41 protein-coding genes and 3 pseudogenes are annotated in these 48,657 nt (G+C 56.0%); 38 read left to right on the top strand and 6 right to left on the bottom strand.

Annotated features, from left to right (window positions below; translation table 11 throughout):
• Nucleotides 1-218: 218 nt before the first annotated feature.
• Nucleotides 219-1,214 carry a LysR family transcriptional regulator gene (locus tag HF027_RS14245; protein WP_168016770.1) on the bottom strand — a complete coding sequence of 332 codons (996 nt, stop codon included), beginning with the start codon at nt 1,212-1,214 and terminating at the stop codon, nt 219-221.
• Nucleotides 1,215-1,444: 230 nt separating this feature from the next.
• Between HF027_RS14245 and HF027_RS14240 the strand changes: the two genes are divergently transcribed.
• The 3 genes from HF027_RS14240 (at nt 1,445) to HF027_RS14230 (ending at nt 7,569) form a co-directional block, all read left to right on the top strand.
• A complete protein-coding gene (locus HF027_RS14240; RefSeq protein ID WP_168016768.1) occupies nt 1,445-2,860 on the top strand; it encodes an acetyl-CoA carboxylase biotin carboxylase subunit in 1,416 nt (471 codons plus the stop codon).
• A gap of 10 nt (nt 2,861-2,870) precedes the next feature.
• A complete protein-coding gene (gene oadA / locus HF027_RS14235) occupies nt 2,871-4,703 on the top strand; it encodes a sodium-extruding oxaloacetate decarboxylase subunit alpha (protein WP_168016766.1) in 1,833 nt (610 codons plus the stop codon).
• 271 nt (nt 4,704-4,974) lie between these two features.
• Nucleotides 4,975-7,569: a DUF3141 domain-containing protein gene (locus HF027_RS14230; protein WP_168016764.1), complete on the top strand. Its 2,595-nt coding sequence runs from the start codon at nt 4,975-4,977 to the stop codon at nt 7,567-7,569.
• A gap of 132 nt (nt 7,570-7,701) precedes the next feature.
• On the opposite strand, the gene HF027_RS14225 is transcribed toward HF027_RS14230, so the two are convergent.
• Both HF027_RS14225 and pyk read right to left on the bottom strand, forming a co-directional pair.
• Nucleotides 7,702-8,175 (bottom strand): methylglyoxal synthase, encoded by a 474-nt coding sequence (locus HF027_RS14225; protein ID WP_168016762.1) that lies wholly within the window; start codon nt 8,173-8,175, stop codon nt 7,702-7,704.
• A 43-nt stretch (nt 8,176-8,218) separates the two neighbouring features.
• Nucleotides 8,219-9,676, bottom strand: a complete 1,458-nt coding sequence (gene pyk / locus HF027_RS14220) for a pyruvate kinase (RefSeq protein WP_168016760.1) — start codon at nt 9,674-9,676, stop codon at nt 8,219-8,221.
• Nucleotides 9,677-10,084: 408 nt separating this feature from the next.
• On the opposite strand from pyk, the gene topA reads away from it, so the two are divergent.
• The 4 genes from topA to HF027_RS14200 all read left to right on the top strand — a co-directional run bounded on the left by topA (nt 10,085) and on the right by HF027_RS14200 (nt 14,093).
• A complete protein-coding gene (topA, locus tag HF027_RS14215; RefSeq protein ID WP_168016758.1) occupies nt 10,085-12,727 on the top strand; it encodes a type I DNA topoisomerase in 2,643 nt (880 codons plus the stop codon).
• Nucleotides 12,724-13,185, top strand: coding sequence for a DUF6586 family protein (locus tag HF027_RS14210; protein WP_168016756.1), 462 nt, complete (start codon nt 12,724-12,726; stop codon nt 13,183-13,185). Before topA ends, HF027_RS14210 begins: the two co-directional genes overlap by 4 nt.
• A 143-nt stretch (nt 13,186-13,328) precedes the next feature.
• On the top strand, nt 13,329-13,565 hold the full coding sequence (locus tag HF027_RS14205; protein WP_136254399.1) for a hypothetical protein: 237 nt from the start codon (nt 13,329-13,331) through the stop codon (nt 13,563-13,565).
• A 9-nt stretch (nt 13,566-13,574) separates the two neighbouring features.
• The gene (locus tag HF027_RS14200; protein WP_168016754.1) at nt 13,575-14,093 is read left to right on the top strand and encodes an NYN domain-containing protein; all 519 of its coding nucleotides are present in this window, start codon (nt 13,575-13,577) and stop codon (nt 14,091-14,093) included.
• A gap of 162 nt (nt 14,094-14,255) precedes the next feature.
• On the opposite strand, the gene HF027_RS14195 is transcribed toward HF027_RS14200, so the two are convergent.
• Nucleotides 14,256-14,738: a potassium channel family protein gene (locus HF027_RS14195; protein WP_168016752.1), complete on the bottom strand. Its 483-nt coding sequence runs from the start codon at nt 14,736-14,738 to the stop codon at nt 14,256-14,258.
• A 219-nt stretch (nt 14,739-14,957) separates the two neighbouring features.
• On the opposite strand from HF027_RS14195, the gene HF027_RS14190 reads away from it, so the two are divergent.
• Together HF027_RS14190 and HF027_RS14185 are read left to right on the top strand one after the other, a co-directional pair.
• The gene (locus HF027_RS14190; RefSeq protein WP_245184860.1) at nt 14,958-15,545 is read left to right on the top strand and encodes a L,D-transpeptidase family protein; all 588 of its coding nucleotides are present in this window, start codon (nt 14,958-14,960) and stop codon (nt 15,543-15,545) included.
• 197 nt (nt 15,546-15,742) lie between these two features.
• Complete coding sequence (locus tag HF027_RS14185; RefSeq protein ID WP_136254402.1) at nt 15,743-16,009, top strand: Lpp/OprI family alanine-zipper lipoprotein; 267 nt, start codon at nt 15,743-15,745, stop codon at nt 16,007-16,009.
• Nucleotides 16,010-16,262: 253 nt separating this feature from the next.
• Here the strand turns inward: HF027_RS14185 and HF027_RS14180 are convergent, their stop codons facing one another.
• Together HF027_RS14180 and mfd are read right to left on the bottom strand one after the other, a co-directional pair.
• The gene (locus HF027_RS14180) at nt 16,263-17,432 is read right to left on the bottom strand and encodes a L,D-transpeptidase family protein (protein WP_168016750.1); all 1,170 of its coding nucleotides are present in this window, start codon (nt 17,430-17,432) and stop codon (nt 16,263-16,265) included.
• A gap of 40 nt (nt 17,433-17,472) precedes the next feature.
• The gene (mfd, locus tag HF027_RS14175; RefSeq protein WP_168016748.1) at nt 17,473-20,919 is read right to left on the bottom strand and encodes a transcription-repair coupling factor; all 3,447 of its coding nucleotides are present in this window, start codon (nt 20,917-20,919) and stop codon (nt 17,473-17,475) included.
• A gap of 349 nt (nt 20,920-21,268) precedes the next feature.
• Here mfd and HF027_RS14170 point away from each other — a divergent pair, with 349 nt between their 5' ends.
• From HF027_RS14170 to HF027_RS14025, 29 genes and pseudogenes are all read left to right on the top strand, one after another.
• Nucleotides 21,269-22,732 (top strand): glyceraldehyde-3-phosphate dehydrogenase, encoded by a 1,464-nt coding sequence (locus HF027_RS14170; protein ID WP_168016746.1) that lies wholly within the window; start codon nt 21,269-21,271, stop codon nt 22,730-22,732.
• Between the two features lie 451 nt (nt 22,733-23,183).
• Nucleotides 23,184-24,536 carry a Na(+)-translocating NADH-quinone reductase subunit A gene (locus HF027_RS14165; protein WP_168016744.1) on the top strand — a complete coding sequence of 451 codons (1,353 nt, stop codon included), beginning with the start codon at nt 23,184-23,186 and terminating at the stop codon, nt 24,534-24,536.
• Nucleotides 24,536-25,762 carry an NADH:ubiquinone reductase (Na(+)-transporting) subunit B gene (locus HF027_RS14160; RefSeq protein ID WP_168016742.1) on the top strand — a complete coding sequence of 409 codons (1,227 nt, stop codon included), beginning with the start codon at nt 24,536-24,538 and terminating at the stop codon, nt 25,760-25,762. The genes HF027_RS14165 and HF027_RS14160 overlap by 1 nt, the downstream gene beginning before the upstream one ends.
• Nucleotides 25,762-26,538 (top strand): Na(+)-translocating NADH-quinone reductase subunit C, encoded by a 777-nt coding sequence (locus tag HF027_RS14155; RefSeq protein WP_425338677.1) that lies wholly within the window; start codon nt 25,762-25,764, stop codon nt 26,536-26,538. The genes HF027_RS14160 and HF027_RS14155 overlap by 1 nt, the downstream gene beginning before the upstream one ends.
• A 3-nt stretch (nt 26,539-26,541) precedes the next feature.
• Entirely contained in the window at nt 26,542-27,210 is a 669-nt protein-coding gene (locus HF027_RS14150) for an NADH:ubiquinone reductase (Na(+)-transporting) subunit D (RefSeq protein ID WP_168016740.1), read from the top strand.
• Nucleotides 27,211-27,831, top strand: coding sequence for an NADH:ubiquinone reductase (Na(+)-transporting) subunit E (gene nqrE / locus HF027_RS14145; RefSeq protein ID WP_168016738.1), 621 nt, complete (start codon nt 27,211-27,213; stop codon nt 27,829-27,831).
• Between the two features lie 72 nt (nt 27,832-27,903).
• A complete protein-coding gene (gene nqrF, locus HF027_RS14140; protein ID WP_168016736.1) occupies nt 27,904-29,136 on the top strand; it encodes an NADH:ubiquinone reductase (Na(+)-transporting) subunit F in 1,233 nt (410 codons plus the stop codon).
• A gap of 293 nt (nt 29,137-29,429) precedes the next feature.
• The gene (gene nqrM / locus HF027_RS14135; protein WP_168016734.1) at nt 29,430-29,684 is read left to right on the top strand and encodes a (Na+)-NQR maturation NqrM; all 255 of its coding nucleotides are present in this window, start codon (nt 29,430-29,432) and stop codon (nt 29,682-29,684) included.
• 60 nt (nt 29,685-29,744) lie between these two features.
• Nucleotides 29,745-31,136: a Si-specific NAD(P)(+) transhydrogenase gene (gene sthA / locus HF027_RS14130; RefSeq protein WP_168016732.1), complete on the top strand. Its 1,392-nt coding sequence runs from the start codon at nt 29,745-29,747 to the stop codon at nt 31,134-31,136.
• A 433-nt stretch (nt 31,137-31,569) separates the two neighbouring features.
• Nucleotides 31,570-32,358: a Wzz/FepE/Etk N-terminal domain-containing protein gene (locus tag HF027_RS14125; RefSeq protein ID WP_168016730.1), complete on the top strand. Its 789-nt coding sequence runs from the start codon at nt 31,570-31,572 to the stop codon at nt 32,356-32,358.
• Nucleotides 32,359-32,938: 580 nt separating this feature from the next.
• A complete protein-coding gene (locus HF027_RS14120) occupies nt 32,939-34,168 on the top strand; it encodes an oligosaccharide flippase family protein (protein WP_168016729.1) in 1,230 nt (409 codons plus the stop codon).
• Nucleotides 34,169-34,249: 81 nt separating this feature from the next.
• A complete protein-coding gene (locus tag HF027_RS14115) occupies nt 34,250-34,453 on the top strand; it encodes a DUF1153 domain-containing protein (RefSeq protein ID WP_209316454.1) in 204 nt (67 codons plus the stop codon).
• A gap of 434 nt (nt 34,454-34,887) precedes the next feature.
• Nucleotides 34,888-35,001, top strand: coding sequence for an integrase core domain-containing protein (locus HF027_RS15890; protein ID WP_168016727.1), 114 nt, complete (start codon nt 34,888-34,890; stop codon nt 34,999-35,001).
• Nucleotides 35,002-35,062: 61 nt separating this feature from the next.
• Nucleotides 35,063-36,319 carry an O-antigen ligase family protein gene (locus tag HF027_RS14105; RefSeq protein ID WP_168016725.1) on the top strand — a complete coding sequence of 419 codons (1,257 nt, stop codon included), beginning with the start codon at nt 35,063-35,065 and terminating at the stop codon, nt 36,317-36,319.
• Between the two features lies 1 nt (nt 36,320).
• Complete coding sequence (locus HF027_RS14100; protein WP_168016723.1) at nt 36,321-36,632, top strand: DUF1153 domain-containing protein; 312 nt, start codon at nt 36,321-36,323, stop codon at nt 36,630-36,632.
• Between the two features lie 126 nt (nt 36,633-36,758).
• A pseudogene (locus HF027_RS15885) lies at nt 36,759-38,063 on the top strand (IS3 family transposase).
• Nucleotides 38,064-38,094: 31 nt separating this feature from the next.
• On the top strand, nt 38,095-38,622 hold the full coding sequence (locus HF027_RS15660) for a DDE-type integrase/transposase/recombinase (protein ID WP_245184859.1): 528 nt from the start codon (nt 38,095-38,097) through the stop codon (nt 38,620-38,622).
• Between the two features lie 44 nt (nt 38,623-38,666).
• Nucleotides 38,667-38,840: an integrase core domain-containing protein gene (locus HF027_RS15880; protein ID WP_425338676.1), complete on the top strand. Its 174-nt coding sequence runs from the start codon at nt 38,667-38,669 to the stop codon at nt 38,838-38,840.
• A gap of 141 nt (nt 38,841-38,981) precedes the next feature.
• Nucleotides 38,982-39,749: a glycosyltransferase family 2 protein gene (locus HF027_RS14080; protein ID WP_168016719.1), complete on the top strand. Its 768-nt coding sequence runs from the start codon at nt 38,982-38,984 to the stop codon at nt 39,747-39,749.
• Entirely contained in the window at nt 39,739-40,626 is an 888-nt protein-coding gene (locus tag HF027_RS14075) for a glycosyltransferase family 2 protein (protein ID WP_168016717.1), read from the top strand. Before HF027_RS14080 ends, HF027_RS14075 begins: the two co-directional genes overlap by 11 nt.
• Before the next feature lie 2 nt (nt 40,627-40,628).
• Nucleotides 40,629-41,747 carry a GDP-mannose 4,6-dehydratase gene (gene gmd / locus HF027_RS14070; RefSeq protein ID WP_168016715.1) on the top strand — a complete coding sequence of 373 codons (1,119 nt, stop codon included), beginning with the start codon at nt 40,629-40,631 and terminating at the stop codon, nt 41,745-41,747.
• 2 nt (nt 41,748-41,749) lie between these two features.
• Complete coding sequence (gene fcl / locus HF027_RS14065) at nt 41,750-42,724, top strand: GDP-L-fucose synthase (RefSeq protein ID WP_280730188.1); 975 nt, start codon at nt 41,750-41,752, stop codon at nt 42,722-42,724.
• A gap of 5 nt (nt 42,725-42,729) precedes the next feature.
• On the top strand, nt 42,730-43,230 hold the full coding sequence (locus HF027_RS14060; protein WP_209316453.1) for a GDP-mannose mannosyl hydrolase: 501 nt from the start codon (nt 42,730-42,732) through the stop codon (nt 43,228-43,230).
• A 25-nt stretch (nt 43,231-43,255) separates the two neighbouring features.
• Complete coding sequence (locus tag HF027_RS14055; protein WP_168016713.1) at nt 43,256-44,662, top strand: mannose-1-phosphate guanylyltransferase/mannose-6-phosphate isomerase; 1,407 nt, start codon at nt 43,256-43,258, stop codon at nt 44,660-44,662.
• Nucleotides 44,662-45,447, top strand: coding sequence for a glycosyltransferase family 2 protein (locus HF027_RS14050; protein ID WP_209316452.1), 786 nt, complete (start codon nt 44,662-44,664; stop codon nt 45,445-45,447). The genes HF027_RS14055 and HF027_RS14050 overlap by 1 nt, the downstream gene beginning before the upstream one ends.
• Entirely contained in the window at nt 45,444-46,463 is a 1,020-nt protein-coding gene (gene galE / locus HF027_RS14045) for a UDP-glucose 4-epimerase GalE (protein WP_168016711.1), read from the top strand. Before HF027_RS14050 ends, galE begins: the two co-directional genes overlap by 4 nt.
• Nucleotides 46,464-46,524: 61 nt before the next feature.
• A pseudogene (locus HF027_RS14040) lies at nt 46,525-47,268 on the top strand (IS30 family transposase); the annotation flags it as partial.
• A 109-nt stretch (nt 47,269-47,377) separates the two neighbouring features.
• A pseudogene (locus HF027_RS15655) lies at nt 47,378-47,988 on the top strand (ISAs1 family transposase); the annotation flags it as partial.
• A gap of 165 nt (nt 47,989-48,153) precedes the next feature.
• Nucleotides 48,154-48,465 carry a hypothetical protein gene (locus HF027_RS14025; RefSeq protein ID WP_168016705.1) on the top strand — a complete coding sequence of 104 codons (312 nt, stop codon included), beginning with the start codon at nt 48,154-48,156 and terminating at the stop codon, nt 48,463-48,465.
• Nucleotides 48,466-48,657 lie beyond the last annotated feature (192 nt).

Here is a 48,657-nt window from a genome sequence, read left to right as displayed (position 1 = left end):
AGGCGGCCAGGTCACGCGCACGCGGCTACCGGAACGAGGCCAACTTCATCGCCATGATCTACCTGATTGGTAGCCCCGTGGGCCGCCTGCTGGATCAGGCCAAATCCACATGAAACGTCGAAGAACCGATTGTTGCCTTGTCTATCCTTCGGTCGTCGACTTTTCAGACAAAGCCTAGCCATGCATGAACGATCACGGCAGTAGTTACGACTGTAGTACTAGGATTGCGTGCTGTCTGCCGCCGGCAGGCAGACCACGCTGTGGCCTTGCATGGGTTCGAGCGGCCCACTGAAGTGGCGGTTGAGCTCGGGCAGCAGCTCTCGCACGCAGCGCAGGAACAGCTCGGTGACCGGCGAAGGCGGCCGGTCCTTGGGGTAGACCGTGCACCAGGAACGTTTGAGCGGAAAGCCAGGCAGCTTCGGCGAAGCCAGCAGGCCGGAGGCGATTTCCAACTGCACGGAGAGTCGCGGCAATACCGCAACGCCCAGGTGCGCCATGATGCCCTGCTTGATCGCCTCGTTGGTGCCAAGCTCGATGGTATGCGGCAGCGATACCCGCTCTCTCGCGGCGAACTCTTCGAAGGCGGTACGCGTCCCGGAGCCGGGTTCGCGCATCAGCACATAGTGGCGGGCGAAGTCCTCGAGGCTTGGTTTCTCGGCCGTCAGCAACGGGTGACCGGGCCAGACCACCGGAATCATTTCATTATCGAGGATGGGCATGAAGGCCAGTTGGGCATCCTGAGGCACCATGCCCATGATCACCAGGTCATCGCGCCGCTCAGCCAGGCGCTCGAGGGCCTGGCTGCGGTTGCACACCCGCAAGCGGATGGTGACTTCCGGATAGCGGGCACGAAAGCGCGCCAGAATATGGGGGACGACATACTGAGCGGTGGAAACGGCCGCCAGGTTGAGCTCGCCACGAATGGTGCCGGCGATCTCGGATAGCTCCATCTGAAGACTTGAGACCTGGCCGAAGATCGAGGTCACCGAGGCGGCCAGCGCGTCGGCGGCAGGCAGTACATGGAGGGTCTTGCCGGCATACTTGAACAGCGGCTGCTCCAGTGCCTGCTCGAGCTGTCGGATCTGGGCGCTTACCGCGGGTTGGGTGAGGCCTAGCTGCTCGGCTGCTCGGGAGTACGACTGCTGGCGATACACGGCCTGAAAGACCTGCAACTGACGAAATGTCAGGCGATTGAGCAGACTGGGTCGAGTCATCGGTGTTCCCGCAAAAATCTAGCTATAAGTTATAGCTTATAGGTTGGCAAAAAAATATCAATTTTTCTATTGGTTCAACACCCGGTAGCGTGAAAAACGTCCTGCAGCGGGGTTGGCTGGATACCCGTGAGCCGCTGGAAAAGGAAGGCTGAATCATCGTCCTTCCGGGGGCTCTCGAGTGTTTCGCAGGCCCGCTCAGGACGCAACCCGCCACCCTGGAGATTCGAACCGTGTTCCAGAAGCTGTTGATTGCCAATCGCGGCGAGATCGCCGTGCGCATCGAGCGAGCCTGTGCTGAGCTTGGCATCCGCTCGGTGGCTATCTATACCGACCCCGACCGCTTTGCCCTGCACGTCAAACGCGCCGATGAGGCGTACCAGGTCGGCGATGATCCCCTCGAGGGCTATCTTGATCCACGCCGCCTTGTCGATCTTGCCCGTGAAACCGGCTGCGATGCCATCCACCCCGGCTACGGTTTTCTGTCCGAGAATGAGGAGTTTGCCCGCATCTGCAAAGATGCCGGTATCGCCTTCGTCGGCCCCAGCGCCGACGTGATCGCCCGTATGGGCGACAAGACAGCGGCCCGACGAGCGATGCGTGACGCGGGTGTGCCGGTCACCCCGGGGTCGGAGGGCAATCTCGACAACTGTGCCGACGCGTTGGCCGAGGCCGCGCGCATCGGTTATCCGGTCATGCTCAAGGCGACCTCTGGCGGCGGAGGTCGCGGCATCCGTCGCTGCGACAATGCCGAGCAACTCGAGCAGGCCTGGGGACGCGTGATATCCGAGGCCACCAAGGCGTTCGGCTCTGCTGATGTCTTTATCGAGAAATGCGTGGTCGATCCTCATCATATCGAGGTTCAGATCCTTGCCGATCAACATGGCAGCGTGATCCATCTCTTCGAGCGTGATTGCTCCATTCAGCGTCGAAATCAGAAACTGATCGAAATTGCCCCCAGCCCCCAGTTGACGCCTGAACAGCGCGCTTATGTCGGCGAACTCGGCGTGCGCGCGGCCAAGGCAGTGGGCTACGAAAACGCCGGCACCGTGGAGTTCCTGGTCAAGGGTAACGAGATCTACTTCATGGAGATGAACACCCGGGTACAGGTCGAGCACACCATTACCGAGGCCATCACCGGGGTCGATATCGTCCGCGAACAGCTGCGCATCGCCAGCGGCCACAAGTTGTCCTTTCGCCAGGAAGATATTCATCACCACGGCTATGCCGTCCAGTTTCGCATCAACGCCGAAGATCCCAAGAACGATTTCTTGCCGTCTTTCGGGCGTATCACCCGCTACTACGCCCCCGGCGGACCGGGGGTGCGTACCGATACCGCCATCTATACCGGCTACCAGATCCCCCCTTACTTCGACTCGCTGTGCCTGAAATTGGTGGTCTGGGGGCTGACCTGGGAAGAAACCCTCGACCGAGGCATCCGGGCGCTCAATGACATGCGCCTGCAAGGCGTCAAGACCACCGCCCCCTACTACGAAGAGATCCTGCGCCACGCAGACTTCCGTAACGGTCATTTCGATACCGGCTTCGTGCCGGCGCACCCTGAACTATTGCAGTACTCGGTCAAGCGCAACCCCGAAGAGGCGGCCCTGGTGATTGCCGCCGCCATTGCCGCCCACGCTGGCCTGTAAGGAGAACCCCATGACAAAGACAACAGCTTCCTCTGCCGCCGATGCCGTCAGTATCACCGATGTCGTGTTACGCGACGGTCATCAGTCGCTGATCGCCACCCGCCTGCGTACCGAAGACATGCTGCCGGTATGTCCTGCGCTGGATGCCATCGGCTTTCATTCTCTGGAAGTCTGGGGTGGGGCAACCTTCGATGCGTGTGTGCGCTTTCTCAAGGAAGATCCCTGGCAGCGACTGGTACAGCTAAAGCAAGCCTTGCCCAATACGCCGCTGCAGATGCTGCTGCGAGGCCAGAACCTGCTCGGCTACCGTCACTATGCCGACGACGTGGTGGAACGCTTCGTGGCCAAGTCGGCCGACAATGGCATCGATATCTTCCGCGTCTTCGATGCTCTCAATGACCTGCGTAACCTGGAAACGGCCATGCGTGCGGTCAAGGCCAGCGGCAAGCACGCTCAGGGCACGCTGTGTTATACGGTCAGTCCCGTCCACACCCTTGAGCGCTATGTGGCAGATGCTCATCGCCTGGTCGACATGGGAGCCGACTCCATCGCCATCAAGGACATGGCCGGCCTGCTGACGCCTTACGCGACCCAGGAACTGGTTGGGGCGCTCGTCGAGGCCGTCGAGGTGCCGGTGCATCTTCATGCCCACGCCACGTCCGGCCTGGCATCGCAGTGCCACCTCAAGGCCGTTGAAGCTGGCTGCCGCCATATCGATACCTGCAACTCGGCCTTTGCCGGGGGCACTAGTCATCCGTCCACCGAGGCGATGGTGGCGGCCTTCAAGGGCACATCCTTTGATACTGGCCTCGATCTGGAATCTATCAAGGCGGCGGGGGATCAGCTGCGTGAGGTGCGCAAGAAGTACGCCGGCTACGAGAGTGAATACACTCGCGAAGACGTGGCGGTGCAGATCAACCAAGTGCCCGGCGGCATGATGTCCAATCTGGCCAATCAGCTCAAGGAGCAGAATGCCCTGTCGAAGATCCGCGAGGTGTTCGACGAGATTCCACGGGTACGTGCCGACCTGGGTTACCCGCCGCTGGTCACTCCGACCTCACAGATCGTGGGCACACAGGCGGTGATGAACGTGCTCACCGGAAGCCGCTACAAATCGATCACCAACGAGGTCAAACGCTACTTGCTGGGAGGCTACGGTCAGCCACCAGCGGCGGTCGAGGAGGGGCTCAAGAAACGGGCGATCGGCAACCAGCAGGTCGAGGAAGGGCGTCCGGCCGATCAGCTGAGCCCCGAGATGACACGCCTGACCGCGGACATCGGTGAGCTCGCCGAGGGCGAAGAGGATGTGCTGACCTATGCCATGTTCCCGGATATAGGGCGTGACTATCTCCAGAGCCGTCGTGACGGCACTCTGGTGCCCGAGCCGATGCCGTCGTCGGTGGCGAGCGATGCACAGCGTCCGGTCACCGAGGCCACGCCGACCGAATTCGTGATCGATGTCCACGGCGAGTCCTACGAGGTGCAGATCACCGGCGTCGGTAGCGATATGAGTGGCAAGCGCCAGGTCTACCTGACCCTCGACGGCATGCCGGAGTCGGTGGTGTTCGAGGCTCGCGACAGCTATGACGCCGGGTCGGCCAGTGCGGGCGGTCGTGCCCGTGCGACCGGCAAGGGTCACGTGACCACGGCCATGCCGGGTAATATCGTCGATGTGCTGGTGGCCGTCGGTGACACGGTCGAGGCCGGTCAGGCGGTACTGATCAGCGAGGCCATGAAGATGGAGACCGAGGTGCATGCCCGCCAGGCCGGCAGCGTGGTAGCGATCCACGTGGCCAAGGGCGACCGCGTCACGCCGGGCGAGGTATTGATCGAGATCGAGTGAACCAAACTGGCCAGATGATGCTATCGACTGGAGCATCGTCAGGCAGCGTCTGGGAGAAAGCTTATGGGGCTTGGCTTATATAGAGGCAACGATTAGCGGAAAACGGCTAAGCGACTAGAGGGGGCAATGGCAATTGACCCTCTAGTCGAGGGCCAGTAACAAGCATACGGATCGTCAGTCAGTGACAGGAAGCCGGCTTTCGCGATAGGCTATATTGCATCGCAGCATGGCCTTGAACGGCCTGCATCCCACCGACTATCGGGAGAATTGTATGCTTGCTGCTTATAACGCCATGACGAACACGGCTTTATCGTTTTTCGATCCGCTGGGGTTCGGGCGTAGTGCCATGGATTATTGGCGCGATACCGTCGAACGCCAGGTGCTGTTTCTGGATGTAATGCGTGAACGAGGTAATCAGTACCTCGAGCATATGGAACAGACCAAACCCAATGTGCTGGGCTTCGAGTCTGAGTTGATCATGGACGGTCGCGATTTGCCGCGGCCGGTCAATTATGAACTGATGCGCATCCTTCCGCCGGCAGGCGTCGAGGTCGATCCGGACATGCGACCCTTCGTGGTCGTCGATCCTCGCGCGGGCCATGGCCCCGGCATCGGTGGCTTCAAGCCGGATAGTGAGCTGGGTGTGGCGCTGCGCGCCGGCCATCCCTGCTATTTCATTGGCTTTTTGCCGTTCCCGGTGCCGGGCCAGACGGTCGAAGATGTGGTGGACGCCGAGATTGCTTTCCTTTGGGAGGTCATCGCCCGCCATGATCATCTGTCCGAAAAGCCCATGGTTGTCGGCAACTGTCAGGCGGGTTGGCAAATCATGATGGCTGCGGCACTGGAGCCCGATTGCTTCGGTCCGATCCTGATTGCCGGGGCACCGCTGTCCTATTGGGCCGGCGAGCGCGGCAAGGCCCCCATGCGCTATGCCGGTGGCATGAACGGCGGCAGTTGGACCACAGCGCTTGCCGGTGATCTGGGCGCCGGGCTTTTCGATGGCGCTCTGCTCGTGCAGAACTTCGAGAAGCTCAATCCGGCCAATACGCTCTGGACCAAGCAGTACCGCCTGTATGCCAACGTCGACAGCGAAGCGGAACGCTATCTGCAGTTTGAGCGTTGGTGGGGCGGTCACGTGGTCCTCGGTGCCGAGGAAATCCAATATATCGTCGACAACCTGTTCGTGGGTAACAAGCTGAGTAATGCGCGGCTGACCACGCGGGATGGCCGTCGGATCGATCTGCGCAATGTGCGCTCACCCATCGTGGTGTTTTGCTCGAAGGGCGATGACATCACGCCGCCCCCACAGGCGCTTGGCTGGATCAGCGATCTGTATGGCGATGTCGACGATATCGTCGCCAACGGACAAACCATCGTCTACTGTCAGCACGATACGACGGGGCACCTGGGTATCTTTGTGTCGGGCAGCGTGTCGCGTAAGGAGCACGCCGAGTTCACCGCCAACATGGATTATATCGATGTGCTGCCACCGGGGCTTTACGAGACCACGGTGACGGAAAAGGCCTCGAGTGGTGCTGCCGAGGCGGTGCATGTAGATGGTGATTACCTGCTGGAGTTTTCTCCGCGGGGTATCGACGACATCAATGCGATCGTCCAGCCCCATGCCGAGGACGAGCGCCGTTTCGCAACCGTCGCACGGGTGTCCGAGATCAACCGGGGTATCTATCAGATGCTCGTGCAGCCTTGGTTGAAAGCCGTCATGACACCCGAGGCGGCGCGCTGGATCCGTCGTATGCATCCGATACGCCTGGGCTACAAGCTGTTCTCTGACCGCAATCCCTTGATGGTGCCGGTTCCGGTGCTTGCCGAGCGTATTCGCGCCGACCGGCATCAGGTCGGACCCGATAACGCCTTTCGCCAGATGGAGTTCACCCTGTCCGACCAGGTTGAATCTTCTCTCGAAGGCTATCAGCAGGTGCGTGACCAAGCGACAGAACGCCTCTTCCAGGAGCTCTATGGCCAGCCTTGGTTGCAGACCATGGTGGGCTTGGGTGTTGACGGAGAGCCGGTGAGGCGTCGTCCGGGCATCGAGCCCGAGCACCAGCGCTTCGTGGCCAACCGGAAGGCCGAGTTGCATGCGCGTGTTGACCAGGGCGGCCCGCACGCTGCCGTGATGCGCTCGCTGATTTTTGTGCTGGGCGGCGCGCCGTCCACTGACGAGCGCAACTTCAAGCGCCTTCGTGCGACTCGCGAAGAGCTCGGGCCAAACCTCAAGATTGAAGATTTCAAGGCCTTGGTGCGAGAGCAATTCTTCATTCTCAAGCTGGATCGGCATGAGGCACTGAATGCGCTTCCGGTCATGCTGGAAGGTGCCAGTAACCAGGAAATCGACGATCACCTGGAACATATCGAGCATGTTCTCGCTGCCAGTGGCGAGCCGGGCGAGCGAGCAGCCAAGCGCCTGGAGACGATTCGCCACTGCTTTGATCAAGCCCGTCCGGCGATGTCACCGACAAGCAATGGTACCCCCGAGACGTCTGGGGCCTCTGCTGACGCGCTTGATACTACGCGTGAGCAGCAAGACACGCCGGGACTGCCGGCTGATTCACAGCCTGAGCAAGAGCAGCCTGAGCAAGAGCCCAAGGCAACGCAGGTGGGTGATGCGGCGTCAGATGAAGCTCAACAGCTAGGCGAAGAGAAGGCTGAGACTCCGCTTGAAACGGGTGTCAGTGAACCTCAGGCCGAGCAGGATAAGGCCTCAGAGGCTTCTGCAGGTACTGATGCTTCCACTGCATCCGCTGATGCCCCCAAGGGGAGCGGTGAGGCCCCCAAGGGCAATAGAGCCCAGCGCCGTCGCGCCGCTCGCAAGTCCAAGGGGAATACACCGCCTTCCGGTGATGCCTGATTCTCTATCTGAGATGTTGATAACCTGAGACGCTGATAAAGCAGACCTCAAAAAAGCGCCGCCCCTAAGGGCGGCGCTTTTGTTTATGCTGACGCTGTCGCGTCTCCTGCGTCGTCGAACTGCCTCATGCCGTTAGACCCGCGCAGACACCCAACGCCCCGCATCGGGAATGCCGATCTCAAACTCTTCCCCCACATAGGGAGAGCTGATCAGGAAGTCGGCACTGGCCGCGTTGCAGGCCACGGGGATATTCCACAGCGCTGCCAGGCGCAGCAGTGCCTTGACGTCAGGATCATGGGGCATCGGCGCGAAGGGGTCCCAGAAGAAAATCAAGAGATCCAGGCGTTGTTCGGTGATGCGGGCGCCAATCTGTTGATCGCCGCCCAATGGGCCGCTCATCAGTCCCTCAACCTCAAGCCCCAATTCCTTGGAGACCCGAGTGGCGGTGGTGCCCGTGCCCACCAGTTGGTGAGTCGCCAGGGTATCCTGCCAGCGCCTTGCCCAGTCGAGTAGCTCACCTTTCTTGCCATCGTGAGCGATCAAGGCGATGCGTTTACGACCGGGCAGGGTGCGGGTCGTCTGCTGTCCAGGGCGTTGCTCACTCATGAATCATGTTCCTCGCTGGGCTGTGTCTACGATCGGTTAGCCGTTATTGGACCGACAGGATTTGCATGGTATTGGTGCCGCCATGAGCGTTCATGTGCTCGCCGCGGGTCAGGATGATGTAATCACCGCTCTCGGCGATGCCTCGATCAGTCAGTTCCTTGATGGTTGCCTCATTCAGATCACCGGGATTCATGTCCCCGGAGTTGAAGTAGAGAGACACCACACCGCGATATAGTGCCATACGCCGTTGGGCGATGGGGCTGTGGGCGAAGCCGATGATCGGCAGCCCCGAGCGAATGCGCGAAGCGATCAGCGGGGTATAGCCGGTGGCTGTCATGCAGGCAATGGCGGCCACCCCCTTGAGGTGGTTGGCGGCATACATCGCTGACAGCGCAACGGTCTCATCGGTCTTGCTGAAGCCTTCATGAATGCGGTGGCCGGATTCCTGAGCGCTGCGTTCGCGCTCTGCCCCCAGGCACAGGCGATTCATCGCCTCAATGGTTTCGACCGGGTAGTCGCCGGCGGCGGTTTCCGCCGAGAGCATGACCGCATCGGTGCCGTCGAGCACGGCATTGGCCACGTCGAAGACCTCGGCGCGTGTCGGCAGCGGCGACTCGATCATCGATTCCATCATCTGGGTCGCGGTGATCACGGCGCGGTTGAGGCTGCGCGCGCGCTGGATCATGCGCTTCTGCACACCGATTAGCTGGGCGTCGCCGATCTCGACGCCGAGATCGCCGCGGGCCACCATCACCGCTTCACTGGCCAGGATGATGCCATCCAGGGTCTCGTCGTCGGCGACCGCTTCGGCCCGCTCGACCTTGGCGACCAGGCCAATTTCCTTGCCGGCCTCGCCCAGCAGCTCGCGGGCCTCCAGCATGTCGGCCGCCGAGCGCGGGAAGGAGACCGCCAGATAGTCGACGCCGATATCGATGGCGGTCTTGAGGTCGGCCTTGTCCTTGTCGGTCAGTGCCGCCGCGGAGAGCCCGCCGCCCTGTTTATTGATGCCCTTGTTGTTGGAGAGCTTGCCGCCCACCACCACCCTGGTGTGAACCTCGGGGGCGTTGACTTTCTCAACCTCAAGCACCAGGCGGCCATCATCCAGTAGCAGCATGTCGCCGGCAGTAACGTCGTCGGCCAGTGACTTGTAGTCACAGCCCACACGCTTGGCATCGCCAGCGTTGCTGTCCAGGGATACGTCCAGCACGAAGGACTGGCCTTCTTCCAAAGTGACAGCACCATCGGCAAAGCGGGCGATGCGAATCTTGGGTCCCTGCAGGTCGCCAAGGGCCGCCACGCTTCTGCCGAGTCGGTCCGCAATCTCGCGAACGCGACTCAGGCGCTGGCGGTGGTCATCCGCTGAACCGTGAGAAAAGTTCAGTCGTACGACGTCGACACCGGCAGCGATCATCTCCTCGAGCACGCCCTCGCGGTCACTGGCGGGGCCTAGCGTGGCAACGATTTTGGTGCGGCGGATCGGGCCGTTAAGGGCATTCGACATGCGTCTCTCCTGACGAGTTAGCTTGGCTTTCGGTGCATGATGGCGACCGAAAATCGGGGCTGAATACGGGTGGCGAATCGCCATGTAGTGATTTTACTACATCATAGTACACCACGCTCCCGGCTAGCTGAAAAGCCCGATGCCTCTTGGGGACGTGACACTGTTGACTACAGATATAACGAGCTTAACTCGCCAAGTTGACAGTTGAAGTGACCTTAATAAAGGTGGTGACAGCCTTGCCGAGGCCTGGCAGCGCGGTCTAGGGTCAGATAACGAGTCACGTCGATGACTGGCGCCGCACCAATCGCTGGGGTAGGGTAGGCGAATTTTTCAGCCGCTAATGGTTGTTGGCACAACGAGATCGTCTCGGGGCATGCTGCCCGGGCTGACACTATTATTTGGAGTTCTATGGGCAAGTCACTGGTCATCGTCGAGTCGCCGGCCAAGGCAAAGACGATCAATAAATATCTCGGCAACGATTACATCGTGAAGTCGAGCGTGGGTCATATTCGCGACCTGCCGACCAGCGGCTCGGGTAAGGCATCCAGCGATCCCAAGGAGCGTGCCCGCCAGGCGGCCGCGACCCGCAAGATGTCTCCGGACGAGAAGGCGGTCTACAAGAAGCGCAAGTCCTGGGATCAGCTGGTGCGGCGGATGGGGATCGACCCCGAGCACGGTTGGGAGGCGGAATACGAGATCCTTCCCGGTAAGGAGAAGGTAGTCGCAGACCTCAAGAAACATGCCGAAAAGGCCGATGCCGTCTATCTCGCGACCGACTTGGACCGCGAGGGTGAGGCCATCGCCTGGCATCTGCAGGAAACCATTGGGGGCGAGCCGGAACGCTACAAGCGCGTGGTCTTCAACGAGATCACCAAGAATGCCATCCAGGAAGCCTTTCAGGATCCGGGGCAGCTCAATATTCCGCGGGTCGAAGCGCAGCAGGCACGGCGCTTCCTCGACCGGGTCGTGGGCTTCATGCTCTCGCCCCTGCTGTGGAGCAAGGTGGCAAGGGGCCTCTCCGCGGGTCGGGTTCAGTCGGTGGCCGTTCGCCTGATCGTCGAGCGCGAGCGTGAGATTCGTGCCTTCGTCCCCGAAGAGTTCTGGGACGTGCACGCGGATCTGATGGTGGGCAACGCGAAGGATGACGCCGAGCCGATTCGCTTCGAGTTGGTGCGTCAGGACGGCAAGGCATTTCGCCCGACCAGCGAAGCCGAAACCCTTGAGCGGATTGCGGACCTGCGCAAGGCATCCCTTGCCGTGACGGCCCGCGAAGACAAGCCGACCCGTTCCAAGCCAAATGCGCCCTTTATCACCTCGACGCTGCAACAGGCCGCCAGTGGCCGGCTGGGGTACTCCGTCAAGAAGACCATGACCATGGCGCAGCGCCTCTACGAGGCGGGTTACATCACCTACATGCGTACCGACTCGACCAACCTGTCGAAGGATGCGATCGAGGCGGTGCGTAGCCATATCGACGACGAATACGGTGCGCGCTATCTGCCCGAGACGCCCAATCACTATTCGAGCAAGGAAGGGGCACAGGAAGCGCACGAAGCCATTCGCCCCTCGAATGTGGCGTTCAAGGCGACCGATCTGGTGGGCATGGAGCGCGATGCCGAGCGTCTCTACGAACTGATCTGGCGTCAGTTCGTGGCCTGCCAGATGACACCGGCGGAGTACCTGTCCAGCACACTGACCGTCGAGGTCGACGGCTACGAGCTCAGGGCCAAGGGCCGGGTACTCAAGTTCGACGGTTACACCCGCGTGATGAAGCCCGCCGGCAAGAAGGAAGAGGATCAGTCGCTTCCCGATCTTGCTGAAGGCACGCCGATGCGTCTCGAAGCGCTCCATCCGCAGCAGCACTTCACCAAACCGTCCGCGCGTTTCACCGAGGCGAGTCTGGTCAAGGAACTCGAGAAGCGGGGGATTGGTCGGCCCTCGACCTATGCCGCGATCATCTCGACCATTCAGGACCGTGGCTACGTCAAGCTCGAGAGCCGGCGCTTCTACGCCGAGAAGCTCGGTGACATCGTCACCGAGCGACTCGGCGAGTCCTTCCCCGACCTGATGGACTTTTCCTTCACGGCGCGCATGGAGGATAACCTCGATGAGGTGGCCGAGGGTGAACGTGACTGGCGCGAGCTGCTCGATGCCTTCTACAGCGAGTTCCGCAAGGAGCTCGAGGTGGCCGAGAGCGAGGATGGTATGCGGCCCAATCAGCCGGTGCCGACCGATATCGACTGCCCGACCTGTGGGCGCAAGATGCAGATCCGCACCGCCTCGACGGGGGTCTTTCTGGGCTGCTCGGGCTATAACCTGCCGCCCAAGGAGCGTTGCAAGACCACCATCGATCTTATCCCGGGTGAGGAAGCCGTGGCCGCTGACGCCGGCGAAGAGGCAGAGACCGATGCGCTGCGCGCCAAACACCGCTGTGGTATCTGCGGTACGGCCATGGACAACTACCTGATCGATGAGACCCGCAAGCTGCATATCTGCGGCAACAGCCCTGATTGCGAGGGGTATGAGATCGAGGAAGGGCACTTCAAGATCAAGGGCTATGAAGGCCCGGTCATCGAGTGCGACAAGTGCGGTGCCGAAATGCAGCTCAAGAGCGGCCGGTTCGGCAAGTACTTTGGTTGTACCAGCGAGACCTGCAAGAACACCCGCAAGCTGCTGCGCAGCGGTGAGGTGGCACCGCCCAAGATGGACCCCATTCCGATGCCGGAGCTGGCCTGCCAGAAGGTCGAGGACCACTATGTGCTGCGCGATGGCGCCAGTGGGCTCTTCCTGGCCGCCAGTCAGTTCCCCAAGAATCGTGAGACCCGTCCGCCGCTGGTGCGTGAACTCAAGGCGCATGCCGAGGAATTACCCGAGAAATATCACTTCCTGCTCAAGGCGCCCAGTAAGGATCCGGATGGTCGCCCGGCCCAGATTCGGTTTTCACGCAAGACCAAGACACAGTTTGTGATGACCGACGAGGAAGGCAAGGCCACTGGCTGGAAGGCGACCTTTGATGGCAGCAAGTGGCAGGTGGAGGACAAGCGGAAATGACGCAAAGTGGCCGCACCAATCAATTGCTCTACCAGGCTGAGCTTGTGCTGGCGGTGCCGGCAGGTGACGATGAACACGCCGTGGCGCGGCGCATGGCCAGTGAAGAGGGGGCGCTGGCGCTGTTGGAGCTTGCGCTTAACTCGGCGCTGCGTGAGCTGACCGAGCATGCGCGGCTTCCCCGCCATGATTGGCGAGAGCTGCTGATCCGTGATGCGCCCCCTGTCGCAGAATTGACCCAGCTTCGTGAATTGGCGGGACAGCCAGACAGCTGGCTCGGCTGGTTGCTGTCTCGCCTCAACGGGCTGCATGGCGTCGATGGCGTGGCGCGGCGTGAGGTGGCTAGCCCGATGACCATCGCTGTCGCGGGCCAGCGTTCATTGGGCGATGAACTCGCTGGCTGTCTCAGCGAGTTCAAGACCACGCTGTCGCAGCTAAGGGAAACCAGTGTCGAATGGTAGCGACGTTTGAAGCCTTTGGCGCGGCTCGCAATCTCAGATGACGTCTCGGCCCGTCTGATGGTAATCTAGAGATATCGACAACGACCATGGATGATCGCCGTGGTCGTTTTTTATTGCCCCATCAGCTGGAGGGTTCATCCAGAATGTCAGAAACCGCTGTTCTGGAAATCGTCGAACTCAACGACGGTGAAATCGTGCTGCGCCACGCCGAGGGTGAAGGCGAGCCGCTGTTGCGCATCAACTTCTCAGAGGAGGCCGGCGATCTGTTGCGTCAGAGCCGCTTCGAAGTGGCGCGCGAGATGATTGACCACGCCATTACGCGCAGTAAGCTGTGGCAGGAAGAAAGTGAAGAACCGGAAATTCCTTCCACCGTGCACTGAGGGCCTCTGATGGCCGCATCCGCATCGCCAGGCGACGTTCCCCGCGTCGCCGTCTTTGTCGACGTGCAAAACGTCTATTACACCACCCGCCAGGCCTTTGGCCGTCATTTCGACTATCATGCGTTCTGGGCGCGACTTACCGACATCGGCAATATCGTGGTTGCCAACGCCTATGCGGTGGATCGCGGTGATCCACGCCAGCGTCAGTTTCAGGCCATCCTGCGTGGCATCGGCTTTGACGTGAAGCTCAAACCCTTCATTCAGCGCCGTGATGGCTCCGCCAAGGGCGATTGGGATGTAGGCATAGCCCTCGATGCATTCGAGGCGGCGGCCGATGTCGAGCGTGTCGTGCTGGTGTCCGGCGACGGCGATTTCGATCTTCTGGTGAGTCGTATGCGCGAGCGCTATGGGGTGCAGGTGGATGTCTACGGCGTGAAGGCGCTGACGGCAGAGGCGCTGATTCAGGCCTCTTCTACCTACGTGCCCATCGAAAATGGTTTGCTGCTAGGCCAATCAGGTACAAGCTGAGCCGACCCGTCCGGTAGGCTCCTCTCTGGTGTTCCGCCCATATCCCGGTCATGCTCCACTCAGCTATCTGCTTTTCCGCGCCGGGTAATCGTGAATGAAGAGGCCCCGATGCCCCTGAGCCTAGGTGAGTGGCGAAGGGGGGGGCTGCTCATGCGCCATGTCCTAATTATCCTGATCAGGGTGATGGGTCCGCCAGTGCTTCTGCATTTCAAGGAAAGTCAGCGAGGCCGACCAGGTAATCAACATGAAGCCGGTCAAGGCCTCGGTGCCCATCACGAAGCGGATGGGGCCGTCGGGTACAATGTCGCCATACCCCAGGGTGGTGAAGTTGATCGCCGACAGGTAGACGAAATCCAGGAATCGCGGTGCCGTGATACCCACCACCTCGCCTGTGCCGGGCATGTCCAGTAGCAGGCTCATGGTGGCCGCGAAGGCCCATATCTGGGCAATATGGCTTCCCAGTAGTCCAAAGATGAGCGTCAAGAAGCGCTGGCGCTGTGAGCGGGTGGATCGCTCCATGCGTCGGCTCAGGATCATCGATACTTCGTAATGCAGCAACACGCATAGGGCGACGGTGAGCAGTGATGCCAACACCACTAGCAGACTGCCAGAATCAAGCAATGCGTCCAGCAAGATGAGCTCCATTGACGTTCTTTAGTCGAGTGATGCGAGACAGGCGATAGCCTACGCCGCAGCCGTTCCTGTACGACCGGTCCCGCAGTATTATCGGGCGCCTCATGATTGGCTGTCAGCAACCCATGGACGGATAGTGAGTCCTTGGAGAGGCTCACGTTGTCATTGATTCAAGAATCCGGTAGAAACCTGTGAGCCTAACCTACAGCCATTCCGATAACGAGCCTGACCATGCTCCGACTGATTATTCTGCTTGTTGTGACCTTGTTACCGCTCGGCGCTGCCGTGGGCGCCATGTCGTCCGATACACAAAGGGTGTCGTTGAATCCTGGCCCACAAGAATTATGGCTGCTGATTGATCAATCCTCGTCAAGCCTTGAGATCTATCGCGGCGACAAGGTGGTTGAGCGCTTCTTCCCGGTATCGTTAGGGCGGGGCGGTGTGAAGCGTCTTCGCCATGAGGGCGACAAGTCGACGCCTTCCGGGGTTTTTCACATCAATCGCGTCAAACTTGACAGTGATTTCCATATTTTTCTGGGGATTGATTTTCCCACCGCCGATCATGCTCGAGAAGCCTGGGAGGCCGGCATGATGTCGGGTCGCGAATATGGCGATTTCATGAGCCATCTTCGGCGAACAGGCCAGCCTCCGCAGGATACGGTGCTGGGTGGCTACATCGGTATCCATGGCCTCGGAGAGGCCGATCCCGAGATTCACCGGCGTTTCGACTGGACTCAAGGCTGTGTGGCAGTCACTAATGCGCAAATTGATCACCTAACGGACCTAGTGACGATTGGCACACGCGTAGTGATCCGCTAATCTGCATCTACGGAAATTGCTGTTCTTCCATATAGACAACGAGTTGTGTCTATAATGGAATGGCGATTGACCTAAAGGCTCTGGCTTACCAGAGTCGACCTGCCGAGGCATAGCCCTGTATCGTATGAAGCGAGCAGGGCCTGATAGAAAATCAGGTATGCCCGGCTGAACCAAGGAAGACCCTCAAGGAGAACACCATGTCGAAGATCACTAACGCTCTGAAGCTGACCGCTGCCGCTGCATCACTGGCCGTGCTGGCTGGTTGTGCCTCTACCGGTGCTCTGGAAGAAGTGCGCACCACTGCGCAGGAAGCCAAGGCTGACGCCGCTCAGGCCAACAGCACTGCCAACCGTGCACTGAACACTGCCAACCAGGCGCAGCGCGATGCCAACGCTGCCATGCAGATGTCTGAAGAGAACCGTCAGGCAATGGATCGCATGTTCGAACGCTCCATGCGCAAGTAATTCGCATGTAGTTGAAGGCCGGCGACACAATGGTGTCGCCGGCCTTGATGCGAGGGTCCTGCCGAGAGGTGGGCCCTTTTTTTGTGCCTGTCTGCGGCAAAGAACGTTCAAGCCAGTGAGGGCCTGACTGCTTTGGTGATGGTCGGCTCATTTAGGAGCATATTCGCGGCTTGCGCGCGGAGCGCACACAAAAAAACGCCTCGCATTAGCGAGGCGTTTCTCAGGCTAGCGCTTCAAGGTGCGCCGTTAATCGTCAGGCTCTGCTGTGCTCGACAAGGGCCTTTGCCGCTTCCACGTCGACGGTCTTGGGGGTATCGGCGGCGATCAGCTCCAGCTGCTCATAGAGGGTCTTTGGTGCCCTCTGCTGGCTTGGCGGGGCAGTGTACTCGAGCGCGACCGGCAAGCCACCAGGCACCTCGACGACATCCCGCAGACGAGCATAGTCGACAGGATAGTCGAGGCCTTCCACGGCCTGGTCAACCTGCGCCAAGGCATTGGTGATGCGATCGACGGTGGTGCCTTCTTCTTCATCCAGGTAGGGGTAGGCTTGCACGTAGAGTGTGCCGTCTGACCAGCCCAGTTTGAACGGCTCGTTGATCAGGCGAACCGTGGTGCCAACACCGACCTTTGCGAACAGAGACTCCACGTCTTCCGGCAGCATGCGGATGCAGCCATGGGTGACGCGCATGCCAATGCCGTCCGGGCGGTTGGTGCCATGGATCAGGTAACCCGGGATGTTAAGGCGCATCTTGCGCGAGCCCAGCGGGTTGTCAGGCCCCGCGGGTACGACGCTTGGCAGCTTGCCGCGACCGTCTTCGGCATGCTCCTTGATGATCGACTGGGGCGGATACCAGGCGGGGTTCTTGACCATCTGTGTGATCGACGTGGTGCCCAATGGCGTTTTCCAGTCCATGCGCCCCACGCTGACCGGATAGGTTTCGACACGGGGTGTTTCGCCGTCCTTGGGTTCCGGGAAGAAGTAAAGGCGCATTTCGGCAACGTTTACCACCACGCCTTCCCGCGGACCGGGAGGCAGGATGAAGCGCGACGGAATCACGACCTCGGTACCTTCTCCGGGATACCAGACATTGATGTCGGGATTGGCGCGGCGCATCTCCTCATAGCCGATGCCATGGCGGCGGCCGATGTCGAGCAGCGTGTCATCGCTCTCGGCGATGACGGTGCTCGTCTCGCCGATGATGTCGCCTTCCTCGGGAAGCGGATAGTGGCCTTGGGGCCATTCTGCTTCGCTTGGTGATTCTGCTTCGCTCGATGCCTCTGCCTTGGCGGATGGCTCGTCGGCGGCTTGAGCGTCAAGCGCCTGCAGCGACAGCGGCAGTGACAGAAGCACGCCGGCAAGAAGCAGGCGCCAGTGAGTGAGGCGCCAAGCAGGTGCAGCGCCACGGGGAGGGGTTCTAGCCATCGTTTCTTCGCTCATCATGATGTCGGCCGGGCTTGAGCGCCTAGGCCGCCTCGGTCTTTCGGTTGAGTCGGTCGAGCAGGTCTTCCACTTGCTGGAAGCGCGCTTCTTCATTTTCCATGTCGGCTTCGAAGCGCAGAGTATCCGCGCCGTCGAGACGGAAATGGACAGGATCTTTCTGGATCAGTGATACCAGCGTCATCGGGTCGACTGCAGTGCCGGTGCCAAATACCACGCGACCGCGCTGTTCGCCGGCTTCCAGGCGCGTGATGCCGAGTTGTTCGGCCCGCTGACGCACCCGTGTCTGTCGCAGCAGCGTCTTCACGGGGGCGGGTAATAGCCCAAAACGATCGATCAGTTCCACCTGCAATTCCTTGAGGTCTGCCGCGTTTTCCGCACTGGCGATGCGTTTATACATCACCAGGCGCTGCTGCACGTCATGCAGGTAGTCATCGGGTATCAACGCCGGCAGATTGAGCTTGATTTCCACGCCCTCGTCCAGCGGTGCTTCTATATTGGGCGTCTTGCCGGCGCGAATGGCTTTCACGGCACGGTCCAGCATCTGCATATAGAGGCTGTAGCCGATGGTTTCTATCTGGCCACTCTGTTCATCGCCCAGCAGTTCGCCGGCCCCGCGGATTTCCATGTCGTGACTGGCCAGGGTGAAGCCTGCCCCCAGGTCCTCGGCCTCGCTGATCGCTTCCAGGCGCTTGATCGCATCCTTGGTCATATTACGCGGTGGCGGCGTCAGCAGATAGGCATAGGCCTGATGGTGGCTGCGCCCGACACGGCCGCGTAGCTGGTGAAGCTGGGCGAGCCCAAACTTGTCGGCCCGCTCGATGATAATGGTGTTGGCGCTGGGGACGTCGATACCCGTCTCGATGATCGTCGAGCACACCAGCACATTAAAGCGCTTGTGGTAAAAATCCGACATGATTCGCTCAAGGCTGCGTTCGGGCAGCTGGCCATGGGCCACGCCGACCCGCGCCTCGGGCACCAGTTCGCGGACGTGCTCGGCGGTGGTTTCGATGGTCTTGACCTCGTTATGCAGGACATAGACTTGGCCGCCACGCAGGATCTCACGCAGTATCGCTTCCTTGATCACCGGTTCGTTGCGCTGTTGCACAAAGGTTTTGACCGACAGGCGCTTGGCCGGCGGTGTCGCAATGATCGACAGATCACGCATGCCACTCATGGCCATGTTGAGCGTACGCGGTATCGGGGTGGCCGTTAGGGTGAGGATGTCGACCTCAGCGCGCAGGTTCTTCAAACGCTCCTTCTGGGAAACCCCGAAGCGGTGCTCCTCGTCGATGATCAAGAGCCCCATGTTGGGCAGCTTCATGCTCTTGGACAGCAATTTGTGCGTTCCGATCACGATATCGGCGCGCCCGTCCTGAATGCGTTCCAGGGTCTTGTCCTGGCTCTTGCCACCGGTGAAGCGGGAGATCAGCTCGATCTGAACGGCCGTATCGGCAAAGCGGTCGCGGAAATTGTCGTAATGCTGCTGGGCCAGCAAGGTGGTGGGTACCAGGACCACGACCTGTCGGCCCGCATTGACGGCCAGGAAGGCGGCGCGCATGGCCACTTCGGTCTTGCCGAAACCGACGTCGCCGCAGACCACCCGATCCATCGGTCGCGGTGCGGTCATGTCGCCGATTACCGCGTCGATCGCGGCACGCTGATCCGGCGTCTCCTCGAAGGGAAAGCTTGCGGCAAAGCGGGCGTACTCGGATTCCGGCAGATCGCAGGCAAAGCCTTCCCGGGCCTCGCGACGCGCATAGACATCAAGAAGCTCCGCCGCGGTGTCCCGCACTTTCTCGGCGGCTTTCTTCTTGGCCTTGTCCCATTGATCCGACCCGAGTTTATGCAGCGGGGCCAGTTCGTCGCTGGCACCGGCATAGCGGGAGATCAAATGCAGGCTATCGACCGGCACATAGAGGCGGGCTTCGTTGGCATATTCGAGTGCCACGAATTCGGCCGCCTGACCGCCGGCCTCCAGTGTTTCTAGCCCCAGGTAGCGCCCGACACCATGCGCATGGTGCACGACAGGTGCGCCGGGGCGCAGTTCCGAGAGATGGCGGATGGCCATTTCGCTGTCATCGGTAGCCTTCTCGCGGCGGCGGCTTTGACGCACCACATCGCCGTAGAGCTCGGTCTCGGTAATGATCGCCAGCGCCGGCTCGTCGATGGCAAGGCCTTCATCCAGCGCCCCCTCGGTGATGGCCAGCTGGGAATCGCCATTGAGGAACGCTGTCCAGCCATCGACATGGGGCATGGCCAGACCCAGTGGCGCCAGGGTCTCTTCCAGTGCTTCGCGACGACCGCGGGATTCGGCGACGAACAGCGCCCGGGTCTCCGGCCCCGCTTCCAGATAGCGTGATAGAGCCGCCAGCGGTTGCTGGTGGCGGGCGTTGATGGCCACCGAAGGGGGCGGCTGTGTGTTGCTGATTCGCGCATGGGGGTGATCGTCGGTGACCAGCTCGACACGCGGGGAGCGCTTGATCGCGGCAAAGATTTCTTCAACCGGCACGAAGGCGCGATGGGGAGGCAGCAACGGACGCGTGGGATCGACGCCCAGATTCTCATAGCGGCTGCGAATCGATGTCCAGTGGTGTTCGGCGGCCTCGAAGACGCCGGGCAGCAGGGCGACGCGTGCGCCATCGACCATGTGATCGAAGAGGGTGGCCGTTTCCTCGAAAAACAGCGGTAGGTATTGCTCGAGGCCGGGCGAGGGAATCGCCTTAAGCGCATCGTTATAGAGCGGACATTGACGCGGGTCGACGTCGAACAGTGTCTCGAAGCCTTCCCGAAAGCAGGCAATCGCCGACCGCGTAAGCGGATACTCGTGTGCCGGCAGCAGTTCGACCGCTTCGACCTTGTCCTCGCTGCGCTGGGTGTCGGGGTCGAAGTGGCGCAGGGTGTCGAGTTCGTTGTCGAACAAGTCCAGGCGTAGCGGTGATTCACTGCCCATCGGGAAGAGGTCGATCAGGGCGCCACGCATGGCGTATTCACCGGGCTCATAGACGGTTTCCACCGCCCGATAACCGGCCCGCGAGAGGCTGTCACGAAAGCCTTCGCGATCTATCTTCATCCCCACCTTGAGCGTCAACACCTGGCCGGCAATGTACTCGGTGGGCGGCAGGCGCTGCATCAGAGTGTTGATGGGCACGATCACGATGCCCTCTTGGGCCTGCTGCAGGCTTCTAAGCGTGCGCAGCCGCGCCGAGACGATGTCCTGGTGGGGCGAAAAACTGTCGTAAGGCAGCGTCTCCCAGTCGGGGAAGGGCAGAACCGATACCCGGGAAAAGAAGCGCAGACTGTCTTCCAGGCGCTGAGCGCTGGCGGTGTCGGCAGTGATGATCATCAAGGGCGCATCATCGGCCAGCCGCGCCAGGGCAAGCGGTGTAGCGCTACCTTGCGGGGCCTGCCAGTAGAGCGTATCGCGCACGCCTTGAGGGCGAGGCGGGTCGAGCGGTGAAAAATGCGGCATGGTGTCGTCTTGATGGCAACCAGGAAAAGGAATGGAGATGGCTCGCGGAGCGCGAACAGAGGCGTCCACTCTAGCGGGCCGGGCGCGACTTCGGAAGGGGAGGTGGCCACCCGCCGATTTCGCGCTTGTAGTCAAATCGCCATTCCTGTAATTGCCTTACAGCGACTGCGACTATCCAGTAATTGCGGCTATCACCCCCGGCTCGGATAATGACTACCACTTTTGTAGTGGTCTACCCGCCCACTATAGCTAACGACTAGCTGCGACGAGACGCCTGTCACTGATCGGTGATAGCGCGATTTTGACGCCATGTTCATCGACGCATGATCATCGAAGAGAGAGGCCCCACGTGAGTCAGCAGAAGCTCGAGACCGTGTTTGAGGAATGGCAGGACAACGAAGCCCTGGCCGAGGAAATGATACCGCTGCTGGGCAAGCTGTATCGCCAGTACAACATCGTCCCCTCGCTGTTCGGCCGCTCCCTGGTCAACCAATCCGTTATCCGCATCCTCAAGGACCATCGCTTCGTCAAGAAGGTCGAGGGGACCGAGCTTTCCGTGCGAGATACCTTCCCGCTGGTGAAGGCGATGGCCGAGCTGGACCTTGGCCCGGCACACGTGGACATCGGCAAGCTGGCCGTGGCCTTCAAGCACAGCGATGCTGATGACGTGACAACCTTTCTCAAGCAGGAGCTTGCAGAAATTGTTGGCCAACACTGCAAGGTGAAGGGCAATGGCGAGCCCAAGGACATCGTGCTGTATGGCTTTGGCCGCATTGGTCGCATCCTGGCGCGCATCCTGGTCGAAAAGGCCGGCGGTGGGAACCTGCTGCGCCTGCGAGCCATCGTGGTGCGCGGACGCGGTGATTTGAGCAAGGATCTGGAAAAGCGCGCCAGTCTGCTGCGTCGTGACTCCGTACATGGTCCTTTCTCGGGCACCATCAGTGTCGATCATGACAATAGCGCCCTGATCGTCAATGGCAACTACATCAAGGTGATATACGCCAACTCGCCGAGCGAGGTCGATTACACCGCCTATGACATCGATAATGCCCTCGTGGTCGATAACACCGGCATGTGGCGTGACGAGGAAGGCCTTGGTCAGCACCTGGCGTGCAAGGGGGCGGCCAAGGTGTTGCTGACCGCGCCAGGCAAGGGCGATGTCAAGAACGTGGTTTATGGTATCAACCATACCGATATTGCTCTCGATGATCGCATCGTGTCGGCGGCGTCCTGTACCACGAATGCTATCGTGCCGGTGCTCAAGGCGCTCAATGACAAGTTCGGCATCGAGCACGGTCACGTCGAGACGGTACATTCTTATACCAACGACCAGAACCTCATCGACAACTACCATAACGGGGATCGTCGTGGTCGCAGTGCGCCCTTGAACATGGTGCTGACCGAAACCGGTGCCGCCAAGGCGGTTGCCAAGGCGCTACCGGAGCTCTCCGGGAAGCTGACGGGCAACGCCATTCGTGTGCCGACGCCTAATGTCTCGATGGCGATTCTCAACCTGAACCTTCATCAAGAGACCGATGTTGAGGCACTCAACGACTACCTGCGCCGCATGGCGATCCATTCGCCCATGCAGAAGCAGATTGATTTCGTGGACTCCCCGGAAGTGGTCTCCTCCGACTTCGTGGGCAATCGTCATGCCGGCATCGTCGATGCCAAGGCGACCATCGCCGATGGCAAGAATGCGGTGCTGTACGTGTGGTATGACAACGAGTTCGGCTACAGCTGCCAGGTCGTGCGTATCCTGCAGCATATGTCCAACGTGAGTTTCCTGACGTTCCCTGTTGATCGTGATTGAACCACGTTATTGACTGAACCATACGTGGCCTCGTGGGTCCTGATGGCAGATATGCTGACGGAACGTTCCACGAGACTGTGAAGCAAGTGTGCGCCCAGGCCTTCAGTGCCTGGGCGTTTAATTCATTATGGGCGCCTTTGACGCCATGTCGGCTGCTTCGAGTCCTTTATAGAAGACTGATTTCCTTCGTCTTATCCTCCCTCCTGGCGACATCTTAGTCGCTGCCCTGCGCCTGCATGCTACCCTTGGCCATGTGGCCTTTCGTTTCGCATGTCATTATAATGTCCGAGATTTTAGGGGCGGTCCGTGCATGGCGGGCCGAACTGACAACCTTCTGATAAGAAAAGAATTCGAACACCGTGACCGCGACCCTTGGCCCCAGTGAAGCTTGGGCAAGCGCGTCTTTCGAACCTCTTTCCTGACACATCAGAGCCGATAACTGGGCGAGTCTATGATCGAAGTCAAACGAGGCCTGGATCTCCCCATCGCGGGGGCGCCCGAGCAGCGCATCGAGGATGCGCGCCCGGTTCGTCACGTGGCCATCCTGGGCACCGACTATGTTGGCATGAAGCCAACCATGGAGGTCCGGGAGGGGGATAGCGTCAAACTAGGCCAGCTGCTCTTCACCGATAAGAAAATCGAAGGCGTGCGTTTCACCGCGCCGGCGAGCGGTGAGATAGTGGCGATCAATCGCGGAGAGAAGCGCAAGCTGCTGTCGGTGGTGATCAAGGTTGATGAAAAGGCGGAAGACGCTGTCGAGTTTACCGCACATGGTGCCGGCAAGATCGACAGCCTGGACCGTCAGGTGGTGGTCGACCAACTCGTCGAGTCGGGGCTGTGGACGGCGCTGCGTACGCGCCCGTTCTCGCGTACGCCGGCCCTCGATGCCGTGCCGGACAATATCTTCGTCACGGCCGTGGATACGCATCCACTGAGTCCTGATCCGGTCGACATCATCAATGAAGCACCCGAGGCTTTCGAGAATGGCCTCAAGGTGTTGTCACGTCTCACCGAGGGCAAGGTTTTTCTCTGCCAGGGCCCCGATGCCAAGCTGCCCGGCAGCAATGTCGACAAGGTGCAGGTCGAGAGCTTTGGTGGGCGTCATCCGGCGGGTCTCGTGGGCACGCACATCCATTACCTGTCGCCGGTGGCGCTGAACAAGCAGGTCTGGCACATCGGTTATCAGGATGTGATCGCGTTCGGCAAGATGTTTGCTGAAGGCAAGCTCGACGTCAGTCGCGTGATCGCCATTGGTGGGCCGCGGGCCGAGAATCCCCGTCTGCTGCGCACGCGCATCGGTGCGAGCACCGATGAACTGCTGGCCGGTGAGGTCGTGACGCCTGACGACACACGGGTGATTTCCGGTTCGGTGTTCTCGGGCGCAACAGCCGAAGGGGCACTGCGCTACGTGGGCCGCTTCCACAACCAGTTGAGCTTGTTGGAAGAGGGCAACAAGCGTGCCTTCATGGGCTGGCTCTCGGTCGGCGCCAATCGCCACTCGGTGATGGGTATCTATCTGTCGAAGATCCTCGGCCTCAGCCAGTATTCGCCTGATACCTCTACCAATGGCTCAGAACGTGCCATGGTGCCGGTTGGCAACTATGAGACCGTCATGCCGCTGGATATCCTGCCTACACAGCTACTGCGCTCGCTGATTGTCGGCGACATTGAAACTGCTATGGACCTGGGGTGCCTGGAGCTGGATGAAGAGGACCTTGCGCTGTGCACCTATGTGTGCCCCGGCAAGTACGAATACGGTCCCATCCTGCGTGACAACCTCTCCACCATCGAGAAAGAGGCCTGATGATGGGTATTCGACAGACGCTCGACAATATCGAGCCGCACTTTCACAAGGGCGGCAAATACGAGCAGTTCTATCCGCTCTTCGAAGCCGTCGACACGATCTTCTATGCGCCGGCAAGCGTCACCAAGACCACGGCCCACGTCCGTGATGGTGTCGATCTCAAGCGGATCATGATCACCGTATGGATGTGCACCTTCCCGGCGATGTTCTTCGGGATGTGGAACGCAGGCTGGCAGGCCAATGCGGCCATCGCCGAGGGCTTTGCGTCCATGGGGGGCTGGCGCGAAGCTGTCCTGATGCTGCTGGCTGGCGGGCATGATGTTGGCAGCGTCTGGTCCAACTTCGTACTGGGTGCCACCTACTTCCTGCCTATTTATCTGGTGACCTTCGTGGTCGGCGGCTTCTGGGAAGTGCTGTTTGCCATCAAGCGTGGTCACGAGGTCAACGAAGGCTTCTTCGTCTCCTCGGTGCTGTTCGCGCTGATCCTGCCGGCGACGATTCCGCTGTGGCAGGTGGCGCTGGGTATCACTTTCGGCATCGTGATCGGCAAGGAAATCTTCGGCGGTACTGGCAAGAACTTCCTCAATCCGGCACTCACCGGCCGTGCTTTCCTGTATTTCGCCTACCCGGCACAGATCTCCGGCGATAGCGTCTGGGTCGCGGCCGATGGCTATACCGGTGCCACGGCGCTGTCCACGGCTTATCAGAGCGGCATGTCAGCACTGTCCAGCCAATTCAGCTGGTGGGATGCCTTCCTCGGCTTCATGCCGGGCTCCATCGGTGAGACATCGACGCTGGCGATCCTGATTGGTGCCGTAGTGCTACTCTGGACCCGTATCGCGTCCTGGCGAATCATGCTTGGCGTCTTCCTCGGCATGGTCGCGACCAGTGCGCTGTTCAATGCCATCGGCTCTGACTCCAACGCCATGTTTGCCATGCCGTGGTACTGGCACCTGGTGGTGGGCGGCTTCGCCTTCGGTATGGTGTTCATGGCGACCGACCCGGTGTCGGCTTCCATGACCGACAAGGGCCGCCTCGCCTTCGGCGCGCTGATCGGCGTGATGACCGTGCTGATTCGTGTGGTCAACCCGGCCTTCCCCGAGGGCATCATGCTGGCGATTCTGTTTGCCAACCTGTTCGCCCCGTTGATCGATCATTTCTTTGTGCAGGCCAACATCAAGCGCCGTCAGCAGCGTACCGGTGCCATGGCTGAGGAGAGTGCCTGATGGCGAGTAACGACTCCATCAAGAAGACGCTGACCGTTGCCTTCGCGTTGTGCATCGTCTGCTCGGTAATCGTGTCTACCGCCGCGGTAGCCCTACGTCCGCAGCAGCAGTTCAACCAGGAGGCCGATCGCAAGTCGAATATTCTCCAGGTAGCAGGCCTTTATGAAGAGGGCGTGCCGATCACCAAGCAGTTCGAGCAGGTGACAGCACGCGCCGTCGATCTGCGGACCGGTGAGTACACCGATGAGGTGGACCCGGAGTCTTATGATCAGTTCTCTGCCTCGCGTGATCCGGCTCAGTCCCGCACCTTGTCAGGTGAAAAGGATATCGCCGGCCTGTCGCGTCAGGAGAACTATTCCGTCGTCTACCTGGTTGGTGACCCGCAGGATCCTGACCAGATCATCGTGCCGGTGCGTGGCCAGGGTCTGTGGGGCCTGATGCGGGGTTATATCGCTCTGCAGGGCGATGCCAATACCATTGAGGGCATTACCTTCTACTCCCATTCTGAAACGCCGGGTCTGGGCGGTGAAGTGGATAACCCAAAGTGGAAGGCGCAGTGGGAAGGCAAGCAGGTCTATCCCGATGGCGAAGTAGGCGAGGGTGGTCCTGAAATCGCCTTGGTCAAGGGCGGTGCCAGCGGTGCTACCGAAGTGGATGCCTTGTCGGGTGCGACGCTCACCAGTAAGGGCGTGACCAACTTGGTGCAGTTCTGGCTGAGCGATGCCGGTTTCGGCAACTACCTCTCCAAGATCCGTGATTCATCGGAAGGAGCCTAAGACATGTCAGCCGCAACTCCTAAAGGCGTGCTGATCACGCCGATCTTCAAGAACAATCCGATCGCATTGCAGATCCTCGGTATCTGCTCGGCGCTGGCGGTAACCAGCAGCATGAGCGTATCGCTGGTCATGTCGCTTGCGGTGATCGCGGTGACCGCGTTCTCCAACCTGTTCGTCTCGTTGATCCGCAAGCACATTCCGTCCTCGATCCGCATCATCGTGCAGATGACCATCATTGCCTCGTTGGTCATCGTGGTCGACCAGGTGCTCAAGGCCTATGCCTATGAGATGTCCAAGCAGCTGTCGGTCTTCGTTGGCCTGATCATCACCAACTGCATCGTGATGGGCCGTGCCGAAGCCTTCGCCATGCAGAATGGCCCCGTGCTTTCGTTCCTCGACGGCGTGGGCAATGGCCTGGGCTATGGCGTCATCCTGATGATGGTCGGTTTCTTCCGTGAACTCCTGGGTTCGGGCAGCGTCTTCGGCATGACCGTGCTGACGCCGGTTCAGGATGGTGGCTGGTATGTGACGAATGGTCTGATGCTTCTGCCGCCGTCTGCGTTCTTCGTGATCGGGCTGTTTATCTGGGTGCTGCGCAGCGTGCAGCCGGAGCAGATCGAAGAGAACGAGTTCAAGATGAAGGAAAACACCAAGCCGAAGGAGGCCGTGTAAATGCTCGAACATTATCTCAGCCTGTTTGTCGCGGCGGTTTTCGTCGAGAACATGGCTCTGGCATTCTTCTTGGGCATGTGTACCTTCCTCGCCGTCTCCAAGAAGGTCTCGTCGGCCATTGGCTTGGGCGTTGCCGTCATCGCGGTGCTCGCCATCACGGTGCCGGTCAACAACCTGATCCTCACCTATCTACTTGAGGAAGGGGCGCTGGCCTGGACTGGCATCAGTGGTGCAGAGAACATCGATCTGTCGTTCCTTGGTCTTCTGAGCTATATCGGCGTCATCGCCGCTCTGGTGCAGATTCTCGAGATGTTCCTCGACAAGTTTGTGCCGGCGCTCTACAACGCTCTCGGCGTCTTCCTGCCGCTGATCACGGTGAACTGCGCGATCCTGGGTGGCACGCTGTTCATGGTCGAGCGTAACTACAACTTCGGGGAATCCGTCGTCTACGGTGCCGGTGCCGGTATGGGCTGGGCACTGGCGATCGCGGCGTTGGCCGGGATTCGTGAGAAGCTCAAGTACAGTGATGTACCGGCGGGCCTGCAGGGTCTGGGCATCACCTTCATCACCGTGGGTCTGATGTCGCTTGGCTTCATGTCCTTCTCCGGCATCCAGCTCTGAGGTTCTGTTTGGCTAAAGGACAGACCCTTAGGCAACGGTACCTCAGGCAACGAACACCAATAGGAACCCGACATGGTTGATACAAATGTCATCTTGCTCGGCGTGGTCATGTTCACCGTGGTCGTTATCGGCCTGGTGGCGATCATCCTGGCTGCCCGTAGCCGCCTTGTGAGCAGCGGCGACGTGACCATCGAGATCAACGGCGATCCCGATTACACCCTCAGTACACAGGCCGGTGGCAAGCTGCTGCAGACCCTGGCAGCTAACGGCATCTTTCTGTCCTCTGCCTGTGGCGGTGGCGGGTCTTGCGCCCAGTGCAAGTGCCGGATTCCTGAAGGCGGCGGGGCGATCCTGCCGACCGAGGAATCCGCGTTTACCATGCGCGAGAAGAAAGACGGCTGGCGTCTCTCCTGCCAGGTGCCGGTTAAGCAGGATATGAAGATCGAGGTCCCGGAAGAGGTCTTCGGCGTCAAGCAGTGGGAGTGCGAGGTCACCTCGAACCCCAACGTCGCGACCTTTATCAAGGAACTCAACCTCAAGCTGCCCGAAGGCGAGGAAGTCGACTTCCGTGCCGGTGGTTATGTGCAGCTGGTGGCGCCGCCCTATGACGTCAAGTTCTCCGACTTCGATATCGAGGAGGAGTACCGGGGCGACTGGGAGAAATTCGATCTGTTCAAGGTCTCCCACAAGAGCGACGAGGAAGTCATTCGTGCTTACTCGATGGCCAACTACCCGGAAGAGTATGGCCTGCTCAAATTCAATATTCGTATCGCCACACCGCCGCCGGGCACCGATCATCCGCCGGGCCTGATGTCGACCTATGTCTTCAGTCTGAAGCCGGGTGACAAGGTTCAGGTGATGGGGCCCTTCGGTGAGTTCTTTGCCAAGGACACCGATGCGGAGATGGTCTTCGTGGGTGGTGGTGCTGGCATGGCCCCCATGCGTAGCCACATCTTCGATCAGCTCAAGCGCTTGAACTCCAAACGCAAGATTTCGTTCTGGTATGGTGCCCGCTCCTGGCGCGAAACCTTCTATAACGAAGAATTCGATCAGCTTGCCGAAGAGAACGAGAACTTCGAATGGCACCTGGCGCTGTCGGATCCGCTCCCTGAGGACAATTGGGAAGGCGCGACTGGCTTCATCCATAACGTACTCTACGAGGAATACCTCAAGGACCACCCGGCCCCTGAGGACTGCGAGTACTACATGTGTGGGCCGCCCATGATGAATGCCTCGGTGATCAAGATGCTCGTGGATATGGGGGTCGAGCCTGAGAACATCGCCTTGGATGATTTTGGCGGCTAAGGCTTTCCCTACCGGTTGAGTCTTGCCACCGAAGCAGGCCAACGCGATACGGGGCTGGCCCACTGGGCCGGCCCTGTTGTCTTGTTTCGGTCTCTTTATTTATCCGTTACGACAATCCAGTAGGCGTACATGACCGTGGACGTGCACGGATAACTGTCACCTCGCCTGGCGGCATCGGGAATGATGTGTCATCAGCCGAGGTCACAGTGATAGCGACATTCATTCACCCCCCACCGGCTACCTCGCTTAAGTGTCGACAATAGTTACGACAACAGGTGGTCAAGGAGACTCCCATGACGATTTGGTTCCTGGTATTCGGTTTCATGCTGCTGTTAATGGCCGCCATGGCCATCGGCGTCATTCTCGGACGCAAGCCCATTGCCGGTTCCTGCGGCGGCCTCAATAACCTGGGCCTCAAGAATGGCTGCGATATCTGCGGAGGCAACGACAAGACCTGCGAGGAAGAGAACAAGAAGGCGGCCAGTGCCCGTCGTACCAGTGACGAGAGTCGCGGCGCTGACTTGGGCTACGACGCCACTCGGCGCTGAGCCGGTTGCTGCTTTCAGTCAGGACACCTAGAGGCGGGACCCACAACGCGAGGAGCAATGATGGCAGTTCATAATTACGACGTGGTGGTGATCGGTACCGGTCCCTCGGGCGAAAGCGCCGCAATCAACGCCGCCAAGCATGGCAAGCGGGTCGCCATTATCGAGAAGCAGCAGGCTGTTGGCGGCAACTGCACGCACTGGGGCACCATCCCGTCGAAGGCGCTGCGCCATCAGGTCAAGCAGATCATGTCCTTCAACACCAACCGCATGTTTCGCGATATTGGCGAGCCGCGGTGGTTCTCGTTTCCCAAGGTCCTGCAACGCTCTCAGGTGACCATCGACCAACAAGTCGAGATGCGCACGAATTTTTATGCGCGTAACCGCATTGATTTGTTCTTCGGTGTGGCCCGCTTCAAGGATGAACACACGCTGCTGGTACGCGACAACCAGGAAGGTACCGAGGAGCTGAATGCCCAGAAAATTGTCATCGCCACCGGCTCGCGTCCTTATCGTCCTGCGGATATCGACTTTCGTCACGAGCGCATCTACTGTTCCGACACCATCCTCGGCTTGTCGCATACCCCTCGGACACTGATCATTTTCGGTGCCGGTGTTATCGGTAGTGAATACGCTTCGATCTTCTCCGGGCTCGGTGTGAAGGTCGACCTGATCGACTCAAGGGAGCGCTTGCTATCCTTCCTCGACGACGAGATTAGTGATGCGCTGTCCTATCATCTGCGTCACCACGGCGCCTTGATTCGCCATAACGAAGATTATGACCGCGTTGAGGGTGATGAATCGGGTGTTGTCGTGCATCTGAAGTCTGGCAAGAAGCTGCGTGCCGATGCTTTCCTGTGGGCCAACGGTCGTACCGGCAATACCGATCAGCTGGGCCTTGAAAACATCGGCCTGGAAGCCAATGGTCGTGGCCAATTGCAGGTCGACAATCACTATCGCACCACGATTGCGCATATCTATGCGGTGGGCGACGTGATTGGCTGGCCGAGTCTTGCCAGTGCCGCCTACGACCAGGGGCGCAATGCCAGTGATGACCTGCTCGACGAAGACTTCCGTTTCGTGGATGACGTGCCGACCGGGATCTATACCATTCCCGAGATCAGCTCGGTGGGCAAGAACGAGCGTGAACTTACTGCCGCCAAGGTCCCATATGAAGTCGCTCAAGCGTTCTTCAAGGATACCGCCCGTGCCCAAATTACCGGCGACACCGTAGGCATGCTGAAGATTCTTTTCCATCGGGATAGCCTGGAAATCCTCGGCATCCACTGCTTTGGTGACCAGGCCTCCGAGATCGTACATATCGGGCAGGCGATCATGCAGCAGGAAGGGGAGGCCAATAGCCTCAAGTACTTCATCAATACCACCTTCAACTATCCGACCATGGCCGAGGCCTATCGGGTGGCGGCGCAGAATGGGTTGAATCGATTGTTTTGATTAGCCTGTAAATAAATATAGAAGCAAAGGCCCCAGTTTATGGTCGGGGTTTTTCGTTTCAATTCTATAAAAAAATGATTCTCAATAACGTTTGTTGTATAGCTCTTCAAGCAATTTCAGCCGCCAATGGGAACATCATCATTGCCTGCTGCGATAAGCTAAGTAGGGCCTCGGTGGCGTGACTTTCATGTTCGAAAAGCGTATGCATCAACGCCATAGACATCAGATGCGGAATAGCTATTCGTCCCGCTACCTTTTCTAACGATAGTGATATAGAGCTTCGTGGACAATCAGCATACAATGAGTATGCTGTTGGAAATTTGCGTAAGCTAATGTGAATCATAGGGTTAGGGAATAGCCCAGGTAATCCCCGGGCGGTAGCGTGCCCGCTCGCCACACAAAATGAAATGCTAATCAACTGGTAGCCTTAGCAATGACAGAGCAGCGCCTCTCACACGATGACGAAATTTCCCTAGTCGACCTCGCCGTTATTCTGGTGCGCCGTTGGAAGGCAATGGCCATTATCTTTGCGGTTGTGGTGCTTGCGGCCTTGGTCTATGTACTATCTACTACACCGACCTACAATTATGTATCGATATACGAAGTCGCTGAACAAGCGGCGGTTGGGGAGGAGAGCTCTGATCGTGCACTTGAATCAGCAAACACGGTCATCGCAAAAGCGCAGAGCCTGTATATGGCACCATCGACACGTGAACTACTAGAGCAAGCTGGAATTGAATCTTTACCATTTTCTGTAGAGATTGCGACACCGAAGGATACACAGTTGGTGAAAATCACCTCTCAGGCATCCGAAGACGAAGCGCCTCTCGTTGAAGAGATGCATAGCTTGCTGTTAACGAGAATTGAAAGCAATCAGCAAGAATTGGTGGATCGTCAGCGGGCGAGCCTTAAGGATCGATTGGAAAGTCTGCAAGCATCATTAGCCACTGCTGAACAATCTACATCGTCCGGTGGCAGCGACCTCCTTACTAGCTATACTGACCAGATTGAGGTGACCAAGGATCGCCTAGATTTTTTAAAGAATGGTCGAGTGGCTCAGACAGCCGTTCAAAGCTTGGATGAGGTAGGAACGAGTCGTGTGTTAATCATGGCTTTGGCTCTTATACTTGGTGTAATGCTTTCGGTAATGGGTGTTTTTTTGTTGCAGTTTGCAAGTTTAGTCTGTATGAGGCTAAAGGAAAATCATGAAAAAAATAATTGATAAGCCTCATTATCGTTGGTTTTGGATAGAGTGAAAGTTATCGACGAAGCCTCACAGGAATGTGAGGCTTTTTTGTAAAAAATGACTTCCTCGGCGAAACGGGAAAAGCAAAAAAATTGGGTTTCCTAAGGTGTTTAGTCGCACATTATTAAAAGCTGACTTGTTCGTAGGATGTTTAACGCCGATCTTGTAGCTGTTTTATACTGTATGTCCATAGCGCCTGGTGTTGCGGGGACTGTAGTTTCTTGTGGTGTCTGTTTTTTTGTACTATGGGCTGATGATGGGTTTCTGAGTTTTGGACATCCTACTGTTTGGCTTTTAAGCTCAATTTTGAAGAAAATTTGAAGTTTGAAATTTGTCCTGTCGCAGAGTGCGAGGCGAAGAGTTTGGTTGAACCTGTAGTTAGGTAGTAGGGTAGAAGAAGTTCTTGAATAACCTGAATCGGATGTAAAAAGAATCTAATGAGTGTTTGCGAGTTGCAGAATTGTTTCTGCATGCTTTTTCACTAGGTTAATAAAAACCGATATGAGGTTTTATGTAATGGATGTTGGTTTTTTAATATGGAATGGGTGGCAGTCTAATGACGGCTAAGAATAATATTAAAAGCTTGGCAGTATCAGAGTTTTTTAAAATGTCCTTGGTTGCTATGCCTATGATTTTGCAGCCAGTGCTAGGCTTTTGTTTTTTAATTTTAGTTGCAAACTCCACTAGTGTCCAAGAGTATGGGGCTCTTTCGTTTGCGATTGTATTAGTATCGACGGTTGTCTCTTTTTCCGATCTTGGCTTGAGAGACTATTTGTTGAGTTCGAAGGGGATGAGGAGTGGTAGTTCTAGTTTAGAAAGCTTGGTCGGTCCGGTTTTTTTCATCACGATTTTTCTTGTTTCTTTATGTGTTGTTTATCTATATGTAGGTGGTGGTGGAAAGCAGCTTTTCCTTGCTAGTCTTCCGGAAATATTGGCTTTAGGTGTTTTCCATAAATGTCTCTTCTTTGTTCATCAGAAAGACTCTATTCTTGAGGGTTTTTCAAAATTAGATAGTTTAAATAAAGCAGCTATTTTCTTGGTAAAGATGGTAGTTTTGGTGATGACGGAAGACCTGTTCCTAGCAGTTCTTTCAGGCTCGTTTGTGGGTTTTGTTTTATATGGCGGGTGGCTCTTTTGTGTGGTTAGTAGAATGAAAGGGCCTCTTATTAGCTTTTTTTTTAATGTGGGTAAAATCACGTTAATCATTAGGAGTTGGAGAGAGTGGCTGCCGTTTAGTATTTCATTCTTTTCTTTCTTCTTGTATTTTCACTCTGATAGGTTTGTCGTAGAGGCTTTTCTCGGGGAGAAGGAGCTTGCCATATATGCTGCTGCTTATTCTTTTATAGCAGTAGGCCAAATTGCAGTTGGTGTGGTGTGGTCTCTTTATATGCCTAAAGTTTCTCAAGGAATAGAACCTTTCAGTAAGCTTGAAATGAAAAAAGCTTCTTTTGCTATTTCCTTGGTGCTTTTGGTTTTTTATCAAGTCTTTGCCTGGTATGGCTTTGAGTACTTATACCCAGATGGGTTTGAAGAATCCCCTCTTCTTTTATCTATATTGTCGTTGTTTTTTATTTTTCGTATGCCTAATGTCGTTAGTGAAATGTATTGGGTGGCAAATGATTTAGTCGGTAAATTTGTTAGGATAAGATTGATTGCTGGTGTTTCGAATGTGGTTTTAAATATTCTCTTTGTCCCTGCTTTTGGTCTGCATGTTGCAGCTGTAACAACTGTGTTGTCGGAAGCTATGGTGATGTTGTTTGTGTATTTTCAGGAAAAGAAAAAGTAATGGTTTTTTAGTATTTTTCAGACAGTCTGAAGTGACCCCCTCCAGAGCTGCACAGGCTATAGTGCAGCTCTGGAGGACAGTATGAGTGACGATAACCCTATCAAGCGATGGACCGCGAAGCGCAAAGCTGCCGTGGTCATGGACATCTTCAAGGGCAAGACCACGGCCGCTGAAGTCGCTCGCCACTATGATCTCACCGTCTCCGAGGTCGAGGGCTGGATCGATGAGGCCCAGCGGAGCATGGAGAACGGGTTCAAGGCCCGCCCCAAGGACATCCGTGAGTAGTACGAATCTGAACTCCGGGAGACCAAGGAGGCACTGGGCGCGGCCCATCTGCAGATCTATGCGCTAAAAAAATTCAAGCGCCTGCTCGACGAGGACGAGAACTCGTAAGGTCGCTGCAGGCACAACTGGCCGAGGAAGGCCATGCGGTATCGCTCGTTAAGCTCTGCTGCTGGTTAGGGCTTCCCAGGCGAAGTCTGTATTACCGGCCCAAGCCGCGGCAGCGCGCCATCAATACCGATCTGGCAGCGCGGGTGAAGCTGACCCTAGAACGGTTCCCTACCTATGGCTATCGCCGACTGGCGTGCATCCTAGGTGAAAATCGCAAGCCAATCCAGCGCATCTTGCAGCTCAAAGGTTGGCAGGTACGCAAGCGGCCTAGGGCTTCCGCCCTCGCGCCAGGAGTCTACCGTCTGTGCCTCGAGGCTTGGTGAGCGATGGGCCAAGCCAGGGTCGTGATCGATCGCTGGATCCGGTACTACAACGAAGAGCGGCCACATCAGTCTCTGGGCTATGTGCCACCCCGAGCACACCCGACATTAGCCGCGTAGGGTGTGCAGAAACCAGGGGGTCATTACAAGTCTTTCTTAGAAGAAAAGGCGGAAATCTGACATGCAGTTAAATGGTTTGTTTAAAACAAGAGAGTTGTTTTTTGCGGTGCTTTTCTTCCTGATAGTGAACCAGAGTTTTTTCAATTTTGCTTTCGAGAATGTTGGTTTTGACTATTGGAAACAAATAATAGCGCCTGTATTCCTAGTGCTTATTTTCTTTGCTGTGAAATTGAAGAAGGGGTTGTTAAGGGAGACGCATGTTATCATATTGCCATTTTTCTTCTTGTATGCTTTTCTGGCTTATGGTTTTTTCGCGTTTCTATGGGAAGATGTCTCTTTTACTTGGTTTTTTTATAGAGCTATTGGTTTTATTTGGTTTATAATTCCGTTGCTGTTGATGATGTATGCTAAGAAGAAGGTTGAGGTTTTTAAAGTAGTTTCCTATATATGCCTATTTATAGGGTTTGGTGTTATCGCAGACGCGTTTGTTGACTTTTGGGATGTCTTTAAAAGTGTAGAAGTTGATGCTTCTTCTGGCGTTGCCGAAGGGGTGGTGGCAAAAAGGTCCGACTTTTTTGTTGGTTCTAGCAGTAATTTGTTTGTAATTTTATCGCTACCACTGGTTTTTTACCTATCTGATATCCCTGTTTTTAAGCGAGGTATGTTGGTATTTTATATTTTGGTGTCAATCTTTGCGATATATTTGTCAGGTTCAAGGCTCTCGCTAATCCTTTTTATTTCTTTGGTTTCATTCGGCTACTTATTTCACTATAAAAAAATTGCCTCCAAGCTGTTTTTTGCTTGCTTGTCAATTACATGTCTAGTGCTAGTGGTTTTGTTTGTGCATGAGCAATTGTCTGAGCTTAGAGTTTTTCAGGTTCTGGATCCCAGCGATCCAGGAAATAGAGGGAGATTAAGATATTATTTCTGGTTTTTCTCAAACTACCAAGATTTTTCGGAGGTTGAAGCTTTTTTTGGCCATGGCATAGGCTATTTACTGACTGAGAGTAATGCTTACCCATCGATACACTTTGAAAGTTCATTGATTTCTATGTTGATAGAGGTTGGTGTGTTTGGGTCATTTTTATTTTATTTGGTGTTTTTCTTGTATCTGGCTTGTTTTTCGTCAGCAAAGATTGCGCGTCTTTGGTTTTTGTTTTTATTTCTTACTACAGTTTTTGTCCCTGCTTTTCTTAGTTATCAGATTATGTTTTGTATGGGATTAGTCTTTTCCTTAAAGATTGTTAAAGGTGACGTGCAGTCTGAAGTGACCTCCTCCATAGCTGCACAGGCTATAGTGCAGCGATCAGGAGGATGAGATGAGCAACGAACCTACCGTCAAACGCTGGACCGCCAAGCGCAAGGCCGCCGTGGTCATGGACATCTTCAAGGGCAAGACCACGGCCGCTGAGGTGGCTCGCCAGTATGATCTCACCGTCTCCGAGGTCGAGGGCTGGATCGATGAGGCCCAGCGCAGCATGGAGAACGGATTCAAGGCCCGCCCAAAAGACATCCGTGAGCAGTATGAGTCCGAGCTTCGGGAAACTAAGGAGGCGTTGGGTGAGGCCCATCTGCAGATCTATGCATTAAAAAAGTTTCGCCGCCTGCTCGACGAGGACGAGAACTCGTAAGGTCGCTGCAGGCGGAATTGGCCCAGGAGGGCCATGCGGTATCACCCGTCAGGCTGTGTCGGTGGTTTGATCTTGCCCAGCAACAGTGGACATCCCGTTAAGGAAGTACACTGAATGAGGTGTCCTATGGCTAGGCAAGCTACTCCGATGAAGAAACAACGTACCCATTACTCCGATGCCTATCGCGAGGAGGCACTTTCCCTCGCTGATCGCGTAGGCGTCACCGCCGCTGCTCGTGAGCTGGGGTTACAACCCAGCCAGCTTTACCAGTGGCGCGCTAAGGTTCAGCAGAAAAAGAGTTCGTCTGAGCGTGAGCAATCACTAGCGGATGAAAACGCCCGGCTGAAGCGGCAACTCGCTGAAATGTCGGAGGAAATGGCCATCATAAAAAAGCGGCGGTGTACTTCGCGAAAAACCTGAAGTGAAGTACACCTTCATCCACGGCCATCGTCATACGTTCCACATCCAGCTAATGTACAAGGCGCTTGGCGTCGCGCGCAGTGGCTACTATGGCTGGTGTAAACGGGGTGGCACACCCTCCCTGAGGCGCCGTCAGCAGGCTGTTCTCGACCAGCGAGTGGCGGAGGTTTTTCAGCGGCGGAGAGGACGCTCAGGCGCTCCCAGGTTGGTACTGGATCTCATCGACGACGGTCTGTCCGTGAACCGCAAGACGATCGCCGCTAGGCTTTGTCCGAAAAGTCGACGAGCGAAGGATAGACAAGGCAAAAATCAGCGAAAAAGCGGAGTTTACAGGCCGTAAATGAGTATTTTGAGCTGATTTTTAACGCCGTATAGCCGAGCGCAGACACTTTTCAGACATGGCCTAGCCTGCAACGCCAGGGACTTCGCGCCAAAGCGGCACGCAAGTTCAAGGCGACGACGAACTCGAGGCACTCTCTGCCGGTGGCCCCTAACCTGCTGGAACAAGACTTTACCGCCAAGGCGCCCAACCAGAAATGGGTCGGCGACATCACATACTTGGCGACCTCTGAGGGATGGCTCTACTTGGCGGTGTTAATCGACCTCTACTCGCGCAAAGTGATCGGGTGGGCCATGAGCGAACGGATGACGGCGGATCTGGCGGGTGACGCCCTCAAAATGGCGTTGTCGCGCCGAAAGTCGCCCCAGGGAGTGATTACCCATTCCGATCGCGGCAGCCAATATTGCTCAACTCTGTACCAGACACTGCTCATGAAATATGAACTCACGGGCAGCATGAGCGCCAAAGGCAATTGCTACGATAACGCCTGTGCCGAGAGCTTCTTCCATAGCCTGAAGGTTGAGGCGATCCATGGTGAGCGTTTCGAAACCCGGAATGCCATTCGGCGGCAAGTGTTCGAGTACATCGAGATAGACTACAACCGGCAGCGCCGGCACAGTGCGATTGGGATGATCAGCCCAGAGGCCTTCGAGGCCCGAATGATCGCTTAGATCGGTGTCCACGATTGCTGGGTAAGATCAGTTGGGGCTTCCCCGTCGGACTCTCTACTACCGGCCCAAGGCACGACGCCGTGTGATCAATACCGACCTGGCAGCTCGTGTGAAGCTGGCCCTGGAGCGCTTCCCCACCTATGGCTATCGCCGACTGGCGTGTGTGCTGGGTGAGAACCGTAAGCCGATCCAGCGAATCCTGCAGTTGAAGGGCTGGCAGGTACGCAAGCGGCCGCAGGGCTTCCGACCGCGTGCCAGGAGACTACCCTCAGTGGCCTCACGACCTGATGAGCGCTGGGCGACCGATCTCACCCATGTGTGGTGCGGTAAGGATCGGCGGGCCAGCTTGGCGGTCATCATCGACTGCTGCACGCGTGAGATCCTAGGCTGGCGGTTATCGGACAATGGCAGCAGCAAGACCGCAGAGGCCGCGCTGGAAGAGGCCCTGGTGCATCGATTCGGCGCTTTGGGCCGGATTCATCAGCCTTTGGCGTTGGGGTCCGACAACGGCCTCGTCTTCAGCAGTCGTCATTACACGGCCACAGTGAAGGCGGGCTGACTCAAGAGTTCACGACGCCCTACACGCCTGAGCAGAACGGCCTTGTGGAGCGCTTTTTCCGATCCTTGAAGGAAGAGTGTATCTGGCAACACCGCTTTGAATCGCTGGGCCAAGCCAGGATCGTGATCAGCCGCTGGATCCAGTACTACAACGAAGAGCGGCCACATCAGGCTCTGGGCTATGTGGCACCCCGGGCACATCTCGCATTAACTGGATGAGATGTGCAGAAAACAGGGGGGCATTACACGCAGCCCTAAATGAAGCCGACCTATTTGCGCAGCGTGTTGTCAATCACAAGGTGTCCAAAAAGTAGAATTAATTTATCAATCAATCAATATTATTTTTAAAATAGAGATCCTATGTATCCTTTTTTTTCTGTAGTGACAGTCGCCTTTCAAAACTTAAGTGGGCTGAGACGCACTTTCGAATCTACGAAGATGCAAGATTTTGGAAGTTTTGAGCACATTATTATTGATGGTGGGTCTCATGATGGAACGTTAGAGTTTTTAGAGTCGATTGATTCCCCAGCTGTTACCGTTATTTCGGAAAAAGATAATGGCATCTACGATGCGATGAATAAAGGGCTGAAGTTAGCAAGGGGATCCTATGTTATCTTTATGAATTCAGGTGATGTCTTCCATGAAGAAAATGTTTTGCGCAAGGTTTATGATGCAGTTTCAAATGAGCGATCATATCCGGCGGTTGTTTATGGAGGAGCCTGTGAAAATCATGGTGCTGAGTTAGTAGTAAAGCCAGCGAGAAATTTATCAAAAATTTCATATGGTATGGTTGCGCATCATCAGGCTATGTTTTTTAACGCTCAATCCCTAGAAGGCGAGATTTACGACACTGAATATTCGATAGCTGCAGATTATGATCTTTTCTGTAGGGTGGTTCGGAAAGATGATCACTGCCTGAAGTTGGACTTTGTCATATGCGATTTTGAAGTTGCAGGCCTTTCTGGGGAAAAGTATATAGCAGGGGCTGTTGAAGCCTTTAGTATAAAGAAAAGAGTTCTTGGGTTGTCATTTCCCGCTAGGATGTTTTTTTTAGTTGTATCTGTGTCGGCAAATATAGCACGACGAAATTTCCCTAGAATCTATGGTTGGATTAGGTATGCACGCTAATAAAATAGTTGCCATTATCCTAACTAAAGATGAAGAGTTGCATCTAGCTAGATGTGTTGAGTCTTTAAAAAAAATAAACGCAAAAGTCGTAGTTGTTGACTCAGGGTCGAGCGACTTAACCTGTAAGATAGCGAAAGAAAATGGATGTGAAGTCTATTTCAATCCATGGGTTAATTATTCACATCAGTTTAATTACGCACTCAATAATTTTGTTGGGGGCGCTGACTGGGTTTTTAGAATTGATGCGGACGAGTATATAGACGATCAGTGTGCAGAGAGTATTTGCAAGAAAGTTGAAGATGAGAGTGTGAATGCTATCTATCTTAATAGATATATCTGCTTCAAAGGGCGCCTATTAAAGCAGGGTGGGATGAGTAAGTACTATATGCTTAGACTGTGGAGGGGGGGGCTTGGTTATTGCGAAAATAGATGGATGGACGAGCATATTGTTGTTGAGGGTGAAAACTCGTCGCTCTGTGATGGTAAATTGGTTGACGAATCATTAAAACCTTTTGGGTGGTGGCTTGAAAAACATGTCGGGTACGCAAAAAGAGAAGCAGTCGACGTGTTAAATCAAAAGTTTTTTTTATTTCGGGAGTCAGCCGGGGTAGGGAAAAATTCAAAGACTCGTTTTTTTAAAAAAATATTTAATATTCTTCCAATTTACATTAGGTCTTGGGTTTTGTTTTTTTACCGCTATGTGATTCTGGGGGGGTTCCTTGATGGGAGGCAAGGTTATGAGTGGGCTTTTATGCAGACATTGTGGTATAGAAACTTAGTCGATATGAACGTTAAAGATGTTTTGGAGTACATGAGAAAGTTTGATGTCTCATGTTCTGAAGCAATCCAAGAAAAGCTCGATATAAAGGTGGTGTGAAGATGAAGAAAGCATTGATTACAGGTGTTACCGGTCAGGATGGCTCTTACCTCGCAGAGTTTCTTCTTGAAAAAGGTTATGAAGTTCATGGAATAAAGCGCCGCGCTTCTTCGTTTAACACTCAGCGGGTGGATCACATTTATCAAGATCCGCATGTCCATAATCAAAACTTCGTACTGCACTATGGTGATTTGTCTGACTCGTCGAACCTGACAAGAATTATCCAGCAAGTGAAGCCGGATGAGATATATAATTTGGCGGCTCAATCACATGTTGCGGTGAGTTTTGAGTCTCCTGAGTACACTGCTGATGTTGATGCGCTTGGAACGCTTCGTATCCTTGAGGCGATTCGGTTGCTAGGTTTAGAAAAGAAAACTAAATTCTATCAAGCTTCTACTTCAGAATTGTTTGGTGAAGTCCAAGAAACACCTCAGAGAGAGACCACACCTTTCTATCCGCGCTCCCCTTACGCCGCGGCCAAGCTGTATGCTTACTGGATAACTGTAAACTACCGTGAGTCCTATGATATGTATGCATGCAATGGCATACTTTTTAATCATGAATCCCCGCGTCGTGGTGAAACCTTTGTTACCCGAAAAATTACCCGAGGTCTAGCCAATATCGCTCAAGGACTCGAAGGTTGCCTTTACATGGGCAATATGGACGCACTGCGCGACTGGGGGCACGCCAAAGATTATGTTCGCATGCAATGGATGATGCTGCAGCAAGAGACCCCAGAAGACTTCGTGATAGCGACTGGGAAGCAGATTTCTGTTCGTGATTTTATACAATTAAGTGCTTCTGAGCTTGGTATCTCGCTCCGCTTTGAGGGGAAGGGGCTTGAGGAGCAAGCGGTTATTGATAGTATCGATGGCGAACTGGCTCCTGGAAGAAAAGTTGGTGATATCATCGTTAGAGTTGATCCACGTTACTTCCGTCCCGCCGAAGTCGAAACTCTACTAGGCGACCCAGCCAAAGCTAAAGATAAATTGGGCTGGGAACCGGAAATAACGGTGCAGGATATGTGTTCAGAAATGGTTGCTGAAGATTTGAAAGTTGCCCAGCGTCATGCTCTTCTTAAGAAGCATGGCTACGATATTCCGGTCCCGGTGGAGGGGTAAACGTGTCAGATTATCTAGGTCTACCAGTTTTCGTGGCTGGACATCGTGGAATGGTCGGGTCTGCTATCGTGCGCCGGCTCAAGGCGCTGGGCTATCGCAATATTCTTACTGCCGACCGTGGTGAGTTAGATCTTACTGATCAATCTCAAGTCCAAGCCTATTTTAATCGCCATGCTATCAGTCAAGTTTACCTTGCTGGGGCTAAAGTGGGCGGTATCCAGGCCAATAATAGATACCCTGCAGAATTTATCTATCAGAACTTGATGATTGAGGCAAATGTCATCAATGCAGCCCATCATGCTGATGTGAATAAGCTATTGTTCCTGGGATCCTCTTGTATCTATCCGAAGTTGGCCGATCAGCCATTGCGAGAGGAGGCGCTGCTTACCGGTACTTTGGAACCCACTAACGAACCATATGCCATTGCTAAGATTGCGGGAATTAAACTCTGCGAAAGCTACAATCGCCAGTATGGGCGCGACTATCGTAGTGTTATGCCAACCAATCTCTATGGGCCAAATGACAACTTCCATCCCGAAAATTCGCATGTAATTCCAGCGTTATTACGTCGGTTCCATGAAGCCAAAGAGCAGGGCGAAAGTGAGGTCGTAGTATGGGGAAGTGGCACGCCGATGCGTGAGTTCCTTCATGTTGACGATATGGCTGCGGCTAGCGTGCATGTTATGGAACTTGATGGTGCGACTTATGAAGCCAATACTTCGCCGATGCTTTCGCATATCAATGTGGGTTCCGGGCAAGATTGCACCATCCGGGAATTAGCCGAGACCGTGAAGCTGGTGACGGACTTTGAAGGCGAACTCTCCTTCGATGCAAGCAAGCCCGATGGCGCTCCACGCAAGCTAATGGACGTCTCGCGACTAAACACGCTGGGTTGGCAGGCCAGTATCACCTTGAAGGATGGTTTGTATGATGCTTACCGGTGGTTCCTTGATCACCAAGATCGATTCCGCGGTTGATTGCCATGTGTGAGATGCAGTTTAACCGCCAAGGTTGGTTGAGTGATGATGCTTTTCTCCATGTTATTGCTCATACGCCTTTGGTTTCGCTTGACTTTGTAGTGACCAACTATCGTGACGAGTGGCTACTAGGTCAGCGTGTAAACCGCCCGGCCCAAGGTAGCTGGTTTGTACCCGGTGGGCGGGTTCGCAAGGGAGAGACGCTCGAAAGAGCAACGGTACGTCTGACAGCCGGCGAGTTAGGACAAGCCATTGGTCTGGAGCACATGCACTTTCTTGGTGTATATCAGCATTTTTATTCCGACAGCATGCTTGATCCAGAGGTGCCAACGCATTATTTAGTGTTGGCTTATCAAGTAACCCTAGAGTTGGAGGTTGAACATCTGCCACGTCAACAGCATACAAAATATCGCTGGTGGTCGCCGCATGTCAGCTTTGACGATGATACGGTACATGCCAATACGCTGGCCTATAAGCCGGCTGTATCGGTACTCACTCAGAACTAATATTTTCTGAACACGGAGATTCACCATGATCACACCCGTCATCATGGCCGGGGGTACTGGCTCGCGGTTGTGGCCACTGTCGCGGCAGTTGCGCCCTAAACAGTTCCTGCCGCTCACAGGCGAATTCAGCATGCTGCAGGAGACTCTCAAGCGCTTGGCCCCCATGGAGCATCGGGAGCCACTGATCATTTGTAACGAGGAGCATCGTTTCCTCGTGGCGGAACAGGTGCGCCAGCAGGGCATTACTGATGCCCACATCCTACTCGAGCCGGAAGGTCGTAACACCGCTCCGGCAATTGCGCTGGCTGCCTTGCAGGCGGTGGAAAAGGAACCCGAGGCACTACTGCTGGTATTGGCCGCTGACCATCTAATCCAAGACGTCGCGAAGTTCCATGAAAGTATGAATTATGCTCGTCAGCTCGCTGAGCAGGACCAGTTGGTCACTTTCGGGGTGGTACCAACCCATGCCGAGACCGGCTATGGCTATATCCAGCGTGGCGCAGCGCAGCATGATTTCGGCTTCAAAGTCAAGCGTTTCGTTGAGAAGCCGGACCGGATTACCGCTGAACACTACCTAGCTACCGGCGATTACTACTGGAACAGTGGCATGTTTTTGTTCTCGGCCAGGCGCTACTTGGAAGAGTTGTTGCGGTTCCAGCCTGCCATGGTGGAAGCCTGTCGTGCTGCCCTGGATGGGGCTAGTCAAGATCTCGACTTTACTCGACTGGACGCAGAATCATTCAAGGCCTGCCCGGCGGCATCTGTTGACTATGCGGTGATGGAACACACCGAGCATGCCAGTGTAGTACCGCTGGACGCAGGCTGGAGCGATATTGGCTCTTGGTCGGCGTTGTGGGAGGTGAGCGAGCATGATTCACAGGGCAATGCCTGCCAAGGCGACGTAATGCTCCACGATAGCCACAATCTGATGGTGCATGCAGATCATCGGCTGGTGGCCACGGTAGGAGTCGAAGGACTAGTAGTGGTGGAGACTAAGGATGCCGTACTGGTCGCCCATAAGGATAGGGTTCAGGAAGTAAAGCAGATTGTCGCACGCCTCAAGGCCGAAGGTCGTAGTGAGCAAGCAAGCCATCGAGAAGTCTATCGCCCTTGGGGAGTTTACGACAGTATTGATAGCGGGGAGCGATATCAGGTCAAGTGCATCACAGTGAACCCAGGCTCTAAGCTTTCGGTACAGATGCACCACCATCGCGCTGAACACTGGGTAGTGGTATCAGGCACAGCTAAGGTCACCATCGGCGAGACAACTCGTCTTATTAGTGAGAACGAATCGACCTATATCCCTATCGGCCAGGTTCATGCCTTAGAGAACCCAGGCAAAATTCCTCTGGAACTGATCGAGGTGCAGTCAGGTTCCTATCTAGGCGAGGACGATATTGTGCGATTCAACGATCGCTATGGGCGCTGCTGATGAGTAAACCATTGAAGATCTCCGTGATCACTGCATGCTTCAACAGCCAAGCGACTATCGGTCAGGCCATTGCCAGCTTGAAGCAGCAATCTTGGTCACAAGTTGAGCATGTGGTGATTGATGGAGCTTCGAAGGATGATACCGTGGCCGTTGCTCGGAAAACTTTGGGGATGGGTGATGTGCTTATTTCTGAAGCGGATCGAGGCATCTACGACGCCCTGAATAAGGGAATCGATCAGGCTAGCGGCGAGGTATTAGGGTTCCTGCATTCCGATGATTTATACGCTCACGACGAGGTTCTGGCAAAGGTGGCTGCCTGTTTCGATGACCCAGCGGTGGGCGCGGTCTATGGCGACCTGCAGTACGTGGATGCACTGGATACTGACCGGGTAATCCGCCACTGGGTTTCTGGCGCTTTCAGCCAGAATAAGCTCAAGCGTGGCTGGATGCCGCCGCACCCGACTTTCTTCATGCGTCGTGAGCTTTATCGGGAACTGGGTGGTTTCGATCTACGCTACCGTATCGCCGGCGACTATGATGCGCTGCTACGTTATCTCGCCAGCGAGAAGGTCATGGCAGCCTATCTGCCTGAAGTCTTGGTAAAAATGCGCGTGGGTGGGGCCAGCAACGGTAGTCTGATACAGATCGTGCACAAGTCGAAAGAAGATTTCACCGTTATGCGCAATAATGGCGTCAATCCTTTAGTGGCCTTGCCGTTCAAGAACCTCTCTAAGCTTCCACAATTTCTGGCTAGAGGAAAAAGTAAGGCAAAGGAAATAAAATGAGTATTCTGGTCACCGGCGGGGCCGGTTATATTGGTTCGCATACTGTCGTGCAACTGTTAGAGGTTGGCTACGATGTTATAGTTTTGGACAGCTTGGTCAATGGCTCACGTGAGGCGTTGCACCGAGTAGAGACTATTACGAGTAAATCTGTGAGGTTTGTCGAAGGCGATGTGCGTGATCGTCCATTGTTAGACCGATTGTTTGCCGAGTATGCCATTGATGCAGTAATACATTTCGCTGGACTAAAGGCCGTAGGTGAGAGCGTGGAACAGCCACTGGCTTATTATGACACCAACATGCATGGTTCGCTGGTGCTTTGCCAGGCAATGGCAGCAGCAGGAGTGTACAAAATTGTGTTCAGCTCCTCGGCCACTGTCTATGGACCGGATGCACCAGTGCCCTATATAGAGACAATGCCTAGGGGGAGCACGTCTAACCCCTACGGCAGTTCTAAGTCGATGGTAGAGCAACTTCTCATGGATCTATCCCGAGCGGATGAGCGGTGGTCGGTTTCACTTCTGCGTTACTTCAATCCCATCGGTGCTCATCCTTCAGGTCAGATCGGTGAAGATCCTCAGGGTATACCGAACAATTTGATGCCGTTCATTGCACAGGTGGCTGTGGGGCGGCGCTTGGAACTTTCGGTCTTCGGCGACGACTACTCTACCGAGGATGGAACCTGTGTGCGTGACTACCTACACGTGATGGATCTAGCGGATGGGCATGTGGCCTCTCTTTCGAGCCACAGGCAGCCGGGCGTCCATATCTTCAATCTTGGTACTGGGCAGGGGGTCTCGGTACTAAAGATGATCAAGACTTTCGAGCAGGTTACTGGCCAGAGTGTGCCGTATCGAATTGCACCTCGGCGTGAAGGTGATATTGATGCCTTTTGGGCTGATGCCGGGAAGGCCAAGCGAGAATTGGGCTGGTGGGCTAAGCGCGGGCTTGAGGAGATGCTGCGCGATACTTGGAGATGGCAGAAAAATAACCCCCATGGCTATCTCAGTGTCAAATGATAACAACTTGGCCACAAATTCTGAGTGCAACACCTGACCGAATCGGTAAGGTGTTGTCTCCATGTCATATTCTGAACTCTGCATCGAAGAACGTGCGACGATCTAGGTCAGCCTCGCGCAAGGCTTGAGCATCAGGCAGGTGGCGGCTCTGCTCGAGCGGTCTCCATCGACGATCAGTCGAGAGATACGCCGCAATGGATCGTCTGATGGCCGATATCGTGCGCCAAACGCGCAACAGCGCCGCCAGGATCGCCGAGCCGTCTATCGGCCAAGGCGCAAGCTACTTCCTGGAAGCCCTCGGTTCGCCTTGATTCAGCACATGCTGCGTCGGCGCTTGTCCCCCGAGCAGATCAGCGGCAAGCTCAAGCATATGAATATCCCTGACCTCCGAGACGCCTACGTCTGCCGTGAAAAGATCTACAGCGCTATTTATGCGTTGCCCGTCGGAGAGCTACGAAAAGAGCTGTTCCGCTGCTTGCTGCAAGGAAAAGCGACTTGCAAGCCGCGGCGAGGGCAAGTCGATCGGCGCAACCAGATCCCTGATATGGTCAGTATTCACCTCTGCCCTCCCGAGGTGAAAAAGCGTGAATTCCCCGGGCACTGGGAAGACGACCTGATCAAAGGCAAGGGCAATGCATCGGCTGTCGGCACCCTCGTCGAATTGAAAAGCAGTTACCTGATTCTGGCGAAGATGAACGATGCAACCGCCACCGCTGCCGTGGAAGGCTTTAGCGCTGCGCTGAACCGAGTGCCATTGGCTGCACGGAAGAGCATGACGTATGATCAGGGACGCCAGATGACGCAGGGAAAACGCCAGGGAAAACGCATGAAAAACCGCTCTACGACGGGCTTCGTAGCGCTTTACCAGTAGGAGCTAATGTGGTCATCTAACGCCTTTTGCTCATGGATGACCCATGCTGACACCGTCTCTCATGCACCATTTATCGATCGTTCCCGACTTCCGCCAGGCTTGGAAAGTGCAGCATCAGCTGTCGGATATCCTGTTTCTGACCGTCTGTGCGGTGATCTGTGGTGCCAAGGGCTGGGACGAAATCGAAGATTTTGGCCACGCAAAACTGGATTTTCTTAGCCAGTACGGCGATTTTGGTGCCGGAGTTCCTAGTCACGACACGTTGGCCCGGGTGATGGCCCTGGTGAGTGCCGAGCAGTTGCAGTCGACTTTCCCGAGTGGATGAAGGCCTGCCATGACGTCACCGATGGAGCGGTGGTGGCCATTGAGGGCAAGACACTGCGCGGCTCGTACTGCCGAGGTAAGGGGAAGGGCGCCATCCACATGGTCAGCGCCTTCAGCGCGGCAAATGGGGTGGTCTTGGGTCAGGTCAAGACAGCGGAGAAATCCAACGAGATAGCGGCCATTCCGGAGCTGCTCAAGCTACTGAACCTACAAGGATGCCTGGTGACCATCGATGCGATGGGTTGCCATAAGAAGATCGCCACGCAGGTCCTTCAGAAAGGTGCTGATTACCTGCTGTCGGTAAAGGAAAATCAGCCAGCCCTAGGCCATGTCTGAAAAGTGTCTGCGCTCGGCTATACGGTGTTAAAAACCAGCTCAAAATACTCATTTACTGCCTGTAAACTCCGCTTCTTCGCTGATTTTTTGCCTTGTCTATCCTTCGCTCGTCGACTTTTCGGACAGAGCCTAGCTGACGCGTTTGAGGCAGCGTTCCCTATGGCCGAGGTGGTCAACTTCGAAGGGGATGCCTATGTCACGGATGAGAAGAACCGGGGCAGGCAAGAGACGCGTTATCACATTGTGAGCGATCTTACTGAAGACTTTCAGGAGCTTAGCTACGAGTGGCCAGGGTTAAAAACGGTGGGTGTGGTCATGAGCTTCCGCCAAGAAGGTGATGAGGCCCCGGAAGCACCGATGATCCGCTACTACATTAGCTCCGCCCAGTTTAGCGACAAAAAGCTGGCCGAAGCGGCCCGCCAGCACTGGTTTGTCGAGAGTGTGCCGCAGGCACAGAAATCAGCTGCATAGGACGGTGGCTGACTATGGCATAAGCTCATGAAGAGATGGTGGTAGGCCCACCGAAGTCTGCTGTAGGAAGCCGGCTTCAAACCACCTCAAGCGGCTCCTGTTAAAAGCACGGGTCGTGAGCGTTGGGGAAACGTCAACCAATGAGTTGGCAGGTATGGTGCAGAGAGATGAGTTATCCCGAACCCATGTTGA

The sequence above is a fragment of the Halomonas salinarum genome (genome assembly GCF_012062845.1).
In the GTDB taxonomy this organism is placed as follows: Bacteria; Pseudomonadota; Gammaproteobacteria; order Pseudomonadales; family Halomonadaceae; genus Onishia; species Onishia salinarum.
The sequence above is the reverse complement of the archived record's forward strand: the minus strand, read 5'-3'. Positions and strand labels throughout refer to the sequence as shown.

Bases quoted from the DNA above. Each gene is read 5' to 3' on its own strand.
- HF027_RS14245 (WP_168016770.1), bottom strand. From the start codon at position 1,214: ATGACTCGACCCAGTCTGCTCAATCGCCTGACATTTCGTCAGTTGCAG.
- oadA (WP_168016766.1), top strand. From the start codon at position 2,871: ATGACAAAGACAACAGCTTCCTCTGCCGCCGATGCCGTCAGTATCACC.
- HF027_RS14230 (WP_168016764.1), top strand. From the start codon at position 4,975: ATGCTTGCTGCTTATAACGCCATGACGAACACGGCTTTATCGTTTTTC.
- HF027_RS14225 (WP_168016762.1), bottom strand. From the start codon at position 8,175: ATGAGTGAGCAACGCCCTGGACAGCAGACGACCCGCACCCTGCCCGGT.
- pyk (WP_168016760.1), bottom strand. From the start codon at position 9,676: ATGTCGAATGCCCTTAACGGCCCGATCCGCCGCACCAAAATCGTTGCC.
- topA (WP_168016758.1), top strand. From the start codon at position 10,085: ATGGGCAAGTCACTGGTCATCGTCGAGTCGCCGGCCAAGGCAAAGACG.
- HF027_RS14210 (WP_168016756.1), top strand. From the start codon at position 12,724: ATGACGCAAAGTGGCCGCACCAATCAATTGCTCTACCAGGCTGAGCTT.
- HF027_RS14205 (WP_136254399.1), top strand. From the start codon at position 13,329: ATGTCAGAAACCGCTGTTCTGGAAATCGTCGAACTCAACGACGGTGAA.
- HF027_RS14200 (WP_168016754.1), top strand. From the start codon at position 13,575: ATGGCCGCATCCGCATCGCCAGGCGACGTTCCCCGCGTCGCCGTCTTT.
- HF027_RS14195 (WP_168016752.1), bottom strand. From the start codon at position 14,738: ATGGAGCTCATCTTGCTGGACGCATTGCTTGATTCTGGCAGTCTGCTA.
- HF027_RS14190 (WP_245184860.1), top strand. From the start codon at position 14,958: ATGCTCCGACTGATTATTCTGCTTGTTGTGACCTTGTTACCGCTCGGC.
- HF027_RS14185 (WP_136254402.1), top strand. From the start codon at position 15,743: ATGTCGAAGATCACTAACGCTCTGAAGCTGACCGCTGCCGCTGCATCA.
- HF027_RS14180 (WP_168016750.1), bottom strand. From the start codon at position 17,432: ATGGCTAGAACCCCTCCCCGTGGCGCTGCACCTGCTTGGCGCCTCACT.
- mfd (WP_168016748.1), bottom strand. From the start codon at position 20,919: ATGCCGCATTTTTCACCGCTCGACCCGCCTCGCCCTCAAGGCGTGCGC.
- HF027_RS14165 (WP_168016744.1), top strand. From the start codon at position 23,184: ATGATCGAAGTCAAACGAGGCCTGGATCTCCCCATCGCGGGGGCGCCC.
- HF027_RS14160 (WP_168016742.1), top strand. From the start codon at position 24,536: ATGATGGGTATTCGACAGACGCTCGACAATATCGAGCCGCACTTTCAC.
- HF027_RS14155 (WP_425338677.1), top strand. From the start codon at position 25,762: ATGGCGAGTAACGACTCCATCAAGAAGACGCTGACCGTTGCCTTCGCG.
- HF027_RS14150 (WP_168016740.1), top strand. From the start codon at position 26,542: ATGTCAGCCGCAACTCCTAAAGGCGTGCTGATCACGCCGATCTTCAAG.
- nqrE (WP_168016738.1), top strand. From the start codon at position 27,211: ATGCTCGAACATTATCTCAGCCTGTTTGTCGCGGCGGTTTTCGTCGAG.
- nqrF (WP_168016736.1), top strand. From the start codon at position 27,904: ATGGTTGATACAAATGTCATCTTGCTCGGCGTGGTCATGTTCACCGTG.
- nqrM (WP_168016734.1), top strand. From the start codon at position 29,430: ATGACGATTTGGTTCCTGGTATTCGGTTTCATGCTGCTGTTAATGGCC.
- sthA (WP_168016732.1), top strand. From the start codon at position 29,745: ATGGCAGTTCATAATTACGACGTGGTGGTGATCGGTACCGGTCCCTCG.
- HF027_RS14125 (WP_168016730.1), top strand. From the start codon at position 31,570: ATGACAGAGCAGCGCCTCTCACACGATGACGAAATTTCCCTAGTCGAC.
- HF027_RS14120 (WP_168016729.1), top strand. From the start codon at position 32,939: ATGACGGCTAAGAATAATATTAAAAGCTTGGCAGTATCAGAGTTTTTT.
- HF027_RS14115 (WP_209316454.1), top strand. From the start codon at position 34,250: ATGAGTGACGATAACCCTATCAAGCGATGGACCGCGAAGCGCAAAGCT.
- HF027_RS15890 (WP_168016727.1), top strand. From the start codon at position 34,888: ATGGGCCAAGCCAGGGTCGTGATCGATCGCTGGATCCGGTACTACAAC.
- HF027_RS14105 (WP_168016725.1), top strand. From the start codon at position 35,063: ATGCAGTTAAATGGTTTGTTTAAAACAAGAGAGTTGTTTTTTGCGGTG.
- HF027_RS14100 (WP_168016723.1), top strand. From the start codon at position 36,321: ATGAGCAACGAACCTACCGTCAAACGCTGGACCGCCAAGCGCAAGGCC.
- HF027_RS14080 (WP_168016719.1), top strand. From the start codon at position 38,982: ATGTATCCTTTTTTTTCTGTAGTGACAGTCGCCTTTCAAAACTTAAGT.
- HF027_RS14075 (WP_168016717.1), top strand. From the start codon at position 39,739: ATGCACGCTAATAAAATAGTTGCCATTATCCTAACTAAAGATGAAGAG.
- gmd (WP_168016715.1), top strand. From the start codon at position 40,629: ATGAAGAAAGCATTGATTACAGGTGTTACCGGTCAGGATGGCTCTTAC.
- HF027_RS14060 (WP_209316453.1), top strand. From the start codon at position 42,730: ATGTGTGAGATGCAGTTTAACCGCCAAGGTTGGTTGAGTGATGATGCT.
- HF027_RS14055 (WP_168016713.1), top strand. From the start codon at position 43,256: ATGATCACACCCGTCATCATGGCCGGGGGTACTGGCTCGCGGTTGTGG.
- HF027_RS14050 (WP_209316452.1), top strand. From the start codon at position 44,662: ATGAGTAAACCATTGAAGATCTCCGTGATCACTGCATGCTTCAACAGC.
- galE (WP_168016711.1), top strand. From the start codon at position 45,444: ATGAGTATTCTGGTCACCGGCGGGGCCGGTTATATTGGTTCGCATACT.
- HF027_RS14025 (WP_168016705.1), top strand. From the start codon at position 48,154: ATGGCCGAGGTGGTCAACTTCGAAGGGGATGCCTATGTCACGGATGAG.